The organism is Catenovulum sediminis (assembly GCF_007289895.1).
Classification (GTDB): domain Bacteria; phylum Pseudomonadota; class Gammaproteobacteria; order Enterobacterales; family Alteromonadaceae; genus Catenovulum; species Catenovulum sediminis.
In genome coordinates this window covers 288,357-346,027 of record NZ_CP041661.1, presented here as the reverse complement: position 1 = coordinate 346,027, position 57,671 = coordinate 288,357, and the positions used below count along the sequence as shown (strand labels likewise).

40 protein-coding genes and 1 pseudogene (2 of these 41 cut by a window edge) are annotated in these 57,671 nt (G+C 40.9%); 22 read left to right on the top strand and 19 right to left on the bottom strand.

The features are described 5' to 3' along the window. The 4 genes from tnpC to FNT16_RS18825 form a co-directional block, all read left to right on the top strand. Positions 1–1,397, top strand: partial view of an IS66 family transposase gene (tnpC, locus tag FNT16_RS18840; RefSeq protein WP_143869684.1) — the 3' portion only. The gene continues 175 nt to the left of window position 1, outside the view; only the last 1,397 of its 1,572 coding nucleotides appear in the window; the start codon falls outside the window, past its left edge; its stop codon occupies positions 1,395–1,397. A gap of 309 nt (positions 1,398–1,706) precedes the next feature. Beyond that, the gene (locus FNT16_RS18835; protein WP_143873431.1) at positions 1,707–2,117 is read left to right on the top strand and encodes an RICIN domain-containing protein; all 411 of its coding nucleotides are present in this window, start codon (positions 1,707–1,709) and stop codon (positions 2,115–2,117) included. Then, positions 2,114–2,893, top strand: a complete 780-nt coding sequence (locus FNT16_RS18830) for a dockerin type I domain-containing protein (protein ID WP_143873429.1) — start codon at positions 2,114–2,116, stop codon at positions 2,891–2,893. The genes FNT16_RS18835 and FNT16_RS18830 overlap by 4 nt, the downstream gene beginning before the upstream one ends. 136 nt (positions 2,894–3,029) lie before the next feature. Next, complete coding sequence (locus tag FNT16_RS18825) at positions 3,030–3,563, top strand: hypothetical protein (protein WP_143873428.1); 534 nt, start codon at positions 3,030–3,032, stop codon at positions 3,561–3,563. An 84-nt stretch (positions 3,564–3,647) separates the two neighbouring features. Here FNT16_RS18825 and FNT16_RS18820 read toward each other — a convergent pair whose 3' ends face one another. The 11 genes from FNT16_RS18820 to FNT16_RS18770 form a co-directional block, all read right to left on the bottom strand. After that, complete coding sequence (locus tag FNT16_RS18820) at positions 3,648–7,319, bottom strand: carbohydrate binding domain-containing protein (protein WP_143873426.1); 3,672 nt, start codon at positions 7,317–7,319, stop codon at positions 3,648–3,650. 31 nt (positions 7,320–7,350) lie between these two features. Then, positions 7,351–8,877, bottom strand: coding sequence for a tryptophan halogenase family protein (locus FNT16_RS18815; protein ID WP_143873424.1), 1,527 nt, complete (start codon positions 8,875–8,877; stop codon positions 7,351–7,353). A gap of 69 nt (positions 8,878–8,946) precedes the next feature. Then, positions 8,947–9,189, bottom strand: a complete 243-nt coding sequence (locus FNT16_RS18810) for a hypothetical protein (protein WP_143873422.1) — start codon at positions 9,187–9,189, stop codon at positions 8,947–8,949. Positions 9,190–9,311: 122 nt separating this feature from the next. Further along, positions 9,312–10,457 (bottom strand): Ig-like domain-containing protein, encoded by a 1,146-nt coding sequence (locus tag FNT16_RS18805; protein WP_143873421.1) that lies wholly within the window; start codon positions 10,455–10,457, stop codon positions 9,312–9,314. Between the two features lie 24 nt (positions 10,458–10,481). Continuing rightward, complete coding sequence (locus FNT16_RS18800) at positions 10,482–13,991, bottom strand: TonB-dependent receptor (protein ID WP_143873419.1); 3,510 nt, start codon at positions 13,989–13,991, stop codon at positions 10,482–10,484. 459 nt (positions 13,992–14,450) lie between these two features. After that, on the bottom strand, positions 14,451–15,659 hold the full coding sequence (manD, locus tag FNT16_RS18795) for a D-mannonate dehydratase ManD (RefSeq protein ID WP_143873417.1): 1,209 nt from the start codon (positions 15,657–15,659) through the stop codon (positions 14,451–14,453). An 18-nt stretch (positions 15,660–15,677) separates the two neighbouring features. After that, on the bottom strand, positions 15,678–16,958 hold the full coding sequence (locus FNT16_RS18790; protein WP_221935105.1) for a TRAP transporter large permease: 1,281 nt from the start codon (positions 16,956–16,958) through the stop codon (positions 15,678–15,680). Beyond that, the gene (locus FNT16_RS18785) at positions 16,958–17,431 is read right to left on the bottom strand and encodes a TRAP transporter small permease (RefSeq protein WP_143873413.1); all 474 of its coding nucleotides are present in this window, start codon (positions 17,429–17,431) and stop codon (positions 16,958–16,960) included. The genes FNT16_RS18790 and FNT16_RS18785 overlap by 1 nt, the downstream gene beginning before the upstream one ends. Next, complete coding sequence (locus tag FNT16_RS18780) at positions 17,424–18,356, bottom strand: C4-dicarboxylate TRAP transporter substrate-binding protein (protein WP_281281924.1); 933 nt, start codon at positions 18,354–18,356, stop codon at positions 17,424–17,426. Before FNT16_RS18780 ends, FNT16_RS18785 begins: the two co-directional genes overlap by 8 nt. A 190-nt stretch (positions 18,357–18,546) precedes the next feature. After that, the gene (gene uxaC / locus FNT16_RS18775) at positions 18,547–19,977 is read right to left on the bottom strand and encodes a glucuronate isomerase (protein ID WP_143873410.1); all 1,431 of its coding nucleotides are present in this window, start codon (positions 19,975–19,977) and stop codon (positions 18,547–18,549) included. Between the two features lie 120 nt (positions 19,978–20,097). Beyond that, positions 20,098–20,454: an L-rhamnose mutarotase gene (locus FNT16_RS18770; protein ID WP_143873407.1), complete on the bottom strand. Its 357-nt coding sequence runs from the start codon at positions 20,452–20,454 to the stop codon at positions 20,098–20,100. 208 nt (positions 20,455–20,662) lie between these two features. On the opposite strand from FNT16_RS18770, the gene FNT16_RS18765 reads away from it, so the two are divergent. Both FNT16_RS18765 and FNT16_RS18760 read left to right on the top strand, forming a co-directional pair. Further along, positions 20,663–22,180: a UxaA family hydrolase gene (locus FNT16_RS18765; RefSeq protein WP_143873405.1), complete on the top strand. Its 1,518-nt coding sequence runs from the start codon at positions 20,663–20,665 to the stop codon at positions 22,178–22,180. A gap of 348 nt (positions 22,181–22,528) precedes the next feature. Next, entirely contained in the window at positions 22,529–24,730 is a 2,202-nt protein-coding gene (locus FNT16_RS18760) for a beta-galactosidase (protein ID WP_143873403.1), read from the top strand. Between the two features lie 437 nt (positions 24,731–25,167). On the opposite strand, the gene FNT16_RS21190 is transcribed toward FNT16_RS18760, so the two are convergent. Continuing rightward, entirely contained in the window at positions 25,168–25,323 is a 156-nt protein-coding gene (locus FNT16_RS21190; protein WP_143873401.1) for an AAA family ATPase, read from the bottom strand. 59 nt (positions 25,324–25,382) lie between these two features. Continuing rightward, positions 25,383–25,496, bottom strand: coding sequence for a class IIb bacteriocin, lactobin A/cerein 7B family (locus tag FNT16_RS18750; protein ID WP_185976809.1), 114 nt, complete (start codon positions 25,494–25,496; stop codon positions 25,383–25,385). 517 nt (positions 25,497–26,013) lie between these two features. Between FNT16_RS18750 and FNT16_RS21185 the strand changes: the two are divergent. The 10 genes and pseudogenes from FNT16_RS21185 to FNT16_RS18700 all read left to right on the top strand — a co-directional run. Further along, a pseudogene (locus FNT16_RS21185) lies at positions 26,014–26,918 on the top strand (DUF1549 domain-containing protein); the annotation flags it as partial. Positions 26,919–27,254: 336 nt separating this feature from the next. Beyond that, positions 27,255–28,490 (top strand): DUF1553 domain-containing protein, encoded by a 1,236-nt coding sequence (locus FNT16_RS21180; RefSeq protein WP_425456713.1) that lies wholly within the window; start codon positions 27,255–27,257, stop codon positions 28,488–28,490. 119 nt (positions 28,491–28,609) lie between these two features. Then, positions 28,610–29,956 carry a DUF1501 domain-containing protein gene (locus tag FNT16_RS18735; protein ID WP_221935104.1) on the top strand — a complete coding sequence of 449 codons (1,347 nt, stop codon included), beginning with the start codon at positions 28,610–28,612 and terminating at the stop codon, positions 29,954–29,956. A gap of 12 nt (positions 29,957–29,968) precedes the next feature. After that, positions 29,969–30,358 (top strand): hypothetical protein, encoded by a 390-nt coding sequence (locus FNT16_RS18730; RefSeq protein ID WP_143873392.1) that lies wholly within the window; start codon positions 29,969–29,971, stop codon positions 30,356–30,358. A 13-nt stretch (positions 30,359–30,371) separates the two neighbouring features. Next, positions 30,372–30,869: a cytochrome c gene (locus FNT16_RS18725; RefSeq protein ID WP_143873390.1), complete on the top strand. Its 498-nt coding sequence runs from the start codon at positions 30,372–30,374 to the stop codon at positions 30,867–30,869. 7 nt (positions 30,870–30,876) lie between these two features. Then, entirely contained in the window at positions 30,877–31,584 is a 708-nt protein-coding gene (locus FNT16_RS18720; RefSeq protein ID WP_143873388.1) for a cytochrome b/b6 domain-containing protein, read from the top strand. 29 nt (positions 31,585–31,613) lie between these two features. After that, positions 31,614–32,627 carry an Ldh family oxidoreductase gene (locus FNT16_RS18715; RefSeq protein WP_185976807.1) on the top strand — a complete coding sequence of 338 codons (1,014 nt, stop codon included), beginning with the start codon at positions 31,614–31,616 and terminating at the stop codon, positions 32,625–32,627. Positions 32,628–32,704: 77 nt separating this feature from the next. Continuing rightward, positions 32,705–33,928, top strand: coding sequence for a glycoside hydrolase family 88/105 protein (locus tag FNT16_RS18710; protein ID WP_221935103.1), 1,224 nt, complete (start codon positions 32,705–32,707; stop codon positions 33,926–33,928). Between the two features lie 261 nt (positions 33,929–34,189). Continuing rightward, on the top strand, positions 34,190–37,228 hold the full coding sequence (locus FNT16_RS18705) for a TonB-dependent receptor (RefSeq protein ID WP_143873384.1): 3,039 nt from the start codon (positions 34,190–34,192) through the stop codon (positions 37,226–37,228). Positions 37,229–37,291: 63 nt separating this feature from the next. After that, positions 37,292–37,975 (top strand): LamG-like jellyroll fold domain-containing protein, encoded by a 684-nt coding sequence (locus FNT16_RS18700; RefSeq protein ID WP_185976806.1) that lies wholly within the window; start codon positions 37,292–37,294, stop codon positions 37,973–37,975. 51 nt (positions 37,976–38,026) lie between these two features. Here FNT16_RS18700 and FNT16_RS18695 read toward each other — a convergent pair whose 3' ends face one another. Next, positions 38,027–38,230, bottom strand: a complete 204-nt coding sequence (locus FNT16_RS18695; protein WP_143873381.1) for a response regulator transcription factor — start codon at positions 38,228–38,230, stop codon at positions 38,027–38,029. A 341-nt stretch (positions 38,231–38,571) separates the two neighbouring features. Then, positions 38,572–40,914 (bottom strand): beta-galactosidase, encoded by a 2,343-nt coding sequence (locus FNT16_RS18690; RefSeq protein WP_246072584.1) that lies wholly within the window; start codon positions 40,912–40,914, stop codon positions 38,572–38,574. A 266-nt stretch (positions 40,915–41,180) separates the two neighbouring features. Here FNT16_RS18690 and FNT16_RS18685 point away from each other — a divergent pair, with 266 nt between their 5' ends. Continuing rightward, positions 41,181–42,740: a sulfatase family protein gene (locus FNT16_RS18685; protein WP_143873379.1), complete on the top strand. Its 1,560-nt coding sequence runs from the start codon at positions 41,181–41,183 to the stop codon at positions 42,738–42,740. Between the two features lie 27 nt (positions 42,741–42,767). Next, the gene (locus tag FNT16_RS18680; RefSeq protein ID WP_246072582.1) at positions 42,768–44,390 is read left to right on the top strand and encodes an alpha-L-fucosidase; all 1,623 of its coding nucleotides are present in this window, start codon (positions 42,768–42,770) and stop codon (positions 44,388–44,390) included. 73 nt (positions 44,391–44,463) lie between these two features. On the opposite strand, the gene FNT16_RS18675 is transcribed toward FNT16_RS18680, so the two are convergent. The 3 genes from FNT16_RS18675 to FNT16_RS18665 all read right to left on the bottom strand — a co-directional run bounded on the left by FNT16_RS18675 (position 44,464) and on the right by FNT16_RS18665 (position 48,687). Continuing rightward, on the bottom strand, positions 44,464–46,125 hold the full coding sequence (locus FNT16_RS18675; protein WP_143873377.1) for a glycoside hydrolase family 43 protein: 1,662 nt from the start codon (positions 46,123–46,125) through the stop codon (positions 44,464–44,466). A 32-nt stretch (positions 46,126–46,157) separates the two neighbouring features. Next, the gene (locus FNT16_RS18670; RefSeq protein ID WP_143873375.1) at positions 46,158–47,186 is read right to left on the bottom strand and encodes a glycoside hydrolase family 43 protein; all 1,029 of its coding nucleotides are present in this window, start codon (positions 47,184–47,186) and stop codon (positions 46,158–46,160) included. Between the two features lie 100 nt (positions 47,187–47,286). After that, a complete protein-coding gene (locus FNT16_RS18665) occupies positions 47,287–48,687 on the bottom strand; it encodes a glycoside-pentoside-hexuronide (GPH):cation symporter (protein ID WP_143873374.1) in 1,401 nt (466 codons plus the stop codon). A gap of 317 nt (positions 48,688–49,004) precedes the next feature. On the opposite strand from FNT16_RS18665, the gene FNT16_RS18660 reads away from it, so the two are divergent. The 4 genes from FNT16_RS18660 to FNT16_RS18645 all read left to right on the top strand — a co-directional run bounded on the left by FNT16_RS18660 (position 49,005) and on the right by FNT16_RS18645 (position 55,953). Next, entirely contained in the window at positions 49,005–51,821 is a 2,817-nt protein-coding gene (locus FNT16_RS18660; RefSeq protein WP_143873372.1) for a TonB-dependent receptor, read from the top strand. A gap of 496 nt (positions 51,822–52,317) precedes the next feature. Continuing rightward, complete coding sequence (locus FNT16_RS18655) at positions 52,318–53,724, top strand: hypothetical protein (protein ID WP_143873370.1); 1,407 nt, start codon at positions 52,318–52,320, stop codon at positions 53,722–53,724. Positions 53,725–53,904: 180 nt separating this feature from the next. Beyond that, positions 53,905–54,816, top strand: a complete 912-nt coding sequence (locus tag FNT16_RS18650; protein ID WP_143873368.1) for a hypothetical protein — start codon at positions 53,905–53,907, stop codon at positions 54,814–54,816. 177 nt (positions 54,817–54,993) lie between these two features. After that, positions 54,994–55,953 (top strand): sensor domain-containing diguanylate cyclase, encoded by a 960-nt coding sequence (locus FNT16_RS18645; RefSeq protein WP_143873366.1) that lies wholly within the window; start codon positions 54,994–54,996, stop codon positions 55,951–55,953. A gap of 183 nt (positions 55,954–56,136) precedes the next feature. On the opposite strand, the gene FNT16_RS18640 is transcribed toward FNT16_RS18645, so the two are convergent. After that, positions 56,137–57,671, bottom strand: partial view of a right-handed parallel beta-helix repeat-containing protein gene (locus tag FNT16_RS18640; RefSeq protein ID WP_185976805.1) — the 3' portion only. Its footprint extends 727 nt past the window's final position; only the last 1,535 of its 2,262 coding nucleotides appear in the window; its start codon lies beyond the right edge, outside the window; its stop codon occupies positions 56,137–56,139.

The following is a 57,671-nucleotide window of genomic DNA, read 5'->3' as shown; positions in this document are numbered from 1 at the left end:
AAAAACGTTTTGGGTCTAGCAGTGAACAAACCACAGCTGAGCAAGGTAACTTGTTTAACGAAGCTGAAATCACCGCAGAGCCAGAGCAAGAAGAACTGCTTTTACCTGATACCGCTTCAAAAACCAAAACAGGGCGTAAACCTTTCTCTGATAAATTACCACGCGAACAAGTATTCGCTTATTTATCTGAAAAAGACAAAGCCGGTGCCATTGATACCTTCTTTGTAAAAGTCCGAGAAGAGCTAGACATCATCCCTGCTCAAGTGCGTGTGCTGGAATACATGCAAGAAAAAGCCGTGTTTAAAGATGAACAAGACAAGCGCATTATCAAAGCCGCTGAAGTCACATTACACCCTGTAGCCAAAGCGATGGGCAGTGTGAACTTAATGACCTACGTGATTGTGTCGAAATACGCGGATGGTATGCCACTGTATCGTTTAGAAAATATCATCCGCCGTTATGGTGGTGATATCTCAAGGGCGACCTTAGCGAATTGGGTTATCGCGTTGGCAAGGCAAGTTCAACCACTTATTCATTTACTCCGTGAGTATCAACATAACGGCCCACTGATAATGGCGGATGAAACTCGCATTCAGGTACTCAAAGAACCAGGCGCTTCCCCAACGGGTGATAAATACATGTGGGTCACTCTAGGCGGAGAGCCTAATCGACAATCAGTGCTGTTTGAATATGATCCTTCGCGTAGTCAGGAGGTACCCTTGCGCCTGCTGGATGGATTCACGGGAGGTTACCTGCAATCTGATGGATATGCTGGATATAATGCGGTCTGCAAAGAATATAAACTGACCTCATTAGGGTGTTGGGATCATGCAAGGCGTAAATTTAAAGAAGCTCAGATCGTGCAACCGAAAAGTAAAAAGACCAAAGTCAGTAAAGCGGATATGGCACTCAGCTATATCAACAAGTTGTATGTGATAGAGCGTAATATAAAATCATTGAGTGCTGATGGGAAATACCAAGCGCGTCAAGCGCAAAGCGTGCCTGTTCTGAACAAGTTGAAAAAGTGGTTAGACGTGCAGCGCCCCAAAGTAGTCAAAGACAGTTTAACGGGCACAGCAATGACTTACTTACACAACCAATGGGACAAATTAACGGTTTACTGTAAAGATGGCCGATTAAATATCAGCAATATCCTAGCAGAAAATGCGATCCGCCCGTTTGCTGTTGGCAGAAAAGCTTGGTTATTTGCAGATAGTCCCGCTGGTGCGCATGCGAGTGGAATACACTATAGCTTGATAGAAACGGCTAAGCTTAATGGACTTGAGCCGTATCACTATTTAAATGCGGTATTCAAAGCCTTACCATACGCAGATACGGTTGAAAAGTTAGAAAGGCTCCTGCCATGGAATTTTAAAGCCGAAAATAAAGAAAGCTAGCCCCGTAGGTTCATTGAGCGCTTACCTTTTATAGGGACATATCATTGGCTTATTTCTTCTTATTCACCGAGCAATGTAACAATCACCGGCAATGACTTTAGTCAGGCACGCGCTGAAAACCCTTCTTCAAAAACAATCGATTTTACGCATTACCACGGAAATAGCGGTGACTTACCATACGAACTACCGGCTAAAAATATCGTCTTTAAAAACAACATAGGATTATCTGAGAATCTGCATGGCGATTTTGCAATCTATGTTGAGCAAGGTGATGATTCTATCGATATTCAGGGTTACCCAGAATCTCAAGTGCAGCGTAATATTGTTGCGCAAACACCCGTTTCTTTATTAGGGACAGACAGTGATGTGTTTAGAATTGTAAATAAACAAGGCAAGTTATTATATGCTCAAACTGAGCCGAATGCTGTTGGTGTCAGTGACACTGTGCTGTCGGACGACTCAGATCTTTGGCAAGTTGATTATCAATATCCGTACTTTTATCAAATAAAAAATGTAAAAACGGGATTGTATTTAGAAGTTGCAAAAGGTTATACATTAGCTGACCTCAACAAGCCAAATCCTGGGCAAGTTCTACTTGAACAAAAATACAACTATGCAGGAAAAGCTGAGTTGCCTTTCTGGTTTTTGAAAACACAAGATTTGAACAATTCCGATTGGTTTGAAATTTTCCCGGGGGGAATGAAAGAAAATCGCGTGTGACGCTTGAAAATGGCATAGCTGAGTTAGAAAAAGCGAAACCTCAAGCAGGCGCAGAGCCGTTTGCGCCCGATGCCGCCAGCGCTTGGCGTTTTGTTAATCAGTATGATGCGGTTACGCCACTAGAAGCTGCTAATATCCAGTTTAATAACTCTGACGAGTATACCAATACAACCTATTTAACCCATCAGCATTTAGATGTTTCTTTAAATATTCATGCCGGCAGCTATAACGCAATTGCTGCCGACCTAAATGGGGTGACTCTGATGTTGAGGCAGCTAACCCCAAGCTGGACATCTGTTAATGACATTATCGTGACCGAGCCCAGTATTATTGGTCAGGAAGTTGCTGACACAGTTGTTTCTATCCCTCTTTCTGACGTAACTCCTACATCTGAGTTACCCGAGGGGCACTTTTATTTCTTATTTGCACGCTTTAAATCGACCGATGGGAATGTCTATAAAGTCAGTACCTTTCCAATTGAGATTGAATTAGACTCAGATGCAGATGGCATTGCAAATACAATCGATACAGATGACGATAATGATGGCGTTGCGGATGCGTTTGATGATTTACCGTTAGATTCAGTTTATGGTGTGTTAGGTGATTTTGATGGTGACCAAGATGTAGATCGTAAAGACATCAGCCATTTTGTGCGAATGCTGAGAAATCCTTCACTTCATCGCGAAGCTTTTGATTTCAACGGCGACGGAAAAGTACATCAAAGTGATGTCAGTTATTTAAGGCATTATTGTACTCGTACTCGTTGTCGTGAGTAATTGAGGTTGGAATGCTCTGCGTAAATCGTCAATTATGGTTAATTGAAAACAATTTAAAGTAAAATTGATTCGTATAATACATAGATGTCATAATGCTTTTTATCGATTCATTACAGGCAGTTATCTGCATATTTATATGAAAACTATTTTAATTTTATCCATGACTTTGTTTGTTTTAGCTTGTTCGAAAACAACGCTATTAAGCCAATCGACAGAGCAGCCTAGCGCTGTTGAATTTATCGCTCATGAGCATTTTACAACGCCTTCAGATTCAGATTATTCATTTTACTATGATGAATATAGACAGGTTTTTGCAATTAACGCAGGCAATCCTAAATTACGCGATCGCTTTATTCGGGCAACCAAAAAGTTAGATTCAAATTTTATCGGTGGTGAGTATTTACTTACGCTAAACACCATCACTGAAGAAGATGGCGAGTCGAGTTATCAAGTGTTTGTCAACGATGAATTAATCGCAACCGTGACTAACCCTGAAACACATAAAGCTTTTAAATTAGTGCAGCTCCAGATTGGTAAAACCGAATTAAAAGCGGGAGATGTGCTTACGATTGCTGCTAACGCAGTGACCAATGGTAAAATACCCGAAGGCGATGGGACTGCCTACGCCAGAGGCCGCTGGCAAAGCTTGTTACTTACACCTGTCCAATAATTTTTTAAATACAACTACAGCGCTCTTTTGCTGTAGTTGTATCGGTGGTTTTCGTTATATTGGTTTGAGTCTAATTATTCTCAATCATGGCTCAATTTTTTCAATGCGCACGTTATCAATTTCAACATTGATGCCATTGATATGAGTACTGGAATTGGCATTGAAGTATAGGTCGATGCGCGCGTTATTTTGATTAGCTGTCCAATCGACGGCATCTCGAATAAAACTCACCTCTTTCCACTCATGCCCTGCATCAAACCAAGATTCAATCCGGTTTGCCCAAGCGCCTTGTGCGACACTTCTAAACCAGCCTGAAACATTTCCATTGAGTGAGCGTACATTAAAACTGATTTGATATTGCGCATTATCATTTAAGCCCATTTGCTGCGGAGTAACCTCAGGCGGTAACGTAATACCTGTATTTTTTGTACCATCAGACAGTATATTTAATACGTAATTACCCGTTGTCGCCGCACCATCTGTAATTAATAGCTGGCTCGAGGCATCGTTTTCCCAATAGGCAATCCATGGGGATAGTTCGGCATTTTCAAAATCTGCATTAACGGGCGCTAATAAATTGCTGTCTGGTGTTATATCCTGCAATTTTACATTGTCCAATTCCCACGCGTGGTGAGCTGTGCCAAAAACGATTTGTAATTGAGTTCCGTTTTGTGGCCAATCTGCACCGTCAATTTCTTTTTCAAAATGTATCCAGTCGCCATTACTGCTGGTGCCAAACCATGGACCTTGCGGGCTGCCAACCCAACCATTTTCATTATTCACCAGTTGGACAAAACCGCCGCCCCAGCCGCTACCTGCCGTTTTTCGAACTGAGAATGATACTTTATATTTTTTGCCTGCTTGCATGGGTAGGTTGTCCCCAATTACTAAGCCGACTTTTCCGTTGCTGGTATCTATCTGTGCCGAATAATTGGAAGTTTGTGTACTATCGGCTGAGACAAAAACATCGCCCGTGCTGTCCCATGTATGTTGCCAGTGTGTCAAATCTCCCATTTCAAAATCGGCGTTTAAAGCGGCAAGCAACTGACTAGGATCGGTGTCTGGCTGTTCATCGGCTATCACTGTAATATTTTTAATGTCGTGACTATCAATGGTGGTGCGCCAGTCGCCACCTGTTGCGCGTAATGAAGCCAATAATCTAACCTGTTCGCCACCCATCAAAGCTGAATCTAACGTAAGTTGAATGTTTTGAACGCCCTGCCCTGCCGGTAGTGCGGTACGTGAATCTTTCACAAAGCGGTTTTGGCTATCATACAGTGCCAGTACTAAATCACGTGTTTTGTCATTTTGATATTCTATTTCAACGTTAATGGTGTCTGTTTCGGGCAATTGTGAAATAGCTTGGGTGAAGGTGACCGTATTACGTGCAGTGAGTTGATCGCGTATTTCAACATTAATCTGAGTTTGAGTCGCACCATCTACAGATTGCACGCCAATTTGCACATAACCCGGTGCAACCGCTGTGATTAACCCTGAATCATCAACAGTTGCTACAGTACTGTTGCTTGTTGACCAGACCAAACTTTTATTGCTGGCTGTCGCTGGTAAAACTTGCGCGCGAATACGTTTGACATCATTTTTGTTTAATACTATATCATTTTGCGATAATTTAATCTGCTCTGTTAATGTCACTTGATGTGCTTTTTGCGATTCAACTTCTAAAATGACAGAACTGACAAAGCCTTGGTCGTCATCGAATCGAATATCCACCTGATTGTTGGTTGTGAGGTATTCTGACGGCACCGGAATTTCTATCGCGCCAAAAAAGTCGTCACGGTTGGCCTGATCATGTCCGGCCCAATTATTAGGTACGCTTAATGCAAAACCATTAATGCTGACGTACGGTTGTTTGTTTTTATCATGTTTACGGCTAATGCTCATTCTTAAAACAGCTTCATATCCAGGCTGGCTGAAGCCTGTATTGGCAACTTGATATTTTAGCGCATTGTTCATGTGTGGCTGATGTAAGAGCTGACTCATTAACTTTTGTGATTCTTTGCTATTGGCAGAAGCATCTTTAAGCTTATCTAGCTTTTTCTGATATTTTTTAATGAGGTTTGGATAAAGTTTATCTGGGTTGGGGTGTGGCTTGTCTGCCGGCAGATCTGCAATATTCACCTGGCTTGCCACCCAATGGGTTAACTTGCGGTTATCGTATGCAGCCTCAACATGATTAAAATTAAAGCGGAGCGTTTGATTGGCACTAATTGGCTGCAAGTGTGTATCTGCGTAATAGGTATTTCTGTGTATTTGTTGCTGAATATCCAAAGGTTGCGCTAATTGATATTCGGCTATTAAGGTTTCGTCTGGGTTTAGGGTAAACGAAGTTGGTATTGTGACTTGCGTTTGGTCAGAATAATTGGCGGCTTCACCATACGGCACGTCTAACCGTTTGATGCGCACGGCCGTTGCGCCTAAATTCTGCATAAAGTTTAAATTTACAGCTTTGCTGGCACTATCGAAGTTATTTAAACAAACATATAGTTTATGACCGTATGCGAAAACTTGCGTCGCTAAATCTGGGTCTTGTTCGCTAAAATCGATCCGGTAGCCTTTTACATCGGCCCATAGTTTATAAAATTTGGCTTTTTCGGTTTCTAAAAAGCCATTTACTTTACCGTTTTTGATTTTATCCGGGTCTGGTCTGTATATCGTTGCAGAATACGGGTTAAAATTATTGGCCTGATAGTACCACTGTGCTGTGCCTGTAATAAACGGAATTGAGGTTAATAAGCGGTCTTCGCGTGCCAATAAACTGAATAATAAATGATTATATGATCTCAGCTCTTGTGAGCTTTTAGCGGCACTGTATTCATCTGGAAATCCTTTTACAATACCACCATATTCAGTCACCGCATGTGGGATAACTTTATTAAAACTTAATTGGCTGTAAGTTTCCTGTAAATCCATTATCGCTTCAGCATTACTGCCTGAGCGCAGGTTATCTTGTCCTGTTACATTTACTCCATCGTATAAGTGAAAAGCAATACCATCCATAACTTCGCCCGCGGTGTCCATAAACATTTTCATGCGGGTTTCCCAATGATTAAAATTATCGAGCTCTAACGAAGGCCAAGCAGATGAAAAACCGACGACTTGCACGGGGATCTCGCGTGCGTCAAATTCACGGCCTATTTCTGCAAACCATTTAGCCATATGGCGTTGCATGGCTTCGTTATTGCTATTATCCCACGGACCGTCGACAAATTCATGAGCATGGACAAACGGTTCATTCATCGGCTCATAAAAACCGGGCCGATTTGTGTCATCAAAGTTGTATTGAAAATAGTCAGCAACAAACCTTGCGCCTGCAACCGGATCGTTACCCTCAACAATCATGTTATAGGGATGTTCTGTCATTACTTGACGAGAAACGTCGTAGCCAGCAAACGGGAACTTAGCGTAGTTTTGCAGGTTTTGTGCACCACTTTGCATCACGCTTTGCGTATCCGGGTAGTTGCTGCCCATATTTTTATTAAAGGGGCTTGAAAACGAGCGGCCAAAACTGGCGTTCAGTTCGTTTAAAATATAGTCGCGCTCTATATCCTGCATCGCCGGGTCATTGGGTGAGCTATGGATATTAAAAAATTTATTACGCTGTAAATCAGATACATCGCCAATAAATAGTTTGTTTTTAGGGTATATTTTTATTTCAGTACTGTTGTTAGCTTGCGCTTGAAATGCCAATAAACCGGCAATCGCCAGAGCACTGTATTTTAGTTTGTAGGTTTGCATGCGTTGCGTTCCTTTATTTTTCATTGGATGATTAATGGTTACATTGGGTTTTTCGCAGATAAGATGCGTGCGAATGCAGGGATTCGGTTTCTATATCAATTGCTTGATAAACTGAGGTAAAAAATTGATGGGCGGTTTGCAGGTCTGGCAAACCTTGGGTATCAATTTGTATCGGGTGTTTGTTCTGGTTAGCAAGAAAACCCTGCCCTATTAAAATCTGAAACCAGCTGTAATAACTAAACAGCGTGCCCGGTTTTAGCGTTATTTCACCCAACTGGCTAAATTCATTTAGTTTTTTCGTTAAGCTTGGCGGTATTTTTACTGTTTGTCGCGTGCGCCAAAATTCAGAGTCACTGCGTTGTGTGACAATATAATGAGCCATTAAAAAATCTCGAATATCCAGCATATCCTGCGTAAATTTTCGATTAAAACGATTGGCTTCTTGTTGCATATCTGTACCGTAAATAAAGGCGTTTTTAAGCTCTATCGCGTATTTATAAATCAGATGGATACTGGTTGACTCTAACGGCTCGGCAAATCCGGCCGCTAAACCTTGTGCAATACAATTGCCTTGCCATGCTTGTGACAGAAACCCGGTTTGAAATGACAGGCTGCGCATTAAGTCGATTTGTTCATCTGATGCCTGTAAAGCTTTGGCAAATTCGGTTTTGGCATCACCATCGCTGATAAATTGACTGCTATAGACATATCCATTGCCGGTTCTATTTGCCAGCGGTATCTGCCAGCGCCAGCCAGCTGACATGGCCATAGATTTTGTATATGGCGGAATAGGTTTTATTGCTGGGGTCGAGAGGACGATAGCGCGATCACAAGGCAATATATCTGACCAATCATTAAATTTACCCTGTAGCGCTTGTTTACTGATCAACCCATTTTGTCCTGTGCAATCAACAAAATAGTCTGCTTTGACCAGACGCCCTGATTTCAGAATTAAAGCTTTGACTTGTTTGCCCTGAGTTTGCACATGCTCAATGGTTTCTGGATGCCATTGGCAGCCCAACCTGAGCGCATACGTTTTTAAATAATTGGCGAGTTTGCCCGCATCAAAATGAAATGCATAATGCAGGTGCGATAATGGGTAGTATAATTCTGGATTTTTATGAGTCGGCTCTACCGGCTCGCTAAACTTGTTTTTGTACGCAGCAACCGCTGTAGGTGAAAAAGGGATTAGATTTTTTAATCCCAGTTTTTGTGCATACGCCAGCCAGAGTTTGCTAAATTCTGTTTGTTTGTAGTGTGTACCTAGGCTGCCAAAAGCATGCATATATCGTTGATTTATTTCGCCCCAATCGCAAAATTCAATGCCGTATTTGTAACTACCGGCTGTTTGATTGATAAATTCATCGCTACTGACTTCAAGATAAGACAACCACTGCAATATCGGCGGAATGCTGGCTTCGCCAACGCCCACTGGTGCAATTTCCTCAGAGTCTATTAATTCAATTTGATAGTGTGATTGCGGTAATCCTTTGCAAAGAACAGCTGCAGTAACCCACCCTGCTGTTCCACCGCCTGCGATTAAGATTTTGGTTTTCATCGTTTGCTCGCCAGCAGATTTTATAAGGAAAGGAAGAAAACCACCTGCCTGAACAGGTGGTTTTTAAGCCTATTGTGCGTCTTCAATAACTTCTAAGCGAAGGTCATCAATGTACACATCTTGATTGGTATTTTTGTTGAGGTAAAAATCAAATCGACCCGGTGACGATTGACCGCTCCAATCGTTTGACGGTTTTTCTATGACGATGGTTTGCCAACCGTTTGCATCGGCCAAAGCTGCATCATAACCAAACCAACTCTCCCAACGCGTTGCCCAGTAGCCTTGCGCGACCGCACGGAACCAGCCATTCACATTGCCTGCGTTTGCTTTTAGTTTAAAGCTTAAACGATAAATTTTACCATCGCCGGAGCCTAAAACTTGCGGCGCTTCACTTACACCTAAAGTAATCCCTAAGTTTTTGCTACCATCTGATTTTAAATGTAAACCATATTGCCCGCTGTATGCTGCAGCTTCACTGGGGCATAAGTTGAACCTTCAATATTTTCCCAATATTTAATCCAAGGTGAAAGTTCGCCCGACTCAAAGCTATAATTGTGGTTAAATAATAAGTTTTTACTTGGTGTCACTTTAACCGAGACTTTGTCTGAATAACCTTGATCATTCGTACGTACGTCTAAAGTACCACTATTTAAGACTTTTAAGCCTTGCACTAAACCACTTGCATTCACTGAGAAAAACTCAGGGTTATAACTTGTCCAGCTTACTGAATCGTCAGACTGTGCTGTTTTGTTTTGAAACAAAACGTCTGCGGTTAGCTGAATAGCTTGTCCCTGCTCTACGGTCAACATGTCGATTTGTTGGTTGTCTTTTGAAATCTCAACGCCGATCGGTTTGTCAGAATCAGTGACGATCATTAGATCTCTAGTGGCGGTTACATCACCGTCTTTACTGGTGGCGGATATTGTGACGCTACCTTGCGCTACACCGGTGATCATCCCCTGATCATCTACAGTGGCTTTACTGCTATCGCTACTGACCCAAGTGAGTTCAGGGAATGTTGTATTAGCAGGCGAAACAACTGTTGTCAGCTGAATTGTACTACCAACTGGCACTTCTGCGTTGTCATTGGCATGAATATCGATTTGTTCAGCTTTTACTTCTTCACCCAATACTCGAACGATTAATACCCGTTCGATTTGCTCTGATGAACCGTTATCCAATTTGTAGCTAAATTCATACTCGACACTTTCTTCAAATTCGAGTATGTCTAACCAAGCGGATGCGTCGATAATGACATCTTCCGCTTGTTTAGTAATGGCACCAGACGGGAGAACTGGCTCAGAATCTAATTTGATTCCTTCCTCATCCACCTCGAATTCATGTTTGAATTTAACAACGTACACATCGTTTTGTGTATAGCTGTTTTCTACACCCTGCAGTAAGCTTATTCTGTTTTTACCTGACGTTTCACCTACTTCAAGTGTCAATACTGGATTATCTACTGTTACGGCTGGTATTTTAGTATCATCGACCGGTTTGCCAAGTTCATTGTCGCCGCATGCAGAAAGGGCAGTAACGGCAAGCAATGCGGTCAAATTTTTTAAATTTACGAGTTTCATAATATTCACCTTATAATTCTGCTCTTAGAAATTGACTCGAACACCTACACGATAGCGTCGGCCAAGCTGGGACTCTGCGACTGTGCGGCTGGTATCAACACTGCTGTCTGTCATTGGATTACCTTCATCAAACGGTATTGCAATGCCATTTTCGTCAGTTAAACCGAGATCCATGTCTGAACTGGTGAAAAATGTTCTTACAGTGTCATCCGTTATGTTTAGAGCATTAAAGGTAAATGAAACATGCTTGTTCAATTTGTAGACGGCTGAGAAGTCAAGTGTTTCACGATCGTCTTGCCATAACACCCCACCCTCGTCTCCGCGAGCGACAAGTTGCATCGTGTTAAAGCGATGAGTTAGTTTTAAACTATGGCCAAATTTTTCCCAGTATATTGCCGTATTTAGCGTATGTCTTGGCGTGTATCGTTGAGGGAGTGCTTGTAATTTAACGCCTGTAGCTATGCCCGCCAATTCAAAAGACTCGGCTTCGGATTCTGAATCTTGGAATGTATAGTTAACATTGGTTCCAACACCGGATAATGCACCAGGAAGGAAATCATAAGTTTGTCTATAGGTAAATTCGATCCCTCGAGTATATGCGCTTTTACCATTGCGCAAAGCTGAGACTCTGACATCTTCGCACCCTAAATTGAAACTGTCTTGCAGTTTATCTTGTACGATTCGATCTGGCATACATTGTACAGTTAACCCATCGCGCATTTGGTAATCCTGGCCGGGTAGTAGATCAACACTCTTTGAAATGAGTAGATCTTCCAAGTCGACTTGCTCAACGTCATAGTCTCGGCGTAAATCTCTGATATAAAAACGACTTTCGACTTCTTCAGGGAAATCTGTCATATCTTTATTAAATGCGGCCAATGAAATCTGGCCAGTTTTGTCAAAATACCATTCTAACGATAGATCTAAGTTAGTTGATTTCAATGGCTCTAGGTTGGGATTAGGTGCAGACAACCGACTAAACTCGCCCCACACATCCTCGTTGTATTGCCAGTTTGGGCGCAAGTCGTCGAATCTTGGTCGCGCCATTGTTTTTGAAACGGCAAAACGTGCAATGACTTCGTTGCTCACCAAATAGTTCAGGTTTAGGCTTGGTAACCACATATCGTTTTCTGAATAACCTTGGCTTTGATAATACCGTTGCTCTCTACCATCGTCGAAGCGACGTTGTGTTGAGGTATCTGTATGTCTGTAGTTTTGCCACCAACTTCTACCATTCCATCCTTTAGCAAGGGCTTCCTCTGGACTTAGATATTGCGTTATTGTGTTATCCTCACCATTGGTGATTATGGCTAAATTAGTATCATAACAAGGATAATAGTTATCGATTGGTGTTCCTGCCCCTTCTTTAACACCGTCTCCTTGACCTCCCGCATTTGGGTCTTCGATAAATATCTCACCTTCTGAGAGTACGTAAGTACCGTCAATGCGAATTAATCTATTTCCGTTTTGATTTGGCGGACAAGCGTCGTTTGTATCATCAAACAATCCATTTGCGATTAATTCATGACCGGCAAAAATTCGATCACCATCAAAAAACTTGGCGGTTGATGAGCCTTTGGGCGACTCAACTTCTGTGTGTACGTACCGTAGGCCGATGTCACCTGTTAGGCGGTCATCTAGGTAACTGAAGTTTAATTTACCGTATAGTGAATGATTATCTTGAATCATTCTACGGCTGGCACTTTCATCGTTTGAGATTGAAAAGTCACTCAAGCCGAATATTTCTTCAAATGCTTTGTCGGCGTTGATCAACCCCCAACCTGCTAGAAAATCATCATTGTATTCGTCACGACTACCTACTAAATCAGACATAAAATCATCTACGGGTAACGATCCCTGATCTAATATATCGACCACAAAAATGTCAGATGTGGTTTGCCCGTTAATTGGTTTACCTTCTGCATCAAATACGGTTTCAGGACTGCCTTGAAACTGTTGATAGCCTCTATATACATCTTTATCTCGTTGCGATATTTTTGCACCAAATTCAATTTTGGTGATGCCTGCCATATCTACTGTCCAGTCAAAATCAAGATATACGCTCTTGTTGACATCTGTTGTGCGATCGTCTGAACGCGCCACGTAGCCAACGTGAGATGCATAAGGATCGAGTGGGTTAAAACCGCCGGATGCAATGTTTGATTCGTTGTCATTTATGCCGCCCGGAACATAAATGTAGTCTTCGGTTGCAACAACAAACTGGCATTTTTCTCCACCGGTGCAGTCGTAACCTACAGGTTCGAGAGTGTCTAATGGCGTATTGTTTAAAACTTGGCGTGGTAATGTGCCCCAGTTAGCCGTGTTAACGTTTGAATTTGGCAAACTTTCGTAATCTGAACGAGAATAACCTGCCGTCAGATTGGCTTTAAAGTTATCTGTAAAGAAATGTTCAAATTTAAGTGTTGCAGTTTTAGTGTCAGTCTCATTTCCACCTTGGTTGCGCCCGTATGCGCCTGTTCCGTGACGGTTTAAATATTTTACGAGGGTATGCGATTCAGTATTAACGACCCACCAGTCTTGTTGCGGATCTTCTGCAAAATTATCAAATTCTGCAGAAGATGGGTTTGGTGCTCGGACTGAAATGGTATGGTTATCTTGGAGTACTTTTTGTTTCGTGAATGCTAAATCCAACTGAATGTCGGTATCTTCAGTGGCTAGAAACTGAAAGCCGGCATTTATCGTTTGTCTTTCCCGCACATTCTGATGCAGTTCATAAGCCATTGTTTTACGCATTAACGCTCTTGTATCTTCGGTGATTAGATTTCCTTCTAGGTCTCGCGCACCGTTGGCTCGCACATCGACTGCTTGATATGCCGTTTGCCAGTCACCTCCAATCTGGTCCTTTCTGATGGTATCTGTTTCATCACTTACGGTTAGAGCGACACCAAATCTATCATCAAAGAATTTTTTTATCATAGAGGCCGAAACTTTGTAATCTGTTTCGTCTGCAAATTGGTTGTATCGTCCTTGAAGTTCAGCGGTTAAACGTTCGTTGGCAACATTGAGTGGTTTGACTGTGTTTAATACCACGTTTGCGCCTAGCGATCCTTCATCATGATCTGCGCTAGAAGTTTTATAAACGTTAATTGATGATAAAATATCTGAGGAAAAAACACTTAAATCAACAGCTTGGTTTTCTCCACCACTGGTCAGTGTAATGCCATTTAGTGAAATGTTATTTAAATCAGGTGCTGCCCCACGGACAGAGATGACCGTACCTTCACCATCTTCGGTTTGTACGCTAACCCCTGTAACTCGGGATAACGCATCTGCGATATTTTGGTCTGTGTTTTTACCAATGTCTTCGGCAAATATAGAATCAACTATTGTGCCTGCATTGCGTTTTTCGTTAATCGATTTTAATACACTACCGCGATAACCTGTGACTTCTATGGTTTCGACTTCTTCGGCTTTTGTTTTTTCGTTATTTTCTTCTGCCGCCCAACCGTAATTGACAGTGAGTGCGGTTAACACTGCGATGCTGGTTGGAGCCAGTTTTGTTTTCATTTGCATGTTGCTCTCCGGTGTATTTTAAATGCAAAACTAAGCAATCAAATGTAAATTACATCAATCAGGTATAAATATCAACAAATTATTTACACCTTTTGTAACAATTTTAATCTATTAATTGATTACTCTGGCCGAAAGTCGGTCGGAAAGTACTGAGCATAAAAGGGGTTTGGGAGAATGGTTTGTTTTATAAATGATATAAAACGTAATCTTTATATTTAAACTTACATGGGGTGAAATGGATAATTTTGAGATGAGACAGATTACAAGATTCGAATTATCCAGAAAAAGAGAGTGGTACTACGTGGTGGTAGACAAGATCTCGGGGGTACACAAGATTTTATGTGTGCAGTGGTAAAGCGTGGAGCCATGCTTGCCCCTATGCTTGACCCACTTTATTTAAACAAGCGACTCATAGAGCCTAGCGAGTCGCATTATTTGGGATACGGTTTGATTCAGTGTCTACCAGTTCCAAAGTGTGCCGTCTTCAAGCCGGTTAACGGGCAAACAAGCACGTTTATATGGATGCTTTTTAGCTTCGGCTTCATCTATATCGACACCATGACCTATGGTTTCACCAGGTGTAAAAAAGCCATCTTTAAATTCATATGAACGCGTAAAGACTGATTCCATTAACTCTGAATGCGGCATATGCTCTTGAATACCAAAATTCGGAACCCAGTAGTCAAAATGTAAAGCTGCCCCCATGGTGATCGGTGATAAATCCGTCGCACCATGGAAACCGGTTCTAACATGATACAGGCTGGCTAAATCTGCTATCCTGCGAACTTGAGTAATACCGCCAGCATGGACTAGTGTAGCGCGAATATAGTCAATTAATTGATTTTGAATGAGTTCTCGGCAATCGTGAATTGAGTTGAATACCTCACCCACCGCAATTGGAGTCGTTGTATGTTGGCGAACCAGTTTAAAGCCTTCTTGGTTTTCAGCTGCTACTGCATCTTCCATCCAGAAAAGGTTATAAGGCTCTAACGATTTGCCTAATCGAGCTGCTTCAATTGGGGTTAACCTATGATGTACATCATGTAATAAATGAACGTCATCACCATATTGGTTTCGAATTGCTTCAAATAACTTTGGCACAAAGTTTAAATACTTTTCAGTCGACCAAACGGTTTCTTTGGGTAAATCTGAATCCGCGGGTTCATATTTTTCGCCTTTTTTTGCTACACCATAAGTGCTGGCAACACCCGGAATGCCCGATTGAACTCGTACCGCTTTATAACCTTGCTCAATCGCTTTACCAACAGCTTCTACCGTGTCTGATATCTCTAAACCATTAGCATGCGTATAAACCATTATTTTATCTCGGCTACGCCCACCCAACAGTTGATATAATGGCATATTAGCCATTTTGGCTTTAATGTCCCACAAGGCCATGTCAACGGCCGCGATAGCGGTCATACCGATCGGGCCTCTGCGCCAATAAACACCTCGGTATAAATACTGCCATATATCTTCTATGCGTTGCGGATCTTTGCCAATTAATGCAGGAATAACATAGTCTTCTAAAAAGCTAACAACTGACTTTTCACGCCCATTAAGCGTTGCATCGCCGATTCCGTATACGCCTTGATCGGTGACAATTTTTAGTGTGACAAAGTTACGTCCAGGTGAACAAACAATCACGCGTGCTTCGGTGATTTTCATAATAAACTCTCCAAACGACTAAAATAAGGTATCAGGTAAAAACATAACCAGCGATGGGAACATTGCTAGTAAGACAACTAAAACAATGACAGCCAAATAAAACGGTGCTGCATCTTTTAAGAAGGTTTCAAGCGGGCATTTCATGATGTTGCACACAGTATACATAGCTACTCCAACAGGAGGCGTGGTTCCGCCAAACGTGACAACTATCATCATCAATACGCCAAAATGAACCGGATCAATTCCAACCGACTGAATAACGGGAACTAAAATGGGTGTCAGCAATAACACTGTCACTGTACCTTCCATCAACATGCCGACAAAAAGTAAAAAGACCAAGCATATTAATAAAACAATTGCTGGGTTTTGGCTGATATCCTGAATACCTTGCGCCATACTGACCGGCAATTGCTCATAAGCGATTAGATAGCCAATCACCCCTGAAGACAGAATGATCAGCATTACCATGCCAATATCATCAACACTCTCATAAACTGAAGTCATTAAAGATTTAAAGCTTAATTCTTTGTAGACAAAACGACCAATAACACAGGCATATACCACAGCAAATGCGCCGGCCTCCGAAGGGGTAAAAATACCAAAGCGTATTGTGACTATTAAAATAACCGGAAAAAGCAATGCCCAAATACAGTCTTTAGCAGAGCTGAATACTTCTGCCAATTTTGGTAATTTAGCGAGGCTTTGTTGACTTTGTTTAAATTTAAATTTGGCGGTTAGGTAAGCCACCAACATCAAAGTAAACATTAGCAATACACCCGGTACAATACCGGCTAAAAACAACTTTCCGATTGAAACATTGCCAACGTAGCCATACAAAATCAAACCGATACTCGGCGGTATACATGCGGTAATTAATGCACTTACGCAGATTGCGGCCGCACTGAAGCCTTTAGGGAGACCCGATTCTTCCATCGGTTTGCCCAAAATACGTGCCTGCATCGCGGCATCAGCGATTGCAGAACCGGACACGCCGCCCATCAGTGCGCTTAATACGATAGTTACATGTGCTAAGCCGCCAGCAATCCAAGCAACGAGCAAATTTGCAAATTGAATAAGTCTATGTGTGATGCCAGAAATATTCATGATGTGCCCAGCTAATATAAAGAAAGGCACGGCTAATAATGGAAAGCTTTGACTTGACGCCACCATACGCTGCACGGCCACTACAACAGGAATATGTTCGGCCAGCGCAAAATAAGATAAACCCACGGCTAACAAACTAAAAGCTAGCGGCATACCAATCAGTAACAGGGCTAAAAAAAGAATTAAATACAACACTATAAATCTCCACTACCTTGCTTAACTAACTGACTGCTTTGCCTAACGATCGTAATCGTCATTAGCAGGGCGCCAACTGGAATCGCTGTTGTTACCCATGCGTAGGGGATCTCTGTGCTGCCCAACGTTCTGTCTGGGTTTAATAAAGACAGCTCAATACCAAAAATAAACAAGGTGATTAATATCACTAATGCAATAACGTTAAATAGGAGTCGAAGGACGTGTTGCAAACTGGGCGAAAACCGCTTGAAAACAATATCGACCGTTGCATGATTTGAATGTCTAAGTGCTAAGTTGGCACCAATCATACTTAACCAAGCAAATAGCAGTTGCGCCACATCAACCGACCAAATAATCGGTAAAGAAAAAGAGCGCATCAACGCCGCTAGAAACACTAATAAAACAATCGCGACTAAAAATAAGCCACAAATAATTTTTTCCACGTTGTCTATTCGATTAAAAAGTTTATTCATCTCTTAACACCTCATAAACTTGCTCGCGCAATTCTGAATAACCCAAAGTCTCATATACTGATGTTGTTGCTTCGACAAAAGATGCAAGATCAATTTTATTGATGGTTAAACCTTGCTGCCGTAATTCTTGCTCTATCTGACTTTCATTTGACTGCACAATATGGGTCGCAAATCGCCCTGCTATAGCAGCGCTTTCTGTTATGATTGACTGTTGTTGAGGGGTGAGTGAGTCGAACCAACCAGCACTGGTGACTAAACCAGAAATAAGCTGAATATGACTTGTTTTGGTTATATGGCTGGTCACTTCATATAAGCGAGCACCGTAAATGGCATCGTACTGAGCCTCTGCTGCATCTAACACTTTTTGCTGCAAACCACTATAAACCTCGGTAAAACTAAGTGGTGTGGGTGTTGCGCCCATCGCTTTGATAGACTCAATCCAAATGGGGGCGCCCACCGTGCGCATTCGCACGCCAGCTAAATCTTCAGGCTGGTCAATTGCTTTGTTTGTCAAAAGGTGTCTACTGCCCTGCCACCAGTTAAAAGCCAGCACTTTTAGGTGATTTTTGTTCTGTAATTTATCCGCCCAAGATTGAAATAATTTAGATTCAACCAATTTGTCTAACTGCGACATATTTTGCAATAAATAAGGTGCCCCCAAGATACCTATTTCTCGTTGGTAAGTAGACAGACGACCGCCATCAACCAAAACAGCCACATTAGTTCCAGCCATTGCTTGCTCTAAAATGTCTTCATCGTTACCGAGCTGTGAACCAACAAATAGTCGTATTTCTACTTGCTGGTTAGTTTTAGATTCAACTAAAAGCTTAAAACGTTCTAACCCTTTATACATAGGGTCATGACTGCTTAATGCAGTAATAACATTTAGCTGATTTTTAGCCCATGCTAAGTTTGTGCTAACCACGCACAAAATAAATATTAAAATTAGTTTAACCACTATAAAGACTCACTTATTCTACTCGGTTATGTCACCCGAACATTGCACTGAAACATTGATGAAATGCGGCCTAGTTGCGCTGTAACCTTCATAATAATTCTCGTATGGTGTCTAGCGAGATTCACTAGACACCATAAAAACGGCTGTGCTTATATGACTATTTGGTTCGTTGGTAGGCTTCTTTAGCGAGTCGATAACTTAAGTCATAAGCCAAAGTATGAGCATCATCAATGGGCAATCTACGCTCCGCAACCAATTGGGCTAAAAAACGACAGTCGATGCGACGGGCCACATCATGTCTGGACGGGATTGACAGAAACGCGCGAGTATCGTCATTAAAGCCAACCGTGTTGTAAAAGCCAGCTGTTTCAGTGACATTATGTCGAAAACGCAACATGCCTTCAGGACTGTCATTGAACCACCAGGCAGGCCCTAATTTCAGACATGGATAATGGCCCGCTAAAGGCGCTAATTCACGTGCATATGTAGATTCATCCAATGTAAACAAAATGATACGCAAATCACTTTCAGTACCATACTTGGATAATAGCGGATGCAAGTTGTCAACATAACTTGTGCGAACAGGAATATCGCAGCCTTTGTCTGTACCAAAAGTTTGGTAGAGTTTTTGATTGTGATTGCGAAACACGCCAGGGTGAATTTGCATCACTAAACCGTCTTCTAGGCTCATACCTGCCATTTCGGTGAGCATTTGAGCTCTAAATAAATCACGCTCTTCTGCTGTAGCACTGCCAGCTAATACTTTATTCAACAATGTCTGACATTCGGTTGGGGACAAATTGGCGGTTCGAGCTGTTGGGTGACCATGGTCAGACGCTGTCGCACCATGTTGGATGAAAAATTCGCGGCGTGCTTTTAACGCACGTAAATATCCATGCCAGTCGCTGATGTCTTCACCCGTTTGTTCCGCTAAGGCGACAATACTGGTTGAAAAATTCCAATGGTCTGGGTCAATCACATCGTCAGGTCTAAACGAGGTGATAACGGTATTTTCTAAGCCCGTTCCTTTTAATTTAGCATGATGTTTAAGCTCATCTGTGGCGTGCTCGGTGGTTGCTAGTAACTCGATATTGAATTTGTCTAATAGAGCTCTTGGCTTAAACTCATTTGTCGCTAATTTTTGGTTGATTTTGTCGTAATAATAATCTGCGGTATTTTCGTCTAACGAGATCTCAAAACCGAATACCGCTTTAAACACATAATCCATCCATATACGTGACGGTGTGCCATGGAATAAATAGTAGTTGTTTGCAAATACATGCCAAATTTTACGGCTATCTTGCTCGACAGCACCCCCGTCGGTACGTTGAATACCCAGTTCTTCTAATTTAATGCCTTGGCTATAAAGCATGCGAAAAACATAATGATCAGGTTTGATTAATAGTTCGGTTGCGTTATTGAAATTTTTATTTTCGGCAAACCATTGAGGGTCAGTGTGCCCGTGCGGACTGACAATGGGTAGTTTGGCAACTTCATTATACAATTCGCGACTGATGGCTAACTCTTCTGGGTCTCGCTTGAACAACCTATCGTTGTCGAAAATTAAGGGTTTTTGTTTGTTGTGCACGACAGGTACCTTTATAAACCAAAGTAATCTTATGGTCTATATTACAACAACGTTATTTTAAAATAAACTCTGGTGTGCATAAAGTTCGCTGTCGTTTATTTAACTTGGAGCATTTAAATTTTATTTGGCGTTTTTCAGGTCGTAAATTTTGTTCATTGCGACCCATTTTTCACCTGGTTTTGCCCAGGGTAAGGCTTTTTGATATTTCCACATTAACTGCTCCCAGGCTCGATCTTTTTCTTGCGCTTGTGCAGATGGTTTAAAGTTGTCTGGATCAAACTCTTCTCCCACTTCCATTATCATAAACAGACGGTCACCGGTTTGATAAATTTCCATATCTAATATGCCCTTGTCACGGATATTTTGTGTGATTTCAGGCCAGGCATTTTCGGGTTTGTGATAATCGATATATTCTTTAATTAAGTGTTCGTCATTGACTAAATCAAGCGCTAAACATATGCGTTTTACGTTATTCACTACATTTCCTCATTTAATTAGGTTATTTTATATGACTATATTAATTATCTGTCGCTTCTAAATCTCTGCTAAATCGCTTTTAAGGTGTTTTGCTAAATACAGCAATACATAACAGTGCATTTGTTGATTAAATTTAGCATAACTGTTGAAGTGATAAATATAAAATTATAACATCATATATAAATTATTTGTTGTAGGTCTAGCCCATATGTCAAAGATAGCTGTTCAACGTCAGTTTATACAAGTTCACCCTAACGATAATGTGGTTGTGGCAATTGTGCCCGCGGCGCAAGGTACTGCGCTACCCGAGCCCTGGCAAGCGATCACTTTGCAGTCTGACGTGCCGGCCGGTCACAAAATTGCGGTGTGTGATTTATCCGCTGGCGATAAAATTTATAAGTATGGCTATTCTATTGGTCATGCAACAACGGCTATCAATGCGGGTCAACATGTACACAGTCACAACTTGAAAACCAGTTTATCAGGACAGGAGAAATATCAGTATCAACCGGATGTTTCTAAAGCCGCTGGGCAGACAACATCCGGTAATCATCCTACTTTTGATGGTTTTGAACGCAAAAACGGACGTGTTGGCATTCGCAATGAAATTTGGATTATCAATACGGTAGGTTGTGTTAATCAGGCCGCTCGGCGTATTGCGCAGTTGGCTGAAAAACAGTTTACAGAGATGGCTGACGCTTATGTACCACTGACACATGCTTTTGGCTGTTCACAATTGGGTGATGATTTGTCGAATACTCGTAAGTTACTGGCAAGTTTAATGCAGCATGCAAATGCCGGAGGCGTTCTGGTGATTGGCTTAGGTTGTGAAAATAATCAGCTGAAAGCTTTATTGGCTGAAGCCAGCGGCTTGGACGAATCCAGAGTGGAGTTTTTTAACAGCCAGCAAGTTGAAGACGAAATCGAGTATGGTCTGCAAGCTGTAAAACGTTTATTGGACAAAATGCAGGATGACAAACGTACACCTCAGCCAATCAGCAAATTAACTTTGGGCATGAAATGCGGCGGCTCAGATGGTTTTAGCGGTTTAACCGCTAATGCGGTTGTGGGTCGCATGACAGACAAGTTGACGGCAATGGGTGGACGGGTGATTTTAACCGAAACACCCGAAATGTTTGGTGCCGAGCAGGTGTTGATGAATCGGGCTGAGAACGAGCAGGTATATCAGCAAATTGTGACTTTGGTTAATGACTTTAAACAGTACTTTATTGATAACAAACAGCCTATTTATGAAAACCCGTCACCGGGTAATAAAGATGGTGGTTTAACCACGTTAGAAGAAAAATCGCTGGGTGCAATCCAAAAAGGGGGGCAGGCGATTATTAATCAGGTGATTGATTATGGCGAAATAGCTGAGAATAGTCAGGGGTTAACCTTGTTGCAAGGGCCGGGCAACGATGCGGTGTCTTCTACGGCTTTGGCGGCTGCGGGTGCTAATATTGTGTTGTTTACGACTGGCCGGGGTACACCACTTGGTTTTCCGGTTCCGACCATTAAAATATCATCTAACTCGACTATCGCCGGTAAAAAACCGCATTGGATTGATTTTAATGCGGGTCAGGTTTTAGATTCTGATATGACGTTAGATGAATGTGCCGAGCAATTAATGGACTATGTGATTCAAGTGGCTAGCGGTCAAAAAACCAATAATGAAATAAACGACAGCCGTGAAATTGCCATATGGAAAAATGGCGTTACTTTATAACGCCTTAAATGATAAACCATTGAGTGAATATCCTCAGGCTAGGTATATACCGGGGGATTTTACTCAAAAAACAAAGTGACACTGGCATCGCCGCTATATCATCGCAAGGTTTTTAAATCTACAAGATCCCTAAGCTAAAGCCTAGGGCGTGTTTATCTTTGCACTCTTGCCCGATAGAAACCTCTGTTAAGACATCCTTGTTGACAAGAAGTTTGCATTGTAAACAAGTTTGATACTATTATGTCTTTTGTTTTGTGTGGAATGTTAACAATTTGGCTCTTATCTAAATTCGTTCATCTAAAAAGCGCTGAATTAACCCCCCAACATGATGGTATAAAGGTTCAAACGATGAAAAGAGTGATTTTTACTTGGCTTGCTAAAGCATGTTTTGTGGCAAGCTTGACAACAAATGCGCTGGCGGCGCAATCATTCACTACGACGGTTCCCGACAGTGTTACCTTATTCAATTTTGACAAAGGTTTTGATTTAAGCGGGTTGCAAACCAATGATGCAAGCGTAAGTTTAGTCAAAAAACACGGCTCTCAACAATTGTTATTAGAAACAGGTATACGCTCTGGCGCACCCGGTGTAACGATAAAACGGCCGTCCGGCAGTTGGGATTTAAATAACTACTATCATGTAAAAATGGATATCACCAACGCTGGCGAACATCCAGCCAGAATTATTTTTAAAGTGGGGGATCCTGAAGATGGCATGGAAGCATGGCAAATGGAGATCCGTTTTGATTTAGCGCCAGGTGAAACTAAAACTGTTTCAGATGATATTGTTACTACACCTTGGCGCTTTACTAAACCACTCAATCTTCTAGCTATGCGTGCCGCGCCCGGTCAAGCCAAAACAGATTTAAGCGCCATTAACCAAGTTAAAATCACAATTAATTATCCTGCTAACGAGCATAAATTATTAATCGACAATATTCGCGCAACTAATCCAGTACGTTGGGTGGATCCCGATGGTTTTTTACCTTTTATCGATCGTTTTGGTCAGTATAAACATGCACATTGGCCCGGAAAAACACTCTCGGTAGATGATTTACGTCAGCAGGCAAAAGATGAACAACGCCAGTTAGCGGCTGAGCCCGGTCCGCCTGAGTTTAACCAGTACGGTGGATGGAAAAATGGGCCTCAGCTCAAGGCGACTGGTTATTTTAGGACTGAAAAGCATAACGGCGCATGGTGGTTTGTTGATCCAAACGGACGTTTATTTTGGTCTCACGGTGTAGGCGTAGTTCATACGGGGACAGCAACCACAGGAATTACAGATCGAGAATCATATTTTGAATGGTTACCTGAAAAAGATTCGCCTTTCGGAAAGTTTTATTCTACCGCAAGGCGGGCTTCGCACGGTTATTATAAGACTTTAGAAAAACGCGAAACTTATAATTTTACGGCGTCTAACCTGTATCAAAAATATGGTGCCGACTGGCGTGAGGCGTTTGGTCGAGTGACTCATGCACGTATACGTAGTTGGGGGATGAATACATTAGGTGTTGCGTCAGATCGCCGATTAACAACCGATGGCATTACACCTTATACAGAAACAGTTTGGGTGCGCGGCACGAAAAAAATTGAAGCGTCTAAAGGCTACTGGGGTAAATTTCACGATGTATTTGACCCCAATTTTAAACGCCAGTTAAAAAAGGCTTTATCGAATCGTGAGCATACGATTAACGATCCTTGGCTATTAGGCTTTTTTATTGAGAATGAATTATCTTGGGGCGCAGAAGGTTCACTAGCTATAGCCACACTAGAAAGCCCAGCCGATCAGCCAGCAAAAATTGAGTTCGTAAGAGATCTTAAAAACAAATATCAAAATATTTCAGATTTAAATCAAAATTGGGGCACTCATTATACCTCGTGGGATGCCATTTTAAATGCAACCAAAGCGCCAGATAAAAACAAAGCATGGACTGATTTAAGTGCTTTTTATAAAAAGATTGTGACAACCTATTTTGCAACGGTACGCGAAGCGCTAAAAGCAGTTGCACCGAACGCACTTTATTTGGGTTGTCGTTTAGCATGGGCAAATAGTGACACGGTTATTCACACGGCCGCTCAATACACAGATGTAATCAGTATGAATAAGTATCAATACCATGTTGCGAATGTCGGTTTACCTGAAGGCGTAGATAAACCCATATTGATAGGTGAATTCCACTTTGGTGCTTTGGATCGAGGCGCATTGCATTTAGGTGTTGTATCGGCCGAAAGCCAGTCGCATCGCGCTGAACTATATACCGAATACTTAGACAGTGCATTACTTAACCCCTATATCGTTGGCACGCATTGGTTTCAATACGCTGAGCAACCACCGACGGGGCGTGGTGATGGCGAAAACTATAATGTGGGCATTGTCGATTTAGCGGATAAACCTTTCCCTGAACTGGTTAAAAGTATTAAAGAAGTAGGCTATCGCTTCTATCAATTTCGCAGTGCTGCGGCAGAAAATGATCAATTAGTGCAACCGAAAAAGCCAAAGAAGATGGAATATATTCAAGTGGATGAAGATATGCATACCCGGTCAAACTAATAAAATAACAAAAACACAAGTCAATAAAGTTGGGTACAGCAGCGCTGGTTTTTTCAGAACCAGCGATGCACATAAAATATACACCAATATACAGTACCCAATCTTTGCCGTTTCTAAGTTACAAATATAAAACAGTAGGCTGATTGTGAGCAGTAACAAGGTAAAACAGGATAAGTAAGCTTGCCAAAACAGTCGCTGACACTGTTTATTGATATTCGGAATAAACTGCGTATTACAGGTTTTGTTCACAAACATTGTCTTGAGTGAGTACAAAGGTAAGACAGAAGCAATCAATACGACACTTATTATAATTTTTTGCTCGAGCTCAGTGAGACTGATGAGTATAAAATAAACTGAGGCCAATAATAAAATAGCCAATAGATAAAACATCTCTGATTTTATCAGGGCTGTAAGTAGGATGCTTTTATTGCTGAAAATCAACGATTTAAAGTCGCTATCGCTTTTAAAATAGACGATTTTCCGCTGCCATTTGCGCCACACAATAATGTGATGCCAGCAAAAATCTGATGATTAAATCGCAAATTAATTTTCTTATTAGGGTATATAATAGAGTCAATACTGACAGTTAGCATAAGGTAGACTTCAAAATTAAACAAAAAAGCTGAATGTATTCACCCAGCCCACAGGAATATTAAGCAGGAGGAGAGTATAGTAAAAGTGCTACACCAATAACAACTGGGATAAAAAAGCCACCACCATTTACCTCTTCAATCTCTTCAAACGTTAACTCTCTAATTTCATTCATAATGTATTTCCTTTTAATTAAAATTTTGTGCAATGAACTGCACATAGAAACGATACAGTATAGGGTTAATAATTTGACTTGCCCTAAAGTATAGTTTTTTACACTAAATCAATCGGTAGAACACATATCCATTTTTTTTGCGATCTGATTCTATATTTTTAAAATTAATTTAACATTGTAGTCATTAGGACCCTATGTGGGTGTTGTGTTGTTGCTTTGGTTATGTTGACCATAACATTTTTCTGATTTGTCTATTTTTTATATTTAATTCGTTTTTAACATTTAGAATGTTTGATGATTACAAGCATGTCAAATATTTAATGTGCGCGCTGTTGGGCGTATTTTTTAATCTAAATTATCGTAGAGATTGTTTCCCTTAATTTTATCGTTTAAGGGATGATAATTAAGGTTTGGCGATTAAAATTCTTTAAATTCATTGGGATGAAGCTACAAAGTATAACGTTTTACCTCACCTTTTAGTTGATTTGAATATATTGGTGTAAAGTAGTTGTTGCAAATGAGAGGATATTTTTCTAATATTTTGCTACCGGTGGCACTCGTGGTGAGTGGGTTATGGATGTTGATGGATTGTAAATGTATTTGTGCGAGATATTCACCGTGCACAAATCGGGATATTGGATTTTATAGGAAATACACGATGATAAATCGAACTAGTTTGTTAGCAGCAGTGGTGATGCTCATATGGGTAAGTGTTCCTATGACACTTTATGGATTCCCAGATAATGCAAGGAAAGCTGCAGCAGCATTCGAAAAATTTAAAAAGAAACAAAATTCAGGATGGGCATATAATCCCGTCCAAAATTCACCCCTACCACTTGTCCATCAGTCCGATTGGCCTACTACAACAGTGGATTATTTCGTATTGGAAGCTATTGAAAAGGCCGGTCTACAGCCATCTGTTTCAGTCAATAAAGAGCAATTTATTCGACGAGTGACTTTAGACACTTGGGGACTGGTCCCTACTCCTGAAGAGGTTGAAGCCTTTAAACGCGATCAAAGCCCGAGGCCTATGAGCGTTTAGTGGAGCGGCTACTTAGCTCTGAAAAATTTGGTGAACGTATTGGACGAAAATGGCTTGATTTAGCTCGCTATTCGGACAGTTCAGGCTTTGAAAGTGATGACAATCGTCTAAACATGTGGCGTTATCGAGATTACGTTATCAATGCTTTTAACCAAAATAAGCCTTACGATAAATTTGTCATGGAACAAATTGCAGGGGATGAGCTGTGGCCGGAAGCTTTTGAAGCTAATATCGCAACAGGCTTTTTAGCTAACTACCAAGACATGGGAAGCTTCCGAGATTTATTGTTGAGGAAATATGACATTGAAATTGAGATGTCTGAACAGGTTGCTGAAACTTTTTTGGCTGCAAGTCTTGGTTGTGCAAGATGTCACGACCATAAATATGACAAAATTAGTCAAAATGAGTATTTTGGTTTTCATGCTTTTTTCGCCAATTCTGCGGCGTTTGAAGAATTGGAAATTTCAAAGGAAAACTGGACTGTTTGGGATCAACAGTATCAAACACAAAAGCAAAAATATGATCGCCATACTAAAGAGTTAAGAGATCAACAAACGCAAATACTGGATAAGGTTCGCGTAGACGGTTTGAAGTGGAGACGTTTGAGGTATTTTGCAAATGCGCGCGAGTCTCTGTACAAGCCAGAGGAGGAAATTACCCCTTTAGACGTTTGGGTTATCCATAGAGCCAATTTTATAGAAGTCGACGCGCAAATTATGCGTTATTTACGTGCTTCTGCTGATGAAACACACAAAGCATACGACGAGAAAAACATACCTTTATGGAATGAGTATGATGCTTTACAACAACAAGTTGTTAAGTATGACCACTTAAAACCAAAGAAAGGTTCTCCTTATTACACAGTGGTTCGTGATTTAAGTGCAGAAGCGCCAGAAACTTATCTTCGATTTGGTGGTATTCATGAGCGGCCGACAACTGTAGTCGAACCGGGTTTGCCGAAATTATGGGCCAAAGATTACGATTTGAAAATTGAACCTATGGGTAATTCAACCGGACGACGCTCTGCATTGGCGAAATGGATTGCGAGTAAAGATAATCCGATTACCGCTAGAGTATTCGTCAATCGAGTTTGGGAATTGTTTTTCGAAAAGGGTATTTCAGTGAACACTGCTGATTTTGGTAAAGCCGGCACAGCTCCAAGCAATTTGAAATTATTAGACCATATTGCTTATGAATTTATGGATAATAATTGGGACGTTAAGTGGTTGGTGAAAACTATTTTGTTGTCCAAGACATATAGACAGGTATCGGATTACCGCAAAGACGTATATGCGATTGACTCAGAGAACAAATTGTTAGCTGTATTTCCGCGTAAGCGTTTAGAAGCGGAACAAATAAGAGACTCGTTACTTTATGTGTCGGGGAAACTAAACCAGACAGTTGGCGGCCCAGCGGTATTTCCAAAAATCCCTGAAGCCATGGCGCAAGGCAATAAATATTGGAATAACAAAGCTGGATTAGAAGACAACTATAGGCGTAGTGTATACACATTTATACGCCGAAGCCTTCCTTTTGCTTTAACGTCCGCCTTTGACCCTGCTGATTCGAATGCAATTCATCACAATAGAGTTGTCAGTACCACAGCGTTACAAGCTTTGACTTTGATGAACAGTCACGAAGTCTTTGAACTGACCAAAGCTCTATCGGGAAAAATTATTAATGATGTGGGCTTCGATAAAGAAAAAATGGTGAAGAGTCTGTTTTACATTCTGTTTGGTCGTGAGCCTGATCCGGTCGAGTTAAATTCTTCAATAGATTTTTTACAACAACAAACTTTGCTTATTTCAAATAAGGCATGGGATGGCGAGTTCTCTATAAATGTACCATCTGGGTTAGATTCCAATGAAGGTGTTAATCCACTTCAGGCTAGCGCATTTGTTGACTTGGTTCATGTATTAGCTAGCTCAAATGAATTTATTTATAGAATGTAGCCACTTATAAAAAAGGTTAGGGAATTTGTATGATTGATTCAAAAAGGCAGTTTTTAAGGGCTTTGGGTTTAGGAGCTAGTTGTAGTGCCCTAAACGGATTTATTCCAGGAATGGGCTTCATGTCGACCGGGTTCGCTAATGAAGTTGCATCACTTGGTGAGATAGGTTTGCATCATGAGTCTAAGATCGATTCGGTCATTTGGCTTCATCAAAATGGCGCACCAAGTAGCATGGACTTGTTTGACTATAAACCTTATTTACATGAGATGGATGGGCAAGATATTCCAGAGCATTTTTTGCAAGGCGTTACAACTAGTTCCGCCGGTGGGATTGGCAAACTGTATGTCGATCCTAAAAGAACTTGGAAGCAATATGGTAAAAGCCAAGCTTGGTTTTCTGATTTGTTACCGAATTTAGCCGAATGTGCTGACGACATGACTTTTTTACGCAGTTGTAAAACTGTCGGAGCGACACACTCTATTTCAATTTTAAAAATGAATACGGGCGAACTCCGTCCAGGGCGTCCATCATTGGGGGCTTGGGTTTCGTATGCATTAGGATCTCGAAATTCTGATTTACCACCTTATGTGGTGATGTATAACCGTACTCAACCAAGAGCGGGTACGCCAAACTGGAGTGCAGGTTTTTTACCCGCTATGCATCAAGGAACGGCATTTTTGCCGGGAGAATCACCTATCTTGTATCTGCAGCGTCCAGATCTCGTCTCAACAGCACAACAACACTCAGCCTTGTCATTTTTAAAAGAATTTGATTCAAAAAATCCAAATTACCAATATGACACAGAGTTACAAGCTCGGCTGCGTACTTTTGGTTTGGCAGAAAGAATGCAACAAGCTGCGGCACAAGTTGTTGATGTGAAGAATGAAAATGAAGAGACGAAGCAATTGTATGGCATTGATGATCCGATTAGCGGTAGTTATGGTCAAGTGTTATTGCGAGCGCGTCGTTTAGTTGAAAATGGTGTACGTTTTGTTCATGTGATCAGCGGACATCCAGAAGGTGATGCATCAATTGTTGATTGGGACGCACACTCAAATTTACCCAAAAACCATACTGTAATGGCTGGAATGGTAGACAAACCAATTGCTGGCCTTATTAAAGACCTCAAAGCAAGGGGGTTGTTGGAACGAACATTGGTTGTTTGGGCACAAGAATTTGGTCGAACCCCTTGGGGTGAATCAGGAAACGGTCGCGACCATAACCCATATGGATACACTCAGTGGATGGCTGGAGGAGGCCTGAAAAAAGGCTTTAGCTACGGGGCTACTGATGAAATTGGTTTAAATATTTTAGACCCCAATACAGCGGTTGATACGTACGATTTGCATGCAACAGTTTTACACCTGATGGGATTAGACCATATGAAAACCACCTTTGTTCATAATAATCGAGCTGAGCGCCCTACCGTTAATTTCGGCAAGGTTGTTCACGACGTTCTAATTTAGGAGAGAAATAGAATGAAACACATAGTTCAATTTCTACTAGCATTTGTTATCAGTTTTCAATTTCTTGTAACTGGGTCGGCAAAAGCATCTGCATCAGAGATCGATATAGATCTGATGAAATTTATTGAACAAACGAATGATAGTCTAGGTTCGAATTTAATGATGAATAATCAAGCGGACGCTATAGAGGATTCAGAGATGTTGCGTGAGCTATTACTTATGGTTGAAGAGCATTTTGAAGTCAATTCGTTGAATAATCAGGCGCTAAAAATTTCGAATCAAGCTGTTTTTATATCTAATGATTTGCGTGCTTCTTTGTATATGAATGACGTTGAAAAAGCAAAAAAAATTCACGTAAGCTTGTCTGAAAATTGCCAAGCTTGCCACAAGATATTTGAATAAGTGGAGATGTTGAATGAATACATTTTTTATCAAGCGCAATAAGAATAAATTAACGCCCTACATATTGCTGTTACTAGGGTTTACTTTACCGTTTGGTGTTATTGCGACTGATCTGAAAAGCAAACAAGTTATTCGAAGTGAGATAAAAGAGCGAAAAGCGGCTTTCTCGTTGATGCAACGATATTACGCTAGATTAAAAGGTGCCATTGAACAGGTACCTCTGACTCAAGTGAATCAATCGTTACTAGCTGACGCTCGCTCTTTACTTTTTATGAGCCAAGAGGTGCAAAAAATGTTTCAAACTGATGTCGCTAAAAACGAATTCAGGAGTAAAGCGAAAGATGGAATTTGGGACAATTTGGCTGCTTTTAATCATGAGATGAATGATTACGTTGCACGAACTGCGCTGTTATTAAATAAACTTGAAAATAACAACACCACAAGTTTCAAACAAGATGTTTCTGACTTAGGCCAAACCTGCAAAAGTTGTCATAAGCAGTATAAGAATTAGGTTGTGTATGAAACAAGAGTCTTCTACATATTCAAAACAAACGGGCATGGTGTGGGATATACCATTGAGAATTGTGCATTGGGGTCTGGTCCTGTCTGTTATATTGGCTTACGCGACATATTATGTTGGTGGGGAATTTTTTAGTTACCACATTATCATAGGGTATGTAGTGATAGTGTTAGTTTCATTCAGACTGGTATGGGGAATATTTGGAACTCATCACTCAAAGTTTGTCAACTTTAACTGCCAACCCAAAAAAGTTTTTTTATATGTTAAAAAAATATTTAACAAAGAAGAAGAATTGTATTTAGGGCATAACCCTTTAGCGTCAATTATGGCTTTATTGTTATTAGCTTCAATGTTAGTGCAAGGTATTAGTGGTTTGTTTGTCAGTGACGATGTTGAATATTTTGGCCCAATGTACTTTTGGGTTGAAGAGGAAACATCAGGCTTAATGAGAAATGTGCATCGCCTGATGTTTCATGTTTTGATGGCATTTGTCGTGATACATGTTTTAGCTGCCGTTGCTCATTTTTTCTTTGGTGAAAAATCAATCACTTTTTCTATTGTAAATGGTCAGAAAGTCATAGCTAACAAAGATTCAAACTCAGATTTTGTGACTTCGTCCAAATTGTTTACTGCACTTTGTCTGTTTTGTTTAGTGACCGGCGGATTGGCTGTGCTGTGGTTTTATGTTCAATCTGCATCTATCTGACATCAGATAGATGTATTATGAGTGTTTTTATGACTGATATTGTTAGATTTCAATACGAACAACTGTTAGATAAGTTGGCAAAAGCCTTAACAAATTTAGGCGTTCCGGAGGCAATGGCGTATCAGGAAGTCGCAATAATGCTTGATGCTGATAAATGTGAAGTTCCGTCACACGGTATTCGCATGTTTCCCAAATTAGTTCAGGCTATTTCTGATGGTCTTGTTGCGCCGGATATTGAACCAACCGAAATGAAGACAAACAATGCAATGACTGTTATTGATTACCACAATGGGTTAGGACGTTATTCCTCTCAGCACGCGATGACTCGAGCGCAAGTAAATGCTCGAAAGTTTGGTATCGGTGCATGTATTGCCATAAATACTACGCATTGGGGCAGAGCTCATTATTACGTGCGTGAAGCTGCTAATAATGGCTTTTTAGGTTTTTGTACCACAAATGCAGTTCCTTCAATGACTTTGCAGGATTGTAAGTTCGCCGTTTTAGGTAATAACCCGATAGGTATCGGCGCACCTACTGGCGATGGTACGGCTCCGCTTGTACTAGATATGGCTTTGTCGCAAAGCTCAGTTGGTAAGATTGCTACCGCTAGTCGTCATAACAGAAAGGTCGAATATGGTCTTGGTGTGAATCGCTGCGGAGAGTTGTCAGATGACCCTGACGAAATTTTGGACGGTGCAGTCATACCAATGGGAGGGTATAAAGGTGAATCGTTGGCGATAATGACTGAATGTTTAACTTCAATATTAGCCGGTTCTGACAATAGCCTTGAATTAAAAGACGATAACGCCCCCTCCGTTGATAGCCGTTCCTCGAAGTTGTTTATCGCTCTAAATATTAATGCTTCTACTTCGTTAGAAGCTTATTACGGCAAAGCCAATAAATTTATTCATTCACTTAAAAAGACATCTGTGAATTATCGAAGTCCAGGAGAAAGAAGTTGGCATGCTGCAAAAAACAACTCAATTTCCATTCCTGTTCACAATGACATAGTGGCTGAACTGAAAAAATTCGGAGTCGTATAGGAGGCATCATGCTGTAAATTCACGTAGAAACTCAAAAAAAAAATACCTACAACAATTAATTCACGGGAAACGTAATCATGTTGAAAAAATATCATTCGGCTAAAATTTTTCTGGCCGTTTTGGTCACTATATTCGTTACGATTAAACCAGTAGCGGCAGGCACTCAAGACAAAATCATCCCTACAGATAAAATGTGGGGTGAACGAATGGCTTTAACTCTGATGCAGCAAAGCCCCAAAGCATGGCAAATGTATTACTACAAATTATTATCTGGCCCAAAATGGGATTATCCTTACGGGTTAGTACTGCTTTCTTTCCAAAAATTATATGAAAAAACCGGAGATGAAGTTTATCTCGAATACAGTAAGCAATACGTTGATGATATGGTAGATGCTGAAGGCAATATAAAAAACTACCAGATCGAAAAATTCAGTTTGGATATGCTCAACAACGGAAAGATTTTATTTTTGTTGTATGAAAAGTATGGAGATGGGCGGTATCTGAAGGTCATGCATACGTTACGTAAACAGCTTGAGTGGCAACCCCGCACCAAATCTGGAGGCTTTTGGCATAAGAAAATATATCCGTACCAGATGTGGTTAGACGGACTTTATATGGCTTCGGCTTATTGGGCTCAATATGCCGACCATTTTGGTGAATCTGAACGTTCTTTCTCTGATATAGCTCATCAGTTTATCTTAGTAAACAACATGACTCGTGATAATAAAACTGGCCTGCTTTTACATGCATGGGACGAGAGTAAATTACAGCGCTGGGCAGATCCAGAAACAGGCCGTTCACCAGAAGTATGGTCTCGAGCGTTAGGTTGGTATGTTATGGCGCTTGTCGACACCCTAGAAGTTTTCCCGGAAGATCATAAAGATAGACAAACGCTCATCACCATTTTAAATAATGTGAGTGAGAGCATTGTGAAGTATCAGGATAAAAGTGGTTTTTGGTATCAAGTTACAGATAAAGGTGACGAGTTTGGTAATTATCTAGAAACTTCTGGTACCGCTATGTTCAGTTATGCGATGGCCAAAGGTAGCCGCCTTGGATATCTACCCAAAAAATACCATAAAATTGCCCTTAAAGCTTTCAAAGCAATAGTGGATCATCACATCGAAATAAATCCAACCAATAACGAATTGGTATTAATCAAGACGGTTGCTGGTACTGGTTTAGGCAACTCACCTTATCGTCCAGCTACATTTAAATACTATGTTGAGGAAGCGGTTAGACCGAATGATGCACATGGTCTTGGTGCATTTATTTTAGCTAGCGTTGAACTTGGTATGTAAACCTGGCCACTTATCATTGTAACCATTCATTGTGTATAACAAATGCGGAATGCCGTTAATGTTGGTTCCGCATTGGTGGATGTCTATTTGTTTGGTTACAAGACATAAATAGCACATTTAGTTTTTTCGTTGGTTTTAGGTCTGGCGTGGGGGGCCCTGTGCTGGAAGAAAGTAATGGTTATTTGTGTTCACGTGTCAACTTTATTCCTGCGTTTCTGCGCAACGGTTTGCTTGAGTGGGTAAGTATTGACAGAGAGAATTATGGAATTTAACAATATTATAAATTTGCACAAGGCTGTGATTCAAACCACTTGTTTGGGGTTTATGCTATGCATGCCAACGCTAAGTTATGCAAATGATTCAGAGCAACAAATTGAGCTAGTCAGTAAAAAAGATACAGTAGGAACCCAAGAGGTTATTTCGGTTCAAGGGGCGGATCGTTATAGCGATGCAGACTTAGCTGAATCTTTATCAAGAGTGCCAGGCGTGTCAATTGACGAAAGCTCTGACAGCGGCCGACAGGTTTCAATGCGAGGACTCGGACCTCGTTATATTAAGACCACTATTAATGGCATGGAATCGGCGGCATCGGGTACAAATTCAAGTGTTGTGGGTGGTTCGAGTAATACTCGATCTTTAGATTTTGGGATTTTTGCTTCAGAGTTATTTACTCAAATAGAGATCGAAAAGACACCTTCGGCTGAAATTGAAGATGGGGGTATTGGTGGCAATGTAAATCTACAAGCAGCTCGACCTTTTCAATATGATGGTTCTATGTTTTCGTATAGTTTTAGCGGTAGATATTACGAAATCAGCTCTAAAATTAAGCCTCGCATGTCGTTTATGGCGAGCAAAAATTGGAATAATAAATTTGGCATATTAGGGTCGATTGCTTATTCCAAAGGGCTTTCTCATTTCGAAGGGGCAAGTACGGTTAGGTGGACCGTGCTTAATCCTAAGTGGGATGAAAATAGTACATCTGTCCATGATGGTGGAACTAACCGGTTGTTGGCTGAACCTATTACGACGATTTCGGAGTCTGGACCCTATACAAATGAAGGTCTTGATGGAAAATGGATTCCGCGTATTCCTCGTTACTCTATATTCACTCGAGAACAAGAACGTTTTGGTACAACTGCAGCAATTCAATACTTTCCATTTGATGATTTCAGTCTAAATATTGATTGGTTGTATGCATCGATAAAGTCAGTCGCAAATGAATACCAAAATTCGATATTGTTCCGTGATAATAAAGATAACCCACAGATTTATCCAGAAAATGTAGTTGTAGATGTTTCGAATAATATAGTTGCAGGAGCATTTTCGAATGCAAGAATTCGCTCTGAAGTGAATCAAGGGATTGCTCAATCTCAGTTTGAGCAAGCTACTATCGATGTCAATTGGAAAGTGAACGACAGTTTGAAGGCGAAAATACTAACGGGTTACGGGCAATCAGAGTTGGACGTTCCTTATCAAAATATGTTTGCATTAGATGCCCATAATTCAATCGTCGCATACAGTTGGGATACGAGTATAGAACCAATTAGATTAATAAATGAGCAAGGCCTTGATTTTAGTAGAGGTACAATGAATGCATCGATTCCTTCTTTTGTTTGGTTACCTAATCATCGTGAGGCCACTGACAAGGATTATAATGGAGATCGCTATACTCTCGTTAATGCAAAGCAGGAAACGAGCAACGGCCGCAATTACCATTTAGCTTTAACTAGGACTGAAGCTGAGGTTGGAACGAGTGAAAATTATAGCATTAAATTGGATTTTTTATATTCAATTGATACTGCTTTTCGATTGAAACTTGGTTCAAATATTCGTTCATTTAAAGCCGAGAGACATAACTATAGAAATTATTATAAGCGTTTGAGTCAAGATGGTTTCGGCACTCAAGGCGATAGAGCTGAAGCTTGGATTAACAGTTACACGTTTAGCGACGGGGATAAATTAATTTATATAAATGAGCTAGGAGAACAAATAGAAATACCTAGTTTAAATGGTGAACGCTTTTCTTCAAATTTGCATGCATCAGGCGTTGATTTTGGCAATGCCGTATCTATTCCAGTTACTTCCAGTTTAAATGAAAATACTTGGTTGATTCCTGATTTTGACAAACTTATGCAATCTTTTGGGCAAATGGATTTTATGCAACGGCGAGAGCGATTTGATCAAGCATACGTTGTAAAAGAAGAGGTTATTGCAAGCTATGTACAACTAGATTGGGATTCGACAATTTTTAACTATGGTGTCAGAGGTAATATTGGTTTACGCCATATTCAAAATACCACGACTTCATCAGTAATAGATTCCAGCAGTTATATTAAAGATTATTTTAAGGCGGAAAGTTACAACTGGAACAGTAAGGTAAACAAAGATTCTAACTTACTGCCTTCATTTAATTTATCACTAGACTTAACTGATACAACTTTAGCTCGTATTAGCGTTGCCAAAGCAATTACTCGACCTTCTCTAGATGTTTTCACGTCAAAGGTATCAATAGGAATGCCATCGGAAAATTCAGACACTGGTGAGGTTGAAGGTGGTTTGATTAAACGAGGTGCGGGGCCAACTCTAAAACCTTATGAATCAACGCAAATGGATTTAGCGTTGGATTGGTACTTTGCAGACGGCGCACTTTTAGCTGGCGCATTTTTTTATAAAAATATCACGAGTATTACTACAGAAAAAACAACGCAGATTTTGTCAGCGACAGAAATGCGCAGTTTAGGCATAGATCCGCAAAAAGTATCTGATAATTATGAATGGTCTATCGAAAGTATTGCTAACACGCCTCCGCAAACTATGTGGGGTGTTGAATTTGTATATCAACAACCGTTTACCTTTTTGCCCGCGCCTTTTGATGGCTTGGGTATAAAAGCAAATTATACATATGTTGATTATACCAGAGATGTTCAAGACCCGATGACACAGCAAATAATGACCTTAACGGAAGAGGATTCTTCAAAAAATATGTTTCATGCGACTCTGTATTATGAAGGTAATCAATGGGGAGTTCGCTTGGGTTATAACTACCGCCAAGGGTTCGTTAAACAGTATCGTAATGAATATAAAGATGAAGGTACTTTTGTTCGAGGGTACGAGAGTACTAATGTGTGGAAAATATCAGGCCATATCAATCTAATGGATGATACCGTTTTATCAATTGATATCAACAATATTACTAATGAGCCTAAAATTCAGTGGGGTAATTTATACAATCGACAACCGGTTGAGTATTTGTTGCAGGGGCGCAGCCTCATGGTTGGAATAAAGAGTCAATTTAATTAATAGTAGTACTGCCGCATTATGGTGGATGTGCTCATTGCGTGTAAGTTTTTAATCGAGGTAATTATGCAAATAAATAGATTAGTACAGGTATGCCTACTTAGTTGTGCGTTGACTAGTATGGCTATCGGTTCGCCAAGCGTTGATAGCGATAGCGAATGTTGGAGATTAGCTCATTTTCTTAATATTACTCAGTCAAACATAGAGATTGTAGGTAGCCCAAAAAAATCCTCAGACAAGGATAGTGCTTTGGTATTTAATGGTATAAATGACAGATTGTTTATCACCAAAAGTCCTGTTCACAATTACACTGGGTTTACTATAGAGATGGAGGTACATCCATATGCCTTTTCCGAAAAAAATAGTGAGCCAAGATTATTGCACTTTGAATCAACTGAAGATGGAAATAAGCGGATCACTATGGAAATGCGTATTACCGAAGATAACAACTGGTACTTTGATGCTTTCCTAAAAAATGGAAAAGAAGGGTTAACGCTTGTTGACCCCAATAAGCTTCACGCCACAGAACGTTGGTACAATGTCGCAATTACATATGATGGCCATTGGTTTTCCACTTGGGTACAAGGAAAAAAAGAGCTTAGTCAATCATTTTATTTTAACGGACTTGGTGAGCATATCACTGGCTCGGTTGCCGCGAGATTGAACAAAGTTCATTGGTTTAAAGGTGAGATTGGTCAAATTTGTTACTCAAATCGAGTATTGTCTGCTAGCCAATTTAAACTGCAATAAGTATTTTTTACTGTATGTTTTGTCTGGAGGCTGTCAAGTCTGTTTAATGTATCAGCCGTTTCTAGCCGTGCAAATTAGCTCAACTCTATTTTTAACTTGCAATTTTGAGTATATGTTTTTGCAATGAAATTTAACTGTGTGTTCAGTTACATGTAATCGTTGAGCGATTAAACTGTTTGATAGCCCCTGAATTATACATTGCAGGACTTGTTGTTCCCTGCTCGATAACTGAGATATGGTTGCTGTGTCTCTCACAGAAAGTCTCCTTCTTTTACCTCATAAATCCTATCGGGTGTTGCGACCACATAGCTAATAGAAATCCGATACGCAAGACATGCTGATGCGGTCAACATGATGTGAGAATGCGTTACTATATTTGAAAATTAATAACAATTTTAAAGCAATTAGTTTACCTTCGTTTTTGCTGTTGGTTAACTGTGCATTGTTCACAAAATTTGTGCGAGTGAAGGATTAGATATCTTTTTGTAGGCTGCTATGGTGTCTTTGCGGTAAAGGATAAAACATTGATTAAAGCTAAACGAAGGTGCATAGGGTCTCGTGCGAGACCCTAGTAAGCGGTATAAACACAAATGTTGTTATTTCACTTTTACATCGCCAAACTTTCGTTGGTATAGTTGGCGGTTAATTTCTTTTGCTGCGTCAACCATTTCTGCATATGGTACGTCTGCCATCGTGACAAAACCTGTATTATAGTTTTCACCATCGTGCGCCCGACCTGTAATGGGTGAATCTAAATACTGAAACCAATGTGCGCCGACCATGTAAGGGTTATCAATAACGCTTTGCATGTAATCTTTATACATTCGCGCCCTGTCTTGTTGGTTAGCAGCATGAATTAAACCTGGATGATATAAACCCGTGTCACTGGTTGCACCTATGTGATATTCACCAATTAAGCTAGGTTTATCTAGTTTTTCTAAGAAAGCCCATGCTTTTTCATGCGCGTATTCACGATAATAGTTATAACTCATGATATCTGCATATTTAGCCGCGGCTTGAGCTGCTTCATGCGTTAAACCCCAAGCTGCCATACGGACACCCATGTACATGTGATTAGGTAACACTTTTTCTAATTCATCATGTACTGTTTTAAAGTAAGCTTCGGCATAGGCAAAAGATAAATCTGATAAATCCTGCTGCATTGCATCATTAATCGGGTGGCGAACAATATCGACACCTTCATCTAAAGCTTGCCATGACGCGATTTGGGTTCCCCAGGCATTGTTTAGATCATCAATTGATGCGTGTTTTTCTCTTAGCATTTTGACAAAGTGCGTTTTAGCTGGGCTATCTTGCAATTTGTTTTTAAGCGTATGTAACACGATGGCGTAACGTTTTTGTAAGCTCGAGTTATTACCCCAACTTTTTTCATTATCGACAAATATGCCAATACAATACGGATTGTTTTGTACTTCTTCTGCGATAACTTCTACTGTTACTCGTGCCCGGCGTTTAAATTCTGGATCAAACGGATCTGGCATGCGTGACCAAATATCATTACCCGAAGTGACGGTTTTAAAATCACCTATGATCCATCCATTGGCAAAATATGGGATCCGGTTCATTTGGTAAAAACTGGCGTCTGCCCAGTTACCGGTTGAAGTGAACCCCCAGTTTTTGAAGCGTTTAATGGTTACATCACGCCATTTATCTAAGTATGAATCTGGGTAAGACTCACCATATCGACGTTCAAGGTTTGCTTGATAAAAACTAAAAGTTTCACCATGTTCAATTGGGCCTTTATGTGATTCGCGACGATAACTGTAGTGATTGGCTAAAGGGTCATCGTAGTCGGGCAACCAAGTGAACATTTTGTTTCTTAATTCTGAGGTCACAAATGCTGTTTTTTGCGCTTCTTTTGACACCGGACGTATCCCCAACGAATCTTCAGGGGTGACATCTTCTGGGTCTTTGTAGCGTACAGAATCATCTTTAAAATCGACACCTGTATAGGTGGTTGTATTCGCAATACGTATGTTGGCTAACGCAGACGAGAAAAACAGGTGACCTTGCGGATCGATAATGGCCCACTTACCATCTACTTTTTCTGTTCTGAAAAAACCAGTAGCTTCTAATTTAGGGCCGCTTGCCCAACCGCCAAATTCACTTCGGTCGGCCATGGTGCCTTCTTCTTCTAACTGTTTAATTTCGGCTTCGGCGACTGCTTTAAGCTGAGCGTCAGTTTTTATTTTGGTCGGGTAATCAAATTTATGGCTCTGGCCAAATTTATCGGCTAAATCGCGTAAATAAGCTAAATTAAATTCTGGGTTTTGTCTTATTCTTAAATTATCAATTTCAATGGATTTTTCATATTTACGTGCAAGGGTCTTAAAACGAATTTCACTAATAGCATTCATTTGCATGCCTTTGTAACCCCGCATCCAAAACATTTTATGGTCGTCAGTTTCCCATGATTTTGGATCTTCTCTTAAACCACTATCTATGGTCATTTGTTCGCCGGTTAATACACCGTAGTAAGTGCCTTGATAACCCGCTGGAATACTGATGCTGCGTTCATGAAACGCGCCATACGGATTAAAAATTTGAACGTAAATTTGTATGGACGTGTCAGAGGTGTTTTTAATGTCTGCCGCAAGATTAATATCGCCTAAAGTGCTCCAATCCCATGGTGTTTGCGGTTTTAAAGAAACGTACGACTCTAATGCACTTTGCTCAAAGGTTATTTTTAACGATGTATTTTCACCACTGGAAACAAGTTTACTCTGTGCGCCTTCTTGTACTATTTGCAACATTGCATCAGGTTGTTCGAAATTTTCTAAGGTCAGCACAGAATCTATTGTTACGCTCTGTTTAGCCGGCGTTAACATATTTGTATTTTCTGTTTTATGACCCGGATCGCTGCAAGCAGCGAGTGCCAAACTCATGCAGACAACCGATATTTTTAATTTATTAACCACCTCAATCCCCTATTACTCATAATTTTAATATTTCACATACTAATATAACGACATTATTGTTAACATTGTATTGTTGTCAATCTGTTTGTGGCTGTTCTTAGGTGCTAAACTGAAACAAAATCAGCTCATTTTTTATCTTTTCAGAATGATTTTTTAACAAATTAGACAAACTTTTATTAAAGTATCGTTTATCTTTCATGTTAAATCAAATATAATATATTTAATTTACATATAAAATATAATTTATAGCAATGCAAGGTGCCACCATGAGATTACTGAATAAACGGCCAGTTAATTTTACTGCAGGGTTAATAGCTTGTGTATTAACGGCTTGTAGCCAAACCACAACTGAAAACAGCACGCAATTCGATACAAAAACAGAAAAACCAAACATTGTCATTTTTTATGTTGATGATTTAGGTTACGCAGATTTAAGTAGTTATGGTGCAATTGGTGTTAAAACGCCAAATGTTGATCGCTTAGCAGAAAATGGTGTGCGCTTTACCGATGGTCACAGCTCTGCTGCAACCTGTACGCCCTCGCGCTATTCGTTGTTAACTGGCGAATATGCCTTTAGAAAAAAAGCACAGGTTTTAAAAGGGGACGCCGCGCTACTCATTGATCCGGCTCAACCCACTTTGCCTTCAATGCTTAAAAAAGCCGGTTATACCAGTGCGGTTGTGGGTAAATGGCATTTGGGTTTAGGCGATGGTACAAAACCGATTGACTGGAATAGTGAAATAAAACCAGGCCCATTGGAAATTGGTTTTGATTATAGCTTTTTACTGCCGGCGACCGGTGATCGTGTACCGGCGGTGTATATGGAAAATCACAAGGTGATTAACCTATCTGCTAACGACCCGTTATACGTTGATTACACTAAAAAAATTGGCGATCGACCAACCGGTTATGAAAATCCAGAACTGCGCAGACAAGTCGCAGACGATCAACACAATAAAACCATCATAAACGGTATTAGTCGTATCGGTTGGATGCAAGGTGGAAAATCGGCCGAGTGGAAAGATGAAGACTTTTATACTGTCTTTACCGATAAAGCCAATCAGTTTATTGAAGACAATAAAAACAATCCGTTTTTTCTATTCTTTTCATTTCATGACATACACGTACCCAGATTACCGCATGAACGCTTTATCGGAAAAAGCGAAATGGGCTTACGGGGCGATGCTATTGTGCAAATGGATTACATAACAGGTCAGGTCATCAATAAACTGGAACAAGCCGGAATTCTAGACAATACACTGGTTATTTTTACCAGCGACAATGGCCCAGTATTAAACGATGGTTATGAAGATCAAGCGGTAGAGTTGTTAGGTCAACATCAGCCGGGCGGTGTTTACCGTGGCGGTAAATATAGTGCATATGAAGCAGGTACAAGAGTGCCAACCATTGTTCACTACCCTAACCGGGTGAAACCTGCTGTTAGCAATGCATTGATGAGTCAGGTTGACATATATGCTTCAGTGGCAAATTTATTGGGCATCGAATTAGCCGAAAATGAAGCCATTGACAGTCAGAATCATATTGCTGCTTGGTTAGATGGATCTGTCAGTGGGCGCGAAGAATTAATAGAAGAAGCATTTACCTTGTCTTTACGTCAAGGTGATTGGAAGTATATTTCACCGAGCACCAATAAAGATGGGTGGATAAGAGATAAAGGCATTGAAAGTGGTTTAATTAATGTGCCTCAGCTTTACGATTTAAGTAAAGATCCTTCTGAGCGACACAATATCGCGGCATTACATCCACAGCGGGTAAAACAGATGCAGCAAAGAATTGAGCAGCTGGTTGCCAAAACTCAGCGTTAAGTAGCATTTTAAAGTAAGCTGAATCTAATGAAAAAATTAACGCTGATGGCAGTTGCCATCTCGGTTGCTTTAACCGCATGCTCTAACGTTTCTGATAAAACGTCCACTCGCACTGCAGATAATCGCGCGACAGATACCCGTGATACGGGCGCTCAGGATACGGGCGCTAAGTATGCAGAATCTTGGGACGATTTAGCGCAAGTAGACGAAAGACCTAAATGGTTTCAAGATGCTAAATTTGGCATTTATACGCATTGGGGGCCGGTTTCTACGGCCAACATTGGGTTGGAGCAAGGTGCCGGCTGGTACGGTTTAATGATGTATATGGACGAAGCGTACGATTGGAAAAACGGCATCAAACGCAAACGAAACGGTAAAACCTTTCCTTCTGGTATTTATAAGCAACACACTAAAAACCATGGCCATCCTTCTAAGGTGGGTTATAAAGACATCATCAAGAAATTTAACCCATCACAATTTGATGCAGAATTGTGGGCAGAGCTATTTGCAAAATCCGGTGCGAAATTTGCCGGGCCGGTTGCCATGCACCATGACAATTTTGCGATGTGGGACAGTGAAGTGACACGCTGGAATGTTAAAGATTTTAACGGCATCGATGTCACGGGTGAGCTAAAAACATCGATTGAAAAGCGCGGAATGAAATTTTTAGCTTCGTTCCATCATGCATTTACCTGGGTGTACTATGCCAACGCCTACCAATTTGACGCAACGGAAGAAACCGCTGACTTGTACACCGATCGCCATGCGTTAACCGATTTTAAACCGTCGAAAAGATTCCATGACGAATGGTATGCAAAATTAGTTGAAGTGGTTGATAAATATCAACCCGAAGTTATCTGGTTTGACTGGTGGGTTGAAGAACTAGACGAAGAATACCGCAAAAAATTCATCGCTTATTATTACAATAAAGGGGCTGAGTGGGGTAAAGATGTGGTTGTGAGTTATAAAAACACATCGTTTCCAAGCTCAGTCGGTGTATACGATTATGAGCGTGGCCGACCTAACAAACTTAAAGACGAATATTGGATGACAGATACCTCGCCAGGTGCTTGGTTCTACCGTCAAAATGCGCAATTTGTTGAACCAAACGAGATAATCGATATTTTAATTGATATTGTTTCTAAAAATGGTTTGATGCTACTAAATGTGCCGCCTAATCCTGACGGTTCAATTCCGCAAGAAATGCAGGACATGTTATTAAATATTGGGCAATGGTTGAACATGAATGGTGAAGGTATTTACGAAACCCGTCCGTGGAAAGCATTTGGTGAAGGCCCAACGCGCATTAGAGCGGGCGGCCACAAGGTTGAAAAGCAAAAAATAGCTTACACTGACAAAGATATTCGTTTTACCCGTAAAGGCGATAATACCCTGTATATGTTTGTCTTAGATAAACCACAAGCAGACATCATTGTTAAAACTTTAAGTACCGATTTAACTTTGCTCGATGGTGAAATAGACAGCATTGAAATGCTGGGCAGCGGACAAAAAGTGCATTGGCAGCACAATAGCGAAGGGCTTGTCATTAATAAGCCGCATACGATCCCAAATGATTATGCAGTCGGTTACAAAATCAACTTAAAAATTGCCAAAGAGATAGGTATTGGCGGCGAAGACGATCCACAATAAAGGGTCTTTAAGTTTTTAATAGCCAACCTGCAAAAACAGGTTGGCTTGTTTTAATGGTGAATTAAAAGTTCAGTTAAAAGACTTCAGTGTATTTAAAGTAACTAAAATCAGCGTGTTGCTTTTGCCCAGATAAATCCTGACAGGCGAGCGCATAAAAAGCGCCGGTAAAGCATGGCTGATAGCCGTAATCTGACTGAACCACATAATCATCAGATAAAATACTGCCGTCTAAAACAGGGCCTATTTTTAACCACTGTCCATCGAGTGTTGCATAATAAAACTGCAAATCTGCCCCATAAAATTCAGCTTTTAAAAATACTTTTCCAGCGCTGGATAGGTCAACTGGTTGGCATGCTTGATAGGTTTGGTGTTTGTCACAAACCAGCAGACTGAGCCATTTTTCCTTTTTACTGTGCGCTGTGTTATTTACTGAGCTCTTTGTAGTTTTATTGGCAGTGTTCTCGGCAAAGTCCCCTCCATGTATATGCAAATAAAAATAATGGAAGGTATTGTAGTAACAAGCTAAACCAGCCATTTGCTGAAAATGATCTGGGCTAAATTCAATGCAGGTTTGCGCTTCGCTCTTATGTGCTTGAATTCGCCGCCCAAGCAAACTTTGCTCAAAACAAGAGCTGAGCGACTCGCGGCCATATAATCTTAAGTAACCCGGGTTGTCGGTCGTATTTGCCCAGTCGTCTGTGATCGGAACACGTAACGATTGAAACTGAATATCTAATTCAGGTTTATCAAAATGACACATCACGTCGCTATTGTTAGACGCACCAGCGGATTGTGTAGCACCTGCTGGTGCTTCTACCTGTATACTTGCAAGTTGATTACCATTTGCCAGGTATAACCAGTTGTCTGCATGCCACTGCATTTTTTCTATCGCAGTTTCTCGTCCTAATATACAGCGTCCGCGCGGTGTCAGTGGGCGTGATGCTAAAAATACCATATACCACTCCCCTTCTGGGGTTTCGACTAGATCAGCATGACCTGTTTTTTGTAAATATGCGTTGGCTTCCTTTTTAGCGGTGAGTATCGGGTTATCGGGATGCAGATCGTACGGTCCTAAGATATTTTTTGAGCGTGCCAGCGTGACACAATGCTCATATCCCGTCCCACCTTCTGCGGTTAGCAGATAGTAGTATCCATTACGTTTATAAATATGCGGACCTTCAGTGCAACCATGTTGGCTGCCAGAAAAGATATGGTGAGGTTGGCCTACTAATTGTTTGCGCTTAAGACAGTATTCTTGCAGCACAATACCGCCAAAAAATTTGCCTTGTCGATGATCAACTAACATATTTATACAATAAGTCCGGCCGTCATCATCATGAAATAATGACGCATCAAAGCCGCTGGCATTTACAAACACAGGATCAGACCAAGGCCCCTTGATATCAGTTGCTGTAACCAGATAATTGGGCGTGTCTTTCCAGTTACCGTAAAAACTTCGAACATTACTGTACAACAGATAAAACACACCATCTTTGTACGATAGGCAAGGTGCCCACACACCACATGAATCCGGATTACCGCGCATATCCAATTGAGACACGCGATTGAGTGGGCGGCTAATTAGCTGCCAATCAATGAGATTTTTTGAGTGGTGGATTTGACAACCTGGAAACCACTCAAAAGTTGAGGTGACAATGTAATAATCGTCTTTTACTCGGATAATGCTCGGATCTGGGTTAAACCCCGTTAAAATGGGGTTTTTAATTTGCTTCACAGGCACCTCTGCATTAGCAACTCAATTCAGGGTTATATCTGCTCGTAAGGGTCGATGGTTTTAATGGTGCCATCTGCCTGATGTATAAGCTCTGTCATTTTAATACTGCGTAAATGAGTTTGTCCGCCTGATAACGAGCTGTCGTGATAAAATAAATACCATTTGCCCTGATATTGGGCAATAGAGTGGTGCGTTGTCCAACCCAACACTGGATTTAAGATAACACCTTTATAAGTAAAGGGACCGTACGGGTTGTCAGACGTCGCATAAACAATTTTATGTGTATCGCCGGTAGAATATGAAAAGTAATATGTACCTGCATATTTGTGTAACCAAGGACCTTCAAAAAAACGACGATCGGTATCGCCAGCTAAAATTTCTTGCCCTTGTTCATCTAATAAAGTGATCTCACGAACCTGCTCGGCCAGAGAAATCATATCATTAGTTAATTTGGCGACTCTTGGTTTGATGGCGACTTCGTTTTCTGCTGGGTAACGTTCATCACTCAATTCGTTATTATGCCAACGCTGTAACTGTCCACCCCAAATGCCACCGAAATAAAGGTAATAGTCGCCATTGTCGTTATATACAGCTGGGTCAATACTGTAGGTGCCTTGAATGTAGTCATCTTGCGCGACAAAAGGACCATATGGTGTTTGACTGCTTGCAACACCTATTCTAAAAATCCCAGCTTTGTCACGTGCCGGAAAATATAAATAATAAGTTCCGTCTTTTTCAGCTGCATCCGGTGCCCACATTTGTTTGCTCGCCCACGGGACATCGGCTATATCTAATGCAACACCATGATCTTTCGCTATTCCCTGCGGCTGTTCTAATGAAAAAACGTGATAATCACGCATCGCAAAATGATCACCATCGTCATTCATGGGTTCATTCGTTTCAATGTCGTGTGACGGATATATATACAGCGTACCATTAAATACATGTGCAGACGGATCAGCTGTGTACATATGGGTAACCAAAGGCTCTGAAATACCTTTCAATTCTTTAGCTCTTTGTATATCGATCTGATTAGTGACTTCTGCATCGCTAGGCGTCATATCTTTACCTTACTTCTGAGTTTTTAAATTGTCTGTTTGACAATAACGTTTTTGCATACAACAACCCGTAATGAGGTTGTTTTAAATGGTTTTTTGTCTTTTACGCTTGAACGGGTGCTGGCTCGGAAACGTTCATGGTTGACTGTTCAGTTTTTAATGTTTGTTGCTCTAGTTTGTTTTGTACATCGCGTAAATAACCTTCAGTTAATTTATATTTAAAGATTAAAAGCAAGCTGGCAGTTAGGAGTACAACCGGAACTGCTGAAAATGCGATAAGGATGCCTTGCAACGTATCAGCCGACTGGGCTTGATTGGGTATATAACCATACGCCGCCAATAACCAGCCTGCTGAGGCTCCACCAATCGCAAAACCGAGTTTAATCGCTAACAGGTGGCCCGAAAATGTCATCGCCATAATTCGGCGACCGGTTTTTAACGCGCCATAATCGACCGTGTCAGCAACCATGCTAAACAAAATTGGGGTCACAACCATATGCGCAAAATTAGCAACAATAAACGCAGCGTATATGGCTTCAACCTGATCGCTGGGCAAAACAAATAATAAAGCGTGAGAAACAATGCCAACCGCCAAGCCAGCTATAAATAACTTTTTATTATCAACATATTTGGAAAATAAGATGGTACACACCGCACCTAAAACCGAAGCAATGCCACCTAATGTCATAAAACTCGCCATCAGTGATTCATCGCCCAAGTAATACTTTACATAATGTGGTGTCACTGAGCCTCTAAGCGCAACCAGAGTAAGTAAGCAGACACTCACGGCTGAGATCAATACCCATTGGTCATTTTTGAACAAGCTAAAAAAGTCACCGTATATCGTTCTGCCCTGCTCTATCGGCTGAGGTATTTGTTTCTCTTTGGTAAAGCGAAAACAGGCAAGAAAACATAATATTGCGATGACTGCCAAAACCATCATCGCATATTGATAACCTGCCGCTTTATCACCTTGGCCTAACCAGTCAACTAACAATGGCACACCCGAAACAACCAGCAATAAACCAGTCATCGCCATAGCGAATCGATATGATTGTAAAGAAGCTCGCTCTTTTGTATTTGATGTTAATACCCCCCCTAATGCTGCATAGGGAATATTTATGCAGGTATATAACAGCATCATTGCGGCATAACTCACATACGCATAGATGAGTTTTCCACTATCTGAAAAATCAGGCACACTAAATGCCATTACTGCCATAATGCCGTAGGGCACGGCTAAATATAGTAAATAAGGTCGGTACGAACCAAAACGCGAGCGCGTTCTGTCTGCAATACCGCCCATTAACGGGTCGGTAATAGCATCAAATATACGAACGACTAATAATAAGGTACCGGCTGCCGCTGCGCCTATGCCAAATACATCGGTATAGAAAATTAACATAAAATTGGCAACAACTTGAAAAACGATATTGCTGGCGGTGTCTCCCAGGCCATATGCTAGTTTTTCTTTGACCGACAGACTTTTGGCACTACTCGACATAGGGTTATTCCTTAAATATGACATATATTTTACATTATAATGATAATGTCTAAATGACCATAAAGCAATCTTTATATCAATTAGTTTTTCATTGATGGGATTTACTGAATATAGATAGACTTGAAGCGATACATCAATTCCTATCAAAGAATAACATTTTAGGGATAACACAATATACCAACCATTATTCCAGATTCTATTCCATTTATGCGCCATGACAAATAATCGATACTTTTTGTTAACATTTCACTGTTAATTTTTTTCTTATAGTGTAAATTTATATATGAATGTTGTTTTTTATATAATGGAAGTGGAACATGAAACTAAAATTCACACAATTGCCCGCCGCCGTTGCGGTAAGCATTGCATTGCAAACTCAGGCTGCACAGCAGCCGACCGAAGTTATTCAAGTCAGTGGTATTCGAAGTAGTCTGACTGAGTCTATGGATTTGAAAAAAAATGCCCCATCCATCCAAGATAGTATTGTTGCTGAGGATATTGGTAAGTTTCCCGATCAGAATGTCGCCGAATCATTGCAGCGTATAACCGGGGTTTCTATTTCTCGCACTAATGGTGAAGGTGCTAAAGTTACAGTGCGTGGTTTTGGTCCGAAATTTAACGCAGTTAAGGTAAATAGCAGAACGATCGCAACAACAGATCGAGGAAGAGAATTTGATTTTCAGGTACTGCCCTCAGAGCTTATTTCAGGTGCCAACGTAATAAAAGCGTCTCGGGCGAATATTGCAGAAGGCAGTTTAGGGGCTTATGTAAATGTTACAACCGCACGTCCATTGCGTACACCGGGTTTGCAGGCGGCGGGCTCTATTCACGCGAAATATAACGATTTATCAGAGGAAGTTGATCCTAAATATTCCGGTATTGTCAGCAATACATTTCTAGACAATACCTTTGGTGTGCTAGTGGGAATATCGCATTTATCTGTAACAAACCGAATAGATTCTGCGGGCTCAAATTTTTGGGAAACTTTTGAAGCTTCAAACACAGAGTGGGCACCGGGCCCCATTAACGATACTGATGGCAATGCTGTGTCAGCTGGTAAAATATGGTATCCGGGCAGAGCTTTTTATAGTTCGGATACTGAATCGCGCGAGCGCACCAGTTTTAACAGCACAATTCAATGGGCACCATCACTCGATTTGACTCATACAGTGGATTTATTATATTCAGATTTTAGCCGAAAAGCGGTTAGTAATGGCATTCAAGTGCCTTTGCAGTATGCTGGCTGGCAAGATGTTACAGTATCACCAAGTGGCACGGCGTTGGCGGCGACTAAACCGGCTAGTCCGATTGATGGTTTGTTCCAGCAGCGCGGCGAATCTTCAGATACACTGGCTGTGGGGTGGAATACTGAATATTATTTAGAGCAGTGGAAATTTAATTTAGATCTTGCGTATTCAAAAGCGAAAGCGACACCCACGTTGAACCAGTATGTTCCTCATTTTGTTAATCCTGATGTTGATCAAAGCGTTCAGCCGGGCGATCCAGGTTATCAACCCAATCAGGAACTGGGTTTAATTATAGGTCAGGATTTCATTAAATTTGACAGCCGAGGCGGCGACGTGATTAGTATCGACTCAACGGTTGATACCAGCGATCCCTCGGCTATCAGAGCACATTGGAATGATACAGATTACCGAAAATTAGAAGATGAAGTGCTAGAACTTAAATTAGACGCCAGTTATGAACTAGAAGGAGAATACATCCGCTCCATCGATATGGGGGGTGCGTATACTGACCGTGAAAAGTCACAGCAGGTATTTAATAATTTATATCACTGTTCAAACGAAAGTTTACCTGAAGAAGATCGCGTTAATATTTGTGGTACTTCAATGGACTTAGATGATTCGTTTTTTGCGATAAACACCGAAGCCGACTTCCTGTCTGATGTTGCGGGTGATTTTCCAAGAGACTTTGTGTTAATTACCGATTTAGCCGGTTATAAAAACGCAATCGGTGATTTAAGAAAAGAGCCCAATTGGGCGTTTGAATCTGCTCGCCCTACGGAATCAGTTAAAAACACTGAAGAAACCATCGCGATCTATTCACAAGCAAACTTTGAAGGTGAGTCAAATCACTTTTTATGGTCAGGTAATTTTGGGGTACGCTACATAGCGACTGAAACAGAATCGTTCGGACATGGTAAAGAGCGTATTTCTATCGCTCGAGATACTTCAAACGGAACCAGTACAGATGGCGTATTGTTAGCGGTTGAATACACTGAGCCGGGCGAACTGAATAAAGGAACAAGTTACAATAAATTTTTACCAAGTTTGAATATCAGTTTAGATTTCGACAATGGTTTTTATTTAAAAGGTGGCGCGGCTAAAGTGATTACACGCCCAGCTATTGAAGATGTCGGCGTCAACCGAAGTTATTCAGATGTACGGGCGGGGGATTTTGCGCAAACGGGTGGAAACCCGTTTTTGCAACCATACGAAGCCAATCAATTCGATCTCTCTTTAGAACACTATGGCGATTCCGGAAATAGCTATAGCCTCGGTGTATTCCATAAACAAATCAGCTCATTTATTTCTCAATCCGTTAGCAAAATACCGACAGGTGTAACGATAGAAGACTGGGGACCGTTAGATGAACTGGTGACAGAGAAAACCAACCGTTCTGGTGGTACAGTGACAGGTGTTGAGGTTGCAGGTTTGCATTATTTTGACTATTTACCGGGTTGGTTAAGCGGTTTTGGTGTACAAGCTAACTACACCTATAGTGAAAGTGAGGACGACAATGTTGATACATTTGAGCAAGAAAACGTGCAATCACCCGGCACTGGTGTTGAAGGTTTATCAAAACATGCTTACAACCTAATTGCTTTTTACGATAAAGATGGTTTTCAGGCCAGAATTGCCTACAACTGGCGCGATAAATTTTTAAATTTACGTCAGGGTAACAACGGCGGTAGTTTACCTCATCATATCGATGCTTATGGACAGTTAGATTTCAGTACTTCTTACGATCTAAACGACCATATCACACTGAGCGCGGAAGTTATCAATATGACCAATGAAAACAGCTTAGAATATGCAGATATTCGGGAGCGTGTTACTTTGCTTTCATATTCAGGGCGTCGATTCCAAGCAGGTATTACTGTTAAATATTAGCCTTTGCAGCCTACTCATCCCCCGACACGTTTGCGTCGGGGAACGGAGTTTTAAATTTGCAATATAAGGATAATTTGCAGCTTCAGGAGTATGCCATAGTTGGCGTTGGCCAAACTAGGCAAGTTTTACACTTTAATGCTGGTTAAGTGGCGCGGTACTACGGCAGTTAACACACCAAAATTACCTTAAAAACCCTCTGTCTAATATCAAAAACACATAACTCTAACTGCTAACTTGTTTATAAATTTACATATTTTTTCAAGATTAATTTTTAAGGTTAAAAATTAATCTTTATCCTTGACGGGTGTTTGTGTTTAAATGATAATTGTTAATAATCATCATTTAAATGGTAATTAAGTTTAAAAACTTACACCAACAAAGGATATAAAATGAATAAATTGTTAACGCTTAGCGGCAGTTTGTTAGCGTGCGCATCAGTACAAGCGGTCGATTGGAACTCGAATAAATCTTGTTTACAATAATAAGGAAGTTAATCATGTTTAAATCTAATAAATTAAGTAAATATAAGTGCTTAGCTCAAACCCTTACGATAGCCGCGCTATCGTTCGCGGCGTTGTCGGTTAAAGCTGCTACTGTCAATATAAGCAGTTATAGTGGCTCAGATGGTGTGCTGAGTTGGGGGGAGTTTAATAATGCGCAAAATGCTGCTGGCCTGTATGGCACGATTAATTTTGACCAAACCTTAACAACCACGGCCAATCTAACGATCACAACTAAAGGCCTCACAATTATCGGAATTGATGATGCTTCGGGTATGCGTACCTTCACCAAAACGCATGCAAACTATACAACAACAGCACCTGGAAACTGGAACGATATGAATCCGGTTACCGATAGCAATAAAATAGATGTTAATGCGCCCAATTCATCTATTTTTCGGGTTGTAGCGGATGATGTCACCATTAAAAACATTCACTTAACTGCTTCTAATTGGCCACTGTTAAAAAACAATGTTTCAAGTGTTGACGGTGAAGGCACCCGAGTGGCGACGGGGGTCGAAATGGGGATCAGTGTCGGTTCTGGCAAAACGCTGACAGTCGACGATGTAAAGGTGGATAAAGTGAATGTGGTGATTAATTACGACAGAGATAGATTACCACATGGATTAACACTGAGTAACAGTACGCTAACCGGTGGGCGCGGCATTATAAACAGCGCCGAAAGTGCCAGCACAGCACCCTCTGAAACTGCACTGGATAGTAAAATGGTGATAAAAAACAACCATATTGTTGCTTACCAATGGAAAGCCAAAAATTTTTGCTCGGCGCGCGGTTTCACTTTTGACTATGGAAACTACGCACATACTGCCGATCCGCAAAACGGTCCAGGCCCTATCGACTTTTTAGACAGTGAAGTGCTTAACAATAATTTTGATGCGCTTTCAACTTTTAATGTTGGGTTTAATCGCGTCAAAAATGTTTTCATCGGAAAGCTTGGTCAAGGTAATAGTTTTAAAGGGGGTCGATATCGTAAAAACTATATCAATATGATCCACTTCGAAGCTAAATCCAGTGATATCAAAATTATCGATAACGACATCAATATTTATAGAGTGGACGGTGAGATAGTCACGGATTCTAGCCATATATCGGCAAGTTTCGGGCATAAAACCCAAGGTGCCATTAAAACTGTGCTGGCAAAACAGAATAAATATATGGGATTTCCGTCTAATCATTTAGTTGGAAAAGATATTCAAGACTGGCGTTTTCAAGATGAAGAAGTAAGTTTAGGCGCAGGTGTTAACCCACCGGTTTATGTACGAACTGTTGGCGTGGCGGAAGCTGATGCTAACCATAAACTTTGGGGGACGGATGCTAATAATGATTTTTGGACGACAGGAGACAAGTGGGCGAAATTCTTTTATGGCTGGGGCCAACCTTAAAATGCGGCTATAAGTGTTGCGCTTAACGGCATGCTTAACCGCTAAATAAAATAAGAAGCGGCATGATAATGCTGCTTCTTATCTTTTACTTAAAAACAAAGATTTGTGATAAAAATGAATAAACAGAGCATTATTAAAACGTCTGCCCTATTATTGATAACCTTTATTATTGGGTCTTATTTGTCCGTAAAATTTAGCGACAATCCGGCGCTAACCCACCACAAATTATCGCAAGTACCACCATTAGAAAAGCGACAAAGCCAGCCAATTCAACAAAACACTGTGGAAAAAGAGAGCAAGCAGAATGCTTTATCCAAAGCCGATTATTATTTGCAGCAGATGAGCGAAAGTTCAAATGACAACGAGCTACTTAAAAAGCTGACAGAGCTGTTAGCAGAAGATGAACAGGCTGCACTGGAAGCGCTGAAAAATCTCGATTATTTGATTTTTAGCGGGCGTCGTATCGGCAGGCTTTTGGTGACGCACTTTGCGCAATACCCTGATATTATTGATAGTATCAGCCACTTAGAAATGTTCAAAAACAGTCAAGCGCATTTTTTATATGAGGATGTTGCCGCTGGCCTATTAAGTTATCACGCCAGTCATATGAGCCCAACTACCCTGATAGCCTTTATAAGCCAAGACAAACACACTAGCATTGCACTAAAAGCTACACCCTCCGTCGGGCGGCAGATGATGAAGAATAAAGCAGACTCGGCCTGGGTCGCAGACACAATTGCGAGCATGCCGAATATCAAAAATAAAGAGTCATTGCTATATGGTGCACTTGAGCAATGGCTGCAAACCGATCCCAACGGATTACTAAATTACCTGAGTATTCAAGCGCACCGGCCTGCATATGACAGAGTGATCAGTCAGTATGTTCACCAGCATAAAGAAAGCAATCCAGAACAAGTACTAGAATGGGCGGAAAAGATAGAAAACCCTGAAAGTCGTTATATGGCGATTTATGCAACCGCGCAAGAACTGGCCCGCAAGTCACCCGAAACCTACCGTAGTTGGATTGCAAAAATTGATGAGCCTGAACTAAAATCTCGCATAGAAGAAGCGGTTGGTATATTCCCTCATTAAACCTTTATCGGCTAAGGGTTTGCTTAAAGCGCTACGTCAATGTTTATCCTCGTATATTGGTGCCCTATTATAATAGTTTCAGATAAAGTGATTTTAAAACTTTTCGAGTCTGCTAAAAGCTGAGAACATTCTATACTTAGTTTAATATAATCTGTGATATTGGCATTTGGCATAGAAATGATTAAACCTGAATTACCAGAAAATGAAGCAGAGCGGCTTCATGCATTAAGAACACTTGAAATTCTTGATACGTCTCATGAAGAAAGATTTGATCGCGTCACCCGAATGGCTAAACGTATTTTTGGTGTAGAAATTTCACTGGTGAGCTTGATTGATGAGAACAGACAGTGGTTTAAATCTAAGCAAGGTTTAGATGCATCTGAGACACCACGCGAAATATCATTTTGTGGTCACGCTATCAACCAAGAGGGATTATTCATCATTCCAAACGCTATTGAAGATGAGCGGTTTGCTGATAATCCTTTAGTGACAGATGCACCCAATATTCGATTTTATGCAGGGTATCCGCTGAAGTTGCGACACGGCATCTACTTGGGAACACTATGTCTAATCGATTCAAAACCAAAGCACTTAAATAAAGAAGATGTCCAATTATTAAATGACTTAGGCGCTATGATTGAGCAAGAGATTAGATCAATTCAATTAGCCACACTAGATGAGTTAACATTGATATCGAACCGAAGGGGCTTTTTGACACTCGCTGAGCATAGTCAAAAGGTGTGTCGCCGTAAACAAACGCCTATGTCAGTGATTTTGTTTGATCTGAATGACTTCAAACCTATTAATGATAATCATGGACATCATGAAGGTGATTTTGCGTTACGGCAGTTTGCCGAGGTGATGCGCAGTGTTTTTCGCGAAAGTGATGTGATAGGCAGACTCGGCGGGGATGAGTTTGTTGTTCTGTTATCGGATACCGATGAACAAGGCATTGAAATTATTATGGAACGCTTTAAAACTGAAATGGACGCTATGAATCAGGCGATTAACAAACCTTACCGTATTGAATATACCTGCGGAGTGGCAAGCTTTGCGTATGATTCAGAGTTATCTCTGGAGGATATGATTGCGCAAGCTGACACTGTAATGTATGAAAATAAGAAAGAAGGCCGCTAAAGTCCGCCAGTTTCATACTGTTAATATAGCCTATGGCGCAAGCGAACGGGGCGAGCGAACTACTGAAAATGATGTTAACTCGCCCAGTGCGTTAATTGTATTAATCTAATGCGTTCTATTTATTATTTTTCTTACTCTGGAAGCTTACTTCTAGTACTTGCTTCTAGTACTTGCTCCTAGTCCCTACTCTTGGTCGATAATTGCATGTACGCCTGCCGTCCATTGTACAGAGCCTCTTTCATACGCGCCGACATCAGGTGCTTCACCCACAACATTTTTAGCAAATCCACTGATATCCATCGCAGCATCAATTAATACACTATCGGGTTTAGGCATAAAGTTTCCGCCCTCCGCATCCATAAAAGGCGATTCGCTGTCAATAATGTTATTTTGTAAGTCGTAGGCCGCGGTTTTCAACCAATCGGCTTTGCTTGAGTAATTATTCCATACTCGGTTATCTTTTTGCTCGTAACCATTTACCCATGCATCCATCGCATTTCCAGGATTCCATAAGGTGTTGTGATACATATCGTTTTGCCAAATGGCCCAGTTTAATTGTAAGCCAGACCAGGTCACATTCCAGACCACGTTGTGGTGTACCAAATAACCTTTACTGTTATTGTCTAAATAAATACCGGCCGCACGACCATCGGCGTAGTCAGGGCCGTAAGAGTCATGAAACCAATTATGGTGAATTGAGGTATTTTTTAAATCGTTATTGCCGACAGTATAAAATACACCGCCGTCGTTATTGATCAGCATTCCGTGTGAAACGTCGTTATAGGCGATTTCACCATTTTGGCCCGGATAAAAAATACCATCACGCCCAAAATGTGAAATGGTATTTTTTAATATTTTGACGTTATCCGCGCCGGTTCTGATTGCTGATGCGTGTATACCCACTGAATTAAAATAGCGGATGACATTGTTTTTGACAATTGAGCCAACCCCTTTTCCGCCCCAACCTAAGATATTAATAGCAACCAGTGAGCCGTGTTCTAATATATTGCCGGCTATAGTGGCATGATGCGCACTGACTAAAATTGAACCATCTCCCACTTGGGCATCTGTATTATCCAGTTCATCTAATCGTTCACGTCCGTGCGTAATGATGTTGTCGGTTACTTTTGCGTAATTGCCGTTCACCACAATACCTGCACCAAATACTTTAAAAGCACGCACTTCAACGTGCTCACCATTAATGATTATCGCGTCTTTTTGTGTAGCAATTTCGACCGTATCATCTGCTGGTTTTTCACCATTGGCGGTTTGTAAATATAAAGTTTCAGTTTGCGCGTCATAAAACCATTCATTGGCGTGATCTAACAAATTCAGCTTGCCGAACACATACAAACGGCCATAGTTCTCGTTACGGTAAATGCTTGGGTTATGTGGCGAAAAAGGCCACTTGTTAATATCAATGGCTTGGTAATAAAGTTTACCGGGTTGTTGATCGGTTATTTTACGTGTCCAACTGGTGCCTGAGTGTGCCCCTAAATACCATACATAACCATCTGTTAAATTATCCGGTAAACCACTCGCTTCGATCACTGAGCCATCTCCGCCATCTATTGGGTGAGCATCGATGGTAAACCTATCATCGTCAGTATTGTTCGGCCATCGGGCTAAATCCATTATTTTGCCTTGGTGATAAACCTGATTATGGGTATCGCCCAACGACATTTTAACTTGGGTTTTATAAATACGACCTTCGTGCA

What these genes read in the sequence shown, in the direction of transcription:
- FNT16_RS18715 (WP_185976807.1), top strand. Translation starts at nt 31,614, where the DNA reads ATGACTGATATTGTTAGATTTCAATACGAACAACTGTTAGATAAGTTG.
- FNT16_RS18655 (WP_143873370.1), top strand. Translation starts at nt 52,318, where the DNA reads ATGTTTAAATCTAATAAATTAAGTAAATATAAGTGCTTAGCTCAAACC.
- FNT16_RS18800 (WP_143873419.1), bottom strand. Translation starts at nt 13,991, where the DNA reads ATGCAAATGAAAACAAAACTGGCTCCAACCAGCATCGCAGTGTTAACC.
- FNT16_RS18670 (WP_143873375.1), bottom strand. Translation starts at nt 47,186, where the DNA reads ATGACGCCTAGCGATGCAGAAGTCACTAATCAGATCGATATACAAAGA.
- FNT16_RS18685 (WP_143873379.1), top strand. Translation starts at nt 41,181, where the DNA reads ATGAGATTACTGAATAAACGGCCAGTTAATTTTACTGCAGGGTTAATA.
- FNT16_RS18720 (WP_143873388.1), top strand. Translation starts at nt 30,877, where the DNA reads ATGAAACAAGAGTCTTCTACATATTCAAAACAAACGGGCATGGTGTGG.
- FNT16_RS18645 (WP_143873366.1), top strand. Translation starts at nt 54,994, where the DNA reads ATGATTAAACCTGAATTACCAGAAAATGAAGCAGAGCGGCTTCATGCA.
- FNT16_RS18760 (WP_143873403.1), top strand. Translation starts at nt 22,529, where the DNA reads ATGAAAAGAGTGATTTTTACTTGGCTTGCTAAAGCATGTTTTGTGGCA.
- FNT16_RS18825 (WP_143873428.1), top strand. Translation starts at nt 3,030, where the DNA reads ATGAAAACTATTTTAATTTTATCCATGACTTTGTTTGTTTTAGCTTGT.
- FNT16_RS18680 (WP_246072582.1), top strand. Translation starts at nt 42,768, where the DNA reads ATGAAAAAATTAACGCTGATGGCAGTTGCCATCTCGGTTGCTTTAACC.
- FNT16_RS18730 (WP_143873392.1), top strand. Translation starts at nt 29,969, where the DNA reads ATGAAACACATAGTTCAATTTCTACTAGCATTTGTTATCAGTTTTCAA.
- FNT16_RS18750 (WP_185976809.1), bottom strand. Translation starts at nt 25,496, where the DNA reads ATGAATGAAATTAGAGAGTTAACGTTTGAAGAGATTGAAGAGGTAAAT.
- FNT16_RS18735 (WP_221935104.1), top strand. Translation starts at nt 28,610, where the DNA reads ATGTCGACCGGGTTCGCTAATGAAGTTGCATCACTTGGTGAGATAGGT.
- FNT16_RS18820 (WP_143873426.1), bottom strand. Translation starts at nt 7,319, where the DNA reads ATGCAAACCTACAAACTAAAATACAGTGCTCTGGCGATTGCCGGTTTA.
- FNT16_RS21180 (WP_425456713.1), top strand. Translation starts at nt 27,255, where the DNA reads ATGCGTTATTTACGTGCTTCTGCTGATGAAACACACAAAGCATACGAC.
- FNT16_RS18805 (WP_143873421.1), bottom strand. Translation starts at nt 10,457, where the DNA reads ATGAAACTCGTAAATTTAAAAAATTTGACCGCATTGCTTGCCGTTACT.
- FNT16_RS18665 (WP_143873374.1), bottom strand. Translation starts at nt 48,687, where the DNA reads ATGTCGAGTAGTGCCAAAAGTCTGTCGGTCAAAGAAAAACTAGCATAT.
- FNT16_RS18660 (WP_143873372.1), top strand. Translation starts at nt 49,005, where the DNA reads ATGAAACTAAAATTCACACAATTGCCCGCCGCCGTTGCGGTAAGCATT.
- FNT16_RS18710 (WP_221935103.1), top strand. Translation starts at nt 32,705, where the DNA reads ATGTTGAAAAAATATCATTCGGCTAAAATTTTTCTGGCCGTTTTGGTC.
- FNT16_RS21190 (WP_143873401.1), bottom strand. Translation starts at nt 25,323, where the DNA reads ATGCTAACTGTCAGTATTGACTCTATTATATACCCTAATAAGAAAATT.
- FNT16_RS18765 (WP_143873405.1), top strand. Translation starts at nt 20,663, where the DNA reads ATGTCAAAGATAGCTGTTCAACGTCAGTTTATACAAGTTCACCCTAAC.
- FNT16_RS18725 (WP_143873390.1), top strand. Translation starts at nt 30,372, where the DNA reads ATGAATACATTTTTTATCAAGCGCAATAAGAATAAATTAACGCCCTAC.
- FNT16_RS18700 (WP_185976806.1), top strand. Translation starts at nt 37,292, where the DNA reads ATGCAAATAAATAGATTAGTACAGGTATGCCTACTTAGTTGTGCGTTG.
- FNT16_RS18785 (WP_143873413.1), bottom strand. Translation starts at nt 17,431, where the DNA reads ATGAATAAACTTTTTAATCGAATAGACAACGTGGAAAAAATTATTTGT.
- FNT16_RS18815 (WP_143873424.1), bottom strand. Translation starts at nt 8,877, where the DNA reads ATGAAAACCAAAATCTTAATCGCAGGCGGTGGAACAGCAGGGTGGGTT.
- FNT16_RS18705 (WP_143873384.1), top strand. Translation starts at nt 34,190, where the DNA reads ATGGAATTTAACAATATTATAAATTTGCACAAGGCTGTGATTCAAACC.
- manD (WP_143873417.1), bottom strand. Translation starts at nt 15,659, where the DNA reads ATGAAAATCACCGAAGCACGCGTGATTGTTTGTTCACCTGGACGTAAC.